Source organism: Pseudomonas sp. RL_5y_Pfl2_73 (assembly GCF_963970515.1).
In the GTDB taxonomy this organism is placed as follows: Bacteria; Pseudomonadota; Gammaproteobacteria; order Pseudomonadales; family Pseudomonadaceae; genus Aquipseudomonas.
Map to the genome: position 1 here is coordinate 1 of NZ_CAXAPD010000029.1, position 56,364 is coordinate 56,364.

A 56,364-nucleotide genomic window follows, 5' to 3' on the forward strand; every position below is an offset into this window, starting at 1 on the left:
TTGAGCCGCGCGCGATAAAACGAAGACCCAAGCCTTATCCCATGCTGATGAAAACACGTCGATCAGCCAGGGCCGAGGTCAGGAAGAATGGTCACCCGAAGAAGGTTAAGTAAGTGCCATTCGGGTCGGAGTGATTTGTTTTTATTCACTCCGCCCCCTTTTGTTTCGAGTGGCTGGCGTGATAAACCGAGCTGAGTTAGGTTCTACTCTCCCGGCATGGGCCGGATCAAGGAGCGATGAATGAGTACGATAACGCTGCAGCAACAAGGCGACATCTCCATCTCGGTATCAAATGACGGCTTGGTGGAGGGCTGGGAGATTCGTCTTGTCACAGTCAATGGTGAGGATGCCCTTCGGCGCAAGGGTGACTACGAGTCCAAGGAAGCAGCGGAGAAGGCTGCCTTTGAAATCGCGGCACAGTTCAAGGAGGGACGCTCCTAGTTCAACACCGGCCGCGCGTCTGGCAAGAATGGCGGCCAGGGCGTGCTGATAAATCACCTTGGAATGTTATAGGGAGTTGAAGTGATTGATACAAAAATCGCAGCAAAAGAAGTTGCCTTTTATCTTAGCTATCTTGCGGATATCAAGCGAGAGGTTGTTCTTTTTGAACAGCTATATTGCGTAATCGATAGCGTTTCGGTTCTAAATGCGACAGCACCAGAACAGTTCAAGATTATCAGAAAGTCAATGTTCGTTAGCATCCTTACGCGAATGGCCGCCATGCTTGATAGGCCTGAGTTCGGGAAGCGTGATAATTTTTCGCTTTCATATTTGGCGAAGAAATATCAGCAACACCTAAATGATGAGTTGAATCAGCATCAAGTTGACATAGAAAACAGATTCGAGGCGTTGGGGGCTACGCAATTTAGACACAAGATGATCGCGCATAATGATTACAAGGCCGTTTTCGGGGAAGAGGACTACTCCCATGAAATTGGGGAAGGTGATCTTCCTGAGCTCATAGACTCTATGATTGAGTACTGTCTGCTGCTTCTCGATTCGCTACCCGGCTCGGAGGGGATATCGCTTCAGGCCGTTCCATATGAGCTTCAGCCCGGCAAGGATGGAGTTGAACTTGTAAGAAGGTTGCGAGCTACCATCGATGAGCAGCAAAGTTAGGCTGCTGCCAGCAGCGCCTCAATGATTTTCTGTCCAGCTACTGGAGGCACGGCGTTGCCAGCTATATGCACCGTCAGCTTGTGGCTACCTGGACGCAGGGAACAATCGGGGACACCCACGATATTGATGCTGCTGAGCGTCATCTCGGGTCGACTCTGCCTGTCGTGACTGACCGCTCCTGGCCGAAAGCCGCCAATCAAGAAAATCCCCTATCCCCTCATCAACCCGCCAACCGACTAGCCTCTAACCACCTTCATATTGCCAAGTATCCTCCCAGCATCCTGTCCGGGCGAAAGCCCAAACACCCGCGCCTAATCCCGGCTGAATTGCGTCGCACTCTCGTCGCCCACTTCGAAGGCAGCCACCATAACGCTTTTGGCATTCGCCACCATCAGGGTTCTGGTCTGAAGCAGGCAAACCCGCGTCTGGTACTGCAAGGGGCTCAGGTTGGTGACAGCCTTGAAGTGCCGATGGAATGCCGAGACGCTCATTGAAGCGCGTTTCGCCAATCGCTCAACACCAATGGGCTCGGCGAAGTCGCGGCGGATCCATTGGATTGCCAGGTTGATTCGGGTCATCGCGGTATCCGGCGCGGCGATGTCTCGCAACATCCAGCCATGGAGGCCTTGGAGTACGCGGAAGATAATCTCTCGCTCATAGACGGGGGCCACGGTCTTCGGAGAAGGGTTCGCCCTGAGCATCACCGGGACCGTCATTACTGACCTCCAAGAATGATCAATCCTTAGGCGCGCGACCCGACTACCAGCCCCCTTAGGCTCAAGCCCCCAATGCGCGCTTCACCTCAAACCCTCTCACCGTCACTGATATGAATACCAAGATCGCAACGACCAGCTGCAAGATGCGATTTAAGCGTCAACGCCGGGATTTCGTAATCGCCGTGATTCTGACGCCGAAACGGCAAGGGTTGATCACTAAAAAGCGTATCCAAGCGAGCGGAATAAGCCGTGCAAATGGATTGAAACCGGGCGGTGTCCATCTTGCTGGTCTTATAGATTGGGAAGGCCGGCATGACCGTGAAGCCAGGATAGAAAAGCACCCCATGCTGGATAGGAAATAGCAGGTCATCCAACGCGCCGTTCACCCCTCGGCCACTGTAGTGGGATTCCCAACCGCCCATCGTGACCACCAACATGGCGCGCTTGCCTGTCATGCTGCCTTCGCCGTAGCGATCGCCCCAGTGGCTTTCGCTATGTTCGCCGACACCATAGGCAAACCCGTAAGCGTAGACGCGTTCGATCCAGCCCTTGAGAATCGCGGGCATCGAGAACCACCACAGCGGAAATTGAAAGATGACGGCATCGGCCCAGCGCAATTTGGCCTGCTCTGCCTGGATGTCCGCCGGTTGGTTGTCAGCGGCAAATACACGCTGGGATTCAAGTGCCGGGTTGAAAGGCGTTTCTGCGTCATAACCTGGGGCGTCGTCCGGATCGAGGGATGCTTTCCACCGCATGCCGTAGAGATCTGAGACTTCGACCTCGTGGCCAGCTGTTTCCAGGTGAGTGATCGCAAAATCCTTGAGCGCGCCATTGAGCGAACGAGGTTCGGGGTGGGCGTAGATCAGTAATATTTTCATGAGGGCTCCGCGTTGAATGTGTCCCTCAGCGTAAGCCTGCATCCGCTATGATAGAAATGAATTCCCAAAACACATGGTATTTGCATGCACAATAGCTTGCGTCGTCTGGACCTTAATTTGCTGGTCACATTGGATGCCTTGCTAGCCGAGCAGAATGTGACGCGGGCAGCGCGCCTGCTCAATCTCGCGCAACCGACCGTCAGCCTGCAATTGGGCAGGCTGAGAGATCTTCTTGATGATCCGCTTTTGCTGCCTGGCCCCCGAGGGATGTCGCCCACCGAGCGAGCTCGCGAATTGCAGGGGCCCCTGCGGGACGCGTTGGCCGCGCTGGAAAGCGCACTGAGTCCTGCTGCCGCTTTTGAACCCGGACGGTCCCATCAAACGTGGAAGATCGCTGCCAGCGATTATGCGACGACTGCCTTGGTCTGGCCGTCGCTCTCGCGGCTCAGGCACCTGGCCCCGCACACGCGGTTGGCGCTTATGAATAAACCGACTGTCGACTTTGCCAAGGATCTGGAAAACGGCCTTATCGATCTGGCGCTGCACACCCGCGATGAAGCGCCGCCCAAGTTGCGTCAGCGCTCCTTGATTCACGAACGCTATGTGCTGGCGGCGCGGCGCGGCCATCCCGCGCTGGCAACCAAGCTGTCGCTCAAAGCGTTCTGCGCCCTTGAACATGCGGTCATGTCACCTGATGGCGCCGGCTTCGTTGGCAGTACCGACCACGCGCTGGCAGCTGAAGGTCTGGAACGGCGAGTGGTATTGTCCGTGTCGAATTTCAACTCGCTGGTCTCAGCATTGGTGCACAGCGATTTGGTTGCGGTGGTGCCGCAAAGGCTGGTGAAACATGAGCCGGCGCTTCACGTCCAGGCACCTCCGCTGGCCATTCCCGGGTTTGAAATGCTGATGTTATGGCCCGAGCGACTGCATCGCGATCCTGCCCATATGTGGCTGCGCGACCTTATTGCTTCGACGTTGGAAACAACCGGCGCGCAGAAATAAATGGACCGGCCCATGAAACGATGACGACGCCCCCCTGCCCCGTGTCGCGTTAATAATGTCCAGTTCACTCCAAGGAAGAAGCTAATGTCCTCCGATCCCCTATGGGGGCTATTGAACACCCCGCCTGGAGCCTTTTATGCCATCCACCTCACGTGACGACGCCCGTGCTGAGCGTCGTCTCATCGCCACCCTGACCGAAGCCTGTGAAACCGCCAAAACGGAAATCCCGGGCTTCGCCTGGCTGACCCACACCGTCGACTATCGCGCCTTTCCCCAAAGCCTGCGCGTGATCTGGATTTTCGACAGCCGCGCCAGCCAGGAACACGCCCTCTCAACGGGGGCAGACAAACGCATGCGTGAGCTGACCGCCGCCGCCCTGAACGACGCCGGCGTACACGTCCCCCATATGGCCCGCTGCGTCAGTTTCGACTCCGAAGAAGAATGCCGCCTCCGGCATGGCGGCGACTGGCGCTTGCGCCTGGCCAAGGTACACACGACCAACGCGCCTGCGAGCCATCGATGACCCACTGCCGCGGGCTCATTCTCGATGGCACCCGAGATGACATCCGGACAGGTCATCTTGCAAACTGGAAGTCAGCTCCACCCGGAGTAACGGATTGCTTTCGGCCGAGGCTGTGTAAAAACGTTTTTGAGCACGACAGAAACTCAAAACCGGACTGAAAATCGCGCTTCTACGCGAAATCCACATCTGCTGACGTGCCGATAAATTTCAGGTTTAACGTGGACGCGCACATTTCAATTTTGGCGAAGCGTTTTTACACACTCTGGGCCATTCGCAGTCATTCGATGTGGCGATGAGCCCTGAGACGATTGAGTTATCTAAATCCAGCTTCCTTTACCTCTACTACTATCCCTACCAAAGCGTTGAACGAATCAATATCAAGCGGCCGACTCAGGAAATAACCCTGACCTTCATCGCACGACACTGCTTTGAGCAATTCCAAGTGAGCGGCCGTCTCAACGCCTTCTGCTGTGACGATGAGAGATAATGCACGCCCCAAACCCACGATAGCTTGGATGATGGCAGTGTCGTCCTCGTTCCCCCCCATACGGTTCAAAAAACTGCGGTCTATTTTCAAGCCGTCAAAGGGGAATTCGCGAAGGTAGCTCAGCGAAGAATATCCCGTTCCAAAGTCGTCCATCGATATCCGCACACCGATGCGCTTGAGCGCTCGCATCACCTCAAGTGCGCCTGCGGCACCGTCAAGCATGACACTTTCGGTAATTTCAAACTCCACCCTTGCAGGATCGACTCCAGAGTCGTTAAGCGTTTTCTGAATTCGCTCGACCAGGTTGCCTCGCTTAAATTCAATGGGTGAAAGGTTAACTGAGACAAACAAGTGTTCCGGCCACTGCGCGGCGGAGCGACAAGCGGTACTGATAACCCAGTTACTCAAGGTAAGAATCAGCCCAGCCTCTTCGGCAATTGGGATAAACGTGTCGGGTGGTATTAAGCCGCGCTCAGGATGTTGCCAGCGTACCAGCGCTTCGGCACCGACCATCTGACCGTCAGCTATACGATAGCGTGGCTGGAAATACAGACGTAGTTCACCGTGTTTGATGGCGAAACGCAGGTCGCTTTCCAAACGACGGCGCTCAATGATCCTGGCATTCATATCACCCGCGTAGTAGCGCCAAGTATTACGACCTCCGGCCTTTGCCTCGTAGAGAGCAATATCGGCATAACGAAGCAACTCGGCGGCCTCGACAGCGTCCGTTGGTGCCATCGCGATGCCAATGCTGGTGCTGACGAACACTTCCTGCTCATCGATCGCTATAGGCCGCTCGATGGACTCGATGAGGCGACGACAGAGCGCCTCGACTTGTTCCTGGATGCTCATGTCGGTGAGGATCAGTACAAACTCATCCCCCCCGATGCGAGCGACCAGATCCCCATCGCGCACGCATTCCGCCAGCCGGCTCGATACTTCTTTGAGCACCAAATCACCGGCAGCATGCCCGAGCAAGTCATTGACCGCTTTGAAACGATCAAGGTCCAAGCTGAGCATGATCAGAGGTTGCTCTGCCGTCTTCAGTGCCTTGAGTTTGCCGTCCAGAAACGCCTGAAGACGTCTCCTGTTCGGGAGCCCGGTCAAGGCGTCGTGCTGTGAGAGGAACTCGATTCGCCGACGGGCTTCAACTTCTTCCGTCACATCGGTCGCCGTACCGCGAAAACCTTCACCTGCCATTGCGCGCGCCGAAAGGCGAGTGATGCGCTCCCGACCTTGGGTATCGACGTAGCGGCACTGAGCGCTGATATCCGGCCGACGGTTCGGGATGCTGAGCCACTGGGATAACGTGCCCAATTCGGTGCACAACAGATCGTCGATCACCGCGCCGATCCAAACGTCCCTGGACAGTCCCGTCACGTCTTCAAACCGCTCGGACAAAAAGGTCAGACGCCAGTCAGCATCTATTTCCCATACCCAGTCCGAGCTGGTTTCAACGACGTCACGAAAACGCGCTTCGCTGGTGGCGAGGGCGTCCTGGCTCCTCTGTAGCGATGCATAGCTGGAGTCAAGCACCAGCGCCCCGGCGGTGGTGCGACGCAAAATGGCCCAGGTCATCAGACACACCAACAGCAAGGCAACGCCGATCAATGGCAACCCTAGCCCCAATAGACGCAGGCCTGGCCTGGATGAGTTCCAGCCCAGCGTAACGGCAGCACCGTCATTACCCAATGGCAATAGTGACGTTGCGCCCGCTTCGTCGGCCGTGGCGACATGCAGACGCTCGACTCCAAAATCGTTGCCGATCAGCTCGAGCTTGGTGCGGTTCAAAACATCCACAAAAATCAGCACCGACGGCGACCTGTCATCCGCCACCACCGACGGGTCGGTGCCCGGCGTAATCGCTGCTGCCGCGACGAGGGCGGGTACGCCATTTACATTGATAAAGGCAGTGGTCGGCGTTTCTGTTTCCGCGCCTGCACGAGCCTTATCAAGAATCCCGGCAATGGACTGCTCGAGCCACTCAGAGACTTCAACAGTTTTGAGCTCACCCTTGACCACAGAGTAAACGGTGCGATTGACGTCGTTGACGACAAACAGCCCCTGGAAGCCGAAGTCCTTATAAATCGTTGGTCCGACGTTTTGTCGAACGAAGGCCCAGTCTAGGTCAACTTCGGTATGCAGGTGCTGATAAGCATCACCCCAAAATGCGTAATCCTTGACGGTTGAGCGCAGCGACTTTTCCAGCGATTGCATCGCCTTCTTGGTGTAAAAAGCGCTTTCGACCTCCTCCGTTCGGTCTAAATCATGGGCAAGATAAATAAGTGAAACGCTGGCTAGTAAAAACACACACGCCAACAGGCCCACAAACTTGAAAAGAGAAGCCCGTGCCAGCGACACGCTCGAGCGATTAGAGGGGGTAACGATGGAGGCGAGATTGTTCGGCATAATTTCCTGCTGGCAGCAGATACAAGTAGTTTGCATAACGCTATCGGCTGCGCTGAGGAAACTGTGAGTGCGCTCATTTTTCTGTCGTTGGTGTGAAACACCGATATGGCTAGGTTCTGTACGAAATCCTTTGAAACCGCCGTCACCGCACTGAACACTGATACATCCGGTGATGCTCCAGCAGGAAGTCCACAAACAACCGCACCCGCGCCGGCATTGCCGCCCCCCCTATGAACACCGCATGAATCGGCTCCCGGTCTCCGGGGTTCCAGGCTTCCAGCAGCGGTACCAGATCGCCGCGCTGCAAATCCTCGCTCACGCTGAACTCGCCGATACGCGCAATGCCGGCCCCTACTCGCGCCAGTTGTGCCAGCGCTTCACCACTGCTGCATTCGATGTTGCCGCTGACCTTCAGGGAGAACTCTCGTCCGTCGCGAATGAACGGCCAGTTGGGTTCGGCACGGCGGAAGTTGAAGCGTAGGCAGTTGTGCCGTAGCAGGTCTTCCGGTTCCTGGGGGGTGCCATGGCGCTGCAGATAGTCGGGCGATGCCACCACTACCTGGCCGGTGTCGCCGATCCTGCGCGCGGTCAGCGGGCTGTCGGGCAGATGGCCAAAGCGTACCGCCACGTCGGCCTGGCCGCCGAGAATGTCGACCACTTCGTCGCCGAGGGTGAGGTCGACGACGATGTTCGGGTAACGGGCGCTGAAGGCTGCCACCAAGGGAACGATGGCCAGCCGCCCATGGCCAAGGGCCGCGCTGACCCGCAAGCGGCCCCTGGGTACGCCCTGGTCGGCGATGGCTTCTTCGACCTCGGCCATGTCGGCCAGGATACGCCGGGCGCCGCGCAGGAACGCCTCGCCCTCGGCGGTGAAGGTGATCGCTCGGGTGGTGCGCAGCAACAGGCGGGTGCCAAGGCGTTGTTCGGTACGCGCGATGATCCGACTGACCGCTGAGGGCGTCAGCCCCAATGCACGCGCGGCGGCTGAAAGGCTGCCTTCCTGCGCCACGGTGGCGAACACGCTCATTTCACCTGACCTGCCGTTGAAGTCCATTTGTGCCTCTTACGCAAAGGTGATTGCCAAAAATGCTATCTACCGCCTGAAAAAGTTGGATCGTAGCATTGGCGGCATAGATAAGGAGCCTTCCATGCGTATCAATCCACCACTTGTCGCACTCGCCATTGGTGCCTTTGGCATCGGCGTTACCGAGTTCGCCCCCATGGGCATGTTGCCGGGCATCGCTGCGGATCTCGGCGTTTCCATTCCCGCTGCGGGTCTGTTGGTCAGTGCTTACGCCCTGGGCGTTCTGCTCGGCGCACCGCTGATGACCCTGACCACCGGCAGGATTCCCCGGCGCTATCTGCTGATCGGGCTCATGGCGATTTTCACCCTGGGTAACCTGATGTCAGCCTTGGCGACCGATTACTACAGCCTCATGGTCGCCAGGGTGGTGACCTCACTGAACCACGGTGCGTTCTTTGGCGTTGGCTCGATCGTCGCCGCCAGCGTGGTCGCCCCGCAGAAGCGTGCCGGGGCGGTCGCGGCCATGTTCATGGGCCTGACCCTGGCGACCATCGGCGGCGTGCCGCTGGCCGCCTGGTTTGGCGAACTGTTCGGCTGGCGCACCGCTTTCTGGGGTATTACCGGCCTCGGCGTGGCGACCATGGCCGCGTTGTGGTTCGCCCTGCCCAACCTGCCGGCGCCGCAAGGCGTCGGTGTACTGGCCGAAATTCGGGTACTGGGCCGTGGTCCGGTGCTGGGGGCGTTGGCCCTGACCGTCGTCGGCTCGGGTGCCATGTTTACCGTCTTCACCTACATCGCGCCGATCCTCAGCAGCGAGACCCACGCGTCCACCGCCTACATCACGGCCATGCTGGTGCTGTTCGGTGTGGGGTTGACGCTGGGCAACATGTGGGGCGGCAAAGCCGCCGACCGTTCGATAGATCGCACCCTGATCGTTTCGCTGAGCGTGCTGATTCTTGTCTTGCTGGCGTTCACCGTACTGATGCGTTGGCCGCTGCCGGCCGCCGTGGCCATCCTGATATGGGGTATCGCCAGCTTCGCCCTGGTGCCGCCGCTGCAGATGCGCGTCATGGAAGCGGCCAAGGACGCACCCAACCTGGCCTCGGCGGTGAACATCGGCGCCTTCAACCTCGGCAACGCGATGGGTGCGGCGCTCGGGGGTGCGGTGATCAATGCCGGGCTGGGTTATCCGGCGATCTCCCTGGCCGGGGCGGCAATGGCGGGGTTGGGGCTGCTGATGGTGTTGGCTTTTGCCTGGCGTTCCAGAGCGATTGCGGCTGCGGTGGTGTGAGGATGATGTGAGGGGGCTGTTAGTCGCCATTGAGGCGCTCAAGCAGCCCCTTTGAAATGACAATCAAGCCCTGCGCTTGGCGCAATACTCCAGCATGAGCTGAGTGACCGCTGCGACAATCGTCTGATCCGCATCGGGCGAGGTGAACAGCCGACATTGGGCATCCGGCAAATCCGGCAACCCATGTTCTGCCCCAATGACCGCCAATCCTTGCCCCAACTGACTCAGTGGCATGGGCGCTACCGCGAAGCCTGCCAAGGCCGACGCCCGTAACCCGGCCGTGCTGCTGCACAACATCACTGTGCGTTGGGCGATTCCCGCCTGCGCCAGCCTTGTCAGCGCGACCTCGCGATAAGGGCACGGCTCGGGGAACAGGGCCAGCGGCAACGGCGTGGGTAACCGCGCGACGGGTTGCGCCGACCAGGCCCACACCAGCGGCTCTTGCCATAGCAACAGCCCTGCTTCGCTGGTTTCGCACAGCGAACCGATGACCACCTCCAGATGCCCTTGCTTCATCAGCGCCAGCAACGTACCCGGAATGTTCACCTGCACCTCGATCTCCATCCCGGGGTACTGCGCCGCAAAATCCTGAACAGTGCGCAGTAATCGAGCCTCGACAAAATCTTCGGACACCCCGATCCGCAGCCGTCCATGAAACGGCGTGCGTGTCAGGTCTGTCCAGGCATCACGGTTCAGCGCAAGGATGGTGCGCGCATAAGAGACCAGACGCTCGCCATCGGCCGTCAGTTGCTGGGAACGGGTGGTGCGCGTCAACAGGGGTTTACCAATCTGTTCTTCCAATCGCCGCACGTGGCCGCTGACCGCAGACTGAGTCAGGTGCAACTTCCGGGCGGCGCGGCTGAAGCCGTCTTCATCGACGACCGTGACCAACGTCTTGAGCAGCAGCGCATCGAACATAGTTTTATACGTGATCAATTGAGATGGAATTTACGATTTATATTTCAATTACAACTATGTTGCAATGCTCCCACCTGCCCTGCCTTCCCATTATTCAAGGTGTGTCATGACGACGCTTCTCCATATTCAGTGTTCTCCACGCAAGCAACGTTCGGCTTCCCTTGAAGTCGCGCGCAGCTTCATTGCGCGTTATCAAGCGAACATCCCGGACACCAAAATCATCACCCTCGACCTCTGGAACATGGCGCTGCCGCAATTCGATGAGCTGGCCATGGAGGCCAAATACGCCGGGCTCAATGGCACGCCGTTGACCACCGCACAACAAGAGGCCTGGAACACGTTAGAAGCGTTGGCAAGCCACCTGCACCGTGCGGATGTACTCGTGATGTCCGTACCGCTGTGGAATTTCAGCATTCCGTACAAACTCAAGCACTTCATCGACCTGGTATCGCAGAAAGACATCCTGTTCAGCGTTGACCCGCAACGCGGTCTGGAAGGCATGCTGCACAATAAACTCGCCGTGGTGATGTACGCCCGTGGCCTGGATTTTTCGGCGCAGTCGATCACCCCGGCGGAGCGCTTCGACTTCCAGAAACCCTACGTGGAAGCCTGGCTGAAATTTATCGGCGTCACGGACGTGCATGCGGTGATTGTGGAGAAAACCATCCTGGGGGAAGACGTCGATCGGCACGCGCGTGAGGCGGCGACTCAGCAGGCCAGGGACCTGGCAGACAGTTTTATCAGCCCCTGATGATCAATGAGAGGAAGGCAGAAGATCCGGCGGGCGGGCGTTTGAAGAATTGGCTGGTTGCTCCGTTCAAGTGAAGCCCATGAACTTACGCTTGCCTGACAATATCGACCGAGATCCCCACCGCCACAATCGTGCCTCTGCTCTCAAGCCAGTGCGTGGTGTTGCGGTCCTCGGGTCAGCCCACTCCCGGTCCGTAATCCGTGGCGACGTCATTTCGATGGTCAGTGATCGTGCCTTGCAGAATGTAGACGGTGCCGGGTCTGTCGACAGGGTTGTGAGTCGGCCCGAAGACGCCTCCAGGCTCGAGGGTCACCCGCCTGCCATACCCTCGATCTCAGGCCCCAGGTCAATCGTTGACAGTAACGTCACCGTTACCCCTTTCGTCTCAGGCGCCACCTGTTCGTTGCTCATCGCGCGCTCCCAACTTTACCTGCAGGGCCTGACTAGAAGTAAAGCCCCTTAAAGGTGTGATCCGTTGGAGGACGACCCAGGGTAAAACGTATCCCTGCTTTGAAGTCCACGTCGCCACGAGCATTTGCCAAACAAAGACAATGGACAGCATCCTCAACAGGGAGATAGCGTCAGCCCTTTCAATTCGGGAGCTGCGCCATGGATACCATTGCCAATTATTCAAACGAACATCATCGGCTTTGCGTCATGCAACTGTGGGAAACCGTATTCGGTTACGAAACCGCCCATAATGCCCCCGGCCTGGCTATCGACAAGAAGCTGGCCGTATCCGATGGCCTCTTTTTTGTTGCTCTGGCTGGAGAGGAAGTTGTCGGCACCGTTCTAGCGGGGTACGACGGCCATCGGGGATGGCTGTACTCGGTGGCGGTGCATCCTGCTCATCGTAGAAAAGGATTAGGGGCAAACCTGGTCCGTCATGCTGAGGGCGCGTTGACTGCCCGAGGGTGCATGAAGATCAACCTGCAAATTGTCAGCGCAAATGAGAACGTCAAAACGTTCTATGAATCGCTGGGCTACTCAGTCGAGCCACGCATCAGCATGGGGAAGAAAATCGAATCGAATATCGTGCTGCCTGGCGGACAGTCCTGAGGGCGTGTCCGCCACCGGTTCAGAGTGCATTCCCGCTATACCCCACTTCGCGTCGACCACTACTTTTGACCTGTGCATCAGGTCCTCAATCTGACACCTCCAACTACTGCGCAACCGCAAAACCGAACGTCTGCTCTTGCAGGCTCGTTTTGATCAACGCGGCCAGTTGTTTGATAGCGGGCGTCGGGGTTTCTCCACTGCTGTGAAGCACATAGCCAAGGCTTGGTACGGCCGGCAAGCCGGAAACGACGGCGAGATGACTCGGCAGCCCGATGCGAGTTCGCAGCGTCAAGCCCAAGCCGGCCGCGACGGCCGCCCAGATACTCGCGACGCTGGGGCTGGTCAGGGCGATTCGCCAAGGAATTTGCGCGGCATCCAGTGCCTGAGTGGCAGCGCTACGCAAGACGCAAGGCGCGTCGAACATGATCAATGGCAGCGGTGAGTCAGCCAGGCGGGTCAGTGACGGCATGTCACGGGCCCCGATCCAGTGCATCTGTGTTTCGCCCAGTCGCGTGGCATAGGGCGACGTGTGCCCTGTGTCCCACGTCAGGGCCAAGTCCAGGTCAGCACTTTCGACCAGCGCAAGCAGTTCGAGGTTACGCGCGATTCTGACCTCGAGAGTCACCATTGGGTAAGTCTGGATGAAGCGTCGAAGGATCTCGCTCAGTAAATGTTCCCCAAAGTCTTCTTGAAGCCCGAGGCGAATTGTCCCCGCAGCTTGGCTTTCATGCAGGGTCTGGAAAATACCGTCGTTCAGTTCCAGCAACCGACGGGCATGACTGAGCAGTGATTCACCCACGGGCGTCAAGACTAACCCTCGACCGGATTTGGCCAGTACCGGAGTACCGATTTGCTCCTCAAGTTTCTTCAATTGAGCACTCACGGCAGAAGTCGATCGACCGAGACGATCCGCCGCTTTGGCAAAGCTGTTGAACTCCACGCCAGTGACGAAAGTACGTAATACATCAAGATCGAAGGTCGGTCGGCGCATTGAATAGTCCACTAAATCAGGATGATCCTCCCTATTAAATCTGATATTCGGAACTATCGCGACTTGATAATTTTCCCCCTGTCGCTTTAGCCATAGGAGTCACTGTTATGCCGTTTTCACGTATTTCACTGCACCGGGGGAAGTCCGCCGAGTATTTACAAGCATTGTCCCAAGGGCTGCACGATGCCTTGGTTAATAGCTTCGAGGTGCCGAAGACCGATCGCTTCCAAGCCATCCACCAACATGAAGTGGGTGAGTTGATATTTGATCCCGACTACCTGGGCGGACCGCGTAGCCATGACTTTGTGCTGATCACGATTACCGCTGGCCGCCCTCGAAGCGTCGAGACGAAACAGCGTTTCTACCGCGATCTGGTCGAGAAATTGGGGCGGGCGCCAGGTCTCAATGCAGAGGATGTCATGGTGGTGATCACCACTACGGCCAGCGATGAATGGTCGTTTGGTGGTGGCCGGGGCAATTAGCCTTCAGGTTTATGCAGGGTTCGACGGTCATCGGAGATGGTTGTACTCGGTGGCGATGCATACTGCGCATCGCCCACCCCACCCGCAACAAACTTTATCGCTCAGACAAATCCTGTAATATTTATTGCGAATCACTCTCATACGCATTAGTAATTCAGGATCTGCTCATGTCTACTCGCACCACCCCGCCGCATCACTTCTCCCCTGCCCGCAATCTTCTAGCCATGGCCATCTGCATGGCCACCCTCGCCCCCGCCTACGCCGATGACAACAGCGCCGCACCGCCGGCCACTCTGGAACTAGACGCGACCGAAGTCTCCGGCAGCGGCCAGCTAGGCAGCACCACGGAAGGCACCGAGTCCTACACCACCGGCGCGATGTCGACCGCGACCAAACTCCCGCTGACAATGCGTGAAACCCCACAAGCCGTCACCGTCATTACGCGTCAGCGCATGGATGACCAGGCGATGACCGACATCAACGATGTGGTCAAGGCGACGCCCGGTTTGTTCCTGGACTTTTCCTCCGGTCCTGGCCGGCAGACCTACAAGGCACGCGGTTTTGAAATCGACAACCTGATGTATGACGGCATCCCGAGTGGCTATGACGGCGTTAACGTCGGCTCCCAGCCTAACTTGGCGATGTTTGATCGGGTCGAGGTGGTGCGCGGTGCCACCGGCCTGGTGACGGGTGCAGGCAACCCTTCGGCCGCCATCAACCTGATCCGCAAGCGGCCCTTGGCCGAGCAGCGAGTCACCCTGACCGGTGCCGCCGGCAGTTGGGACGACTACCGTGGCGAGGTCGATGCCTCCAGCCCGCTCAACGACAGTGGCTCGCTGCGCGGCCGGGTCGTGACCTCTTACCAGGACGCCAACAGTTTCATCGACAATGTCGAGGAGGATCATGGCCTGTTCTATGCGGTCACCGAAGCGGACCTGAGCGAAGACACCACCCTGACCCTGGGTTTTTCCCATCAGAAGGACAAGACCAATTACTTCTGGGGCTCTTCGATGATCGGCCAGGACGGCCATCATCTGGACCTGCCACGTTCCTACAATCCGGGGACGGATTGGGAGAACAAGGATCAGGAGATCAACACGGTATTCGCCGAAGTCCGTCATCGCCTGGCCAATGACTGGAACCTTCAGGTCAACGCCAACTACTCCGAACAGAACGCATTGTTCTCCGGTTCTTACCAATCGCGCTGGGACAACAACACGCTGGCCCGCACGGTTTACCAGGCCGACGTCGATGAAAACCAGGCCGGCGTAGACGCTTTTGCCAGTGGGCCCTTCGAAGCGTTCGGGCGCAGCCATGAACTGGTGGTGGGCGCCAGCAAACGCATCTACGACAAGACCACCCACAACTACAGCCCGTACGACACGAACTGGCCGATCAATGGGGGTAAACCGAACTTCGTTCATACCAACAACCAGCGCGACGTCACCACTCAAGATGGCGTCTACCTCACCACACGCCTGAGCCTGGCCGACCCGTTGAAGTTGATCCTCGGCGCACGCCTGGACTGGTACGACTACGACAACCGGGATGGTGACACCGACTACAAGGTCACCCGTAACCTCACCCGTTACGCCGGCTTGATCTACGACCTGGACGACCATCACTCGGTCTACGTCAGCTACAGCGATATCTTCACGCCGCAGAGCTCCAAGGATACTTCTGGTACCCCGGTCAAGCCGATCGTTGGCAAGAACTACGAGGTCGGCATCAAGGGCGAATATTTTGAGGGCGCGCTGAATGCCAGCCTGGCGCTGTTTCGCGTCGACCAGGAAAACCGCGCCGTGCAGATGTTTACCGCAAACTGCCCACAAGCAACCTGCTATGAAGCCTCCGGCGAGATTCGCAGCCAGGGTATCGACTTCGAACTGCAAGGCGCCTTGACCGAAAACTGGCAAGTCGGTGGTGGCTACACCTACGCACGAACGCACACCATCAAGGATGCCGCCAACCCACAGAACGTAAACAAGCAGTTCGACACCGACACGCCGGAGCATCTGTTCAAGCTGACCACCCGCTACCACTTCCAGGGCCCGCTGGAAAAGCTGCGCGTGGGCGGTAACGTCTCCTGGCAGAGCCGCCTGTACAACGACATCCCGCTGGCTGATGGCAGCAAATACCGCCTCGAACAAGGTAGCTACGCGATCACCGACCTGATGGCCGGCTACCGGGTCAGCCAGAACCTGGACCTGCAGGTCAACGCCAACAACATCTTCGATCGCAGGTACTACTCGACCATCGCCAACTCCGTGAGCTACGGCGGTGATTCCTACGGCAGCCCACGCAACATGATGCTGACTGCCAAGTACAGTTTCTAGAAACCGTGGATTTGTCTGGTCCTGAATCGAGTTTATGCCTGTTTCAGGGCCAGCCCCAGCACATGGAACCGTCCCTTTCTCTGTCCAGGCGAACGTCTTGCCAGCGGTTTATGAAAGAAGCGCTCTCAGTTGCGCGGGAACGGCTACAACTTCTTTGGTTTCCGGCGAGACACATACATGAGTGACATTCGCCACAAAAGATAAGGGCCCATTAACAACAAACCCTTCGACCAGAAACGTGAACGAATGAACGCCCAACTTCGCCACGCTGACTTTGATAGACAACTCATCATCCCACGTCAGAGGCATCAGAAACTCCATTGACATGGCGCGTACGGGCGGCAATATCTCAAAGCCCATGAGTGTTCTAAGCCCGGGCGTGCCCAGCCATTCATCGAGCGCTACGTAGATTGCCTCTACTGAAAAATATGAAAATCGCGGTGTGTAAACCACTCCTGCCGGATCACAGTCGCCAAACAAAATAGTTCTACTGACGAAAACCGCCTTAGGCATTGATCTATTTCCCTTTAGTTCTCAGAGCTTTGGTACATATTTTGTCACTCAAGAATGATAATCAAAATGAGCGGTAGAAAGCCGTACTAATACCTGCTTGCTTAGCCGTCGACGCCCAGCAGCCAGATGCGCGAAAACGATGTCATCCGACAAGCCTAAGACCCGTCTCAACCCGTTGAGTAGCGCACCTTTCGCGAAGACCCACGAGCTTATGGCTTCTTCTATCACGCCAGTACGACAAAAATGACTCGATATCCATCGACATGCATATGCAGAGCGTGAAGTGAGTGCAGGTCTGCGGGGCCGGCTTTCACCGGTTCCGTGCATTCATTGTTCCACCGCCCCCTCATACCGCCGCTGAATCCGCTCCAACTCCCCCGAACGCCGCAACTGCTCCAACGCACTGGCCCACGCCGCCACCACTTCATCCTCACTGTCAGGGCTGAAGGCGATGTACAGCGATGAGCGATACAGCTCGATAGGAATCCGTCGCAAGGTGCCCGGCGCGATGTTCAACTGACGGCTGTAATAGGCCACGCCCGCGTCGGTATCGCCGATGATGATGTTGGTGCGCCCGGCGAGCAGCATGCGGTAGAGCAGCTTGCTCTCGGTGGCGCTTTTGTCCAGGTTGTTGAAGCCCAGCGATTGCAGCCTCAGGGGCACCAGGCCGGCGTGGCGCGTAGTGATCTGGGGGGCGTTCAGGAGTTGTTCCAAGGTGTCCAGTGGGGGCGTATTGGCCAACTGATAGGGGTGGATGGACTCTTCCACGATCGGGCCGACCCATTTGTACAACGGCTCGCGCTCCGGCGTGCGAAACATGGAGTACATGATGGTCTTGGGCCGGTTCCTCAGCATCTGACTCGCTCGCATACTCGGCTGCAACAGCACCTTGAAGTCATTCCCGGTCAGCGCCATGATGGCCCGGACGACCTCGGTGATCATGCCGGTGAGCTGGTGGTTTTCCTGGTAGTTGTACGGTGCCCACTCTTCGGTGACGACTTGATACTCCTCGGCCCTGGCATCAACCGTGCCGAGCAATAAGCAGAGCAGCGCTGCAACCGGTGTCAAATGTCTCCACGAGTTCTCCCGCCGGATTGTTCGGTGTTTGTGCATGGGTGTGGCCTGATTCAAGGGGGCCAGGTAAGCATAGCCCCAAACACATGCCCAACAGCTGAGGCAGTCCACATTCCGCCCCTTGGCTCCCCAGGCCTTGGTGTACGCTCAGCGCGAATCGGATATCGGCCCGCGACTAGGCTTAGACGCAGGTCGAGTCAGCGCTCACCGAGATCAATCAGTTGGCGGGGCTCGAATGGAAGGCGTGGTCGCCCTACGGGGTCGACGCCTTCAATGCCCTCGCCCCGCGGCGACAGTTGAGCATTGAAACCCCTGCGCCTGACCGTAAAGCCATCGATGCCATCAACCGCACCCACGATTGGGCGCGCGCTGTTGCAGTACTTCAATGCACTGCTGGAGGCCCATGACTTGAAGTTGTTGGCCATCGCACGCACTTAGATGGATACCAGGCTTTCGCGGCCAGGGCCTGGTCAACACCTTGGAGATCATGGGCAGGCTGGGCATCGTCTACAAATATTGAGCGACCGTTGCACTCGCTGGGGCCAATGCCTTCTTTTGGTTGATGGCTACCGATACTTCCCAACCCACGGATGGATGAACAGATGAAAACCACTATTGATCACCTCGTCATCGTCGCAACGGACCTCAATACCGGCTGCGCGTTCGTGACTGACGCGCTGGGCGTCGACCTTCAACCGGGCGGCGTCCATTCACGCATGGGCACACATAACAGGCTGCTGCACCTTGGCCCCGGACTCTACCTCGAAGTGATTGCCGTGGACCCGTCCGCCATACGTCCGGACCGGGCACGCTGGTTCGGCCTTGATCAATTGGCCCCCCATTCGCCGGCACGCCTGGCGACCTGGGTGGCACGCACTGATGATATCCATACCGCTCGTGATGCCTGCCCTGGCCTTGTCGGGGATGTCGAACCCATGACGAGAGGAACATTGAATTGGCAAATAACCATACCGGCTGATGGAAGCCTTCCCATGGATGGATCAGCCCCCACCCTCATTCAATGGGCGCCTGGGCTTCATCCGGCGGACACGCTCCAGGACAAGGGCTGTTCGTTATTGGCACTGGATGTCTTTCATACGGATCCGGAAAAAATCAAAGCGATCCTGACGGCCATGAACTTTTCCGGCCCGGTTCATCTTCACGCGTTGCAAGCGTCTTCGGCCCCCTATCTGCTTGCGCATATTCAAACCCCCAATGGCCTGAAGACACTGCCGCTTTCCCCCGTGTGACCGTTTTGGGTGGCTGCGCCACCCAACGGGAGCACGCGTCCTCACCACGAATATTCACCTCGCAACCGACGTAAAACGCAGCTATTGGAATTTTCTAATAGTTGCTATCGATACCCGCGCCGTTCTCGTCCTCAGCCTCTCTCTCTAATCTGCCCACCAACGCGATCGATGACGATCGCCGCAGATCAAACCGACCTTATGGAGAGAGAAACGATGAACACCTTCAACCGCACCCTCGCTGTCGCCACCCTGGCATTGGCCACCCTCAGTGCCGAGGCCGCATCGCCTGTCCAGGCCGCTGCCAGCGCGTCTGCTGCCGGCAGCGTGGTCCAGTCCGCCAGCTACATCACCACCCAGGATGGCGTGCAGCTGTATTACAAGGACTGGGGCCCGCGCGATGGTCAGGTCGTGACCTTCAGCCACGGCTGGCCACTGGACTCCGACAGCTGGGAAGGCCAGATGATGTTCCTCGCCTCGAAGGGTTATCGCGTGGTGGCTCATGACCGTCGCGGCCATGGTCGCTCCAGCCAACCTTGGGAAGGCAACGACATGGATCACTACGCCGATGACCTGGCGGCGGTGATTGAAGCGCTGGACCTTAAGGATGTCACGCTGGTGGGCTTCTCGACGGGGGGCGGTGAAGTGGCCCGCTACATTGGCCGTCACGGCACCGCTCGCGTGAAGAAAGCCGTGCTGGTGTCCTCTGTCCCGCCGTTGATGCTCAAGACCGACACCCACCCCGAAGGCTTGCCTATCGAGGTGTTCGATGGCCTGCGCAAGGCGTCCCTGGAGAACCGCTCGCAGTTGTACCTGGACATTGCCTCGGGCCCGTTCTACGGCTACAACCGCAAGGGCGCCAAGCCATCCCAAGGGCTGATCCAGTCGTTCTGGGTGCAGGGCATGCAGGGTGGCAGCAAGAATACCTACGACTCGATCGCGGCATTCTCGGCGACCGACTTTCGCGGTGATTTGAAGAAGTTCGACGTGCCGACCCTGGTGATCCATGGCGATGACGACCAGATCGTGCCTATCGACGCTTCAGGCCGGGCCTCGGCGGCGCTGATCAAGGGCGCCCGACTGATCGTCTACCCTGGCGCGCCGCATGGTTTGACCGAGACGCACAAGGATCGCCTGAACCAGGATCTGCTGACCTTCCTCCAGGAATAAAGCAGGCTTGCCACCAGGCATCCCCTGTGGGAGCGAGCCTGCTCGCGATAGCGGAGTGTCAGTCAGCATCCAGCTCTCTGACACACCGTCATCGCGAGCAGGCTCGCTCCCACAGTTGCTCCAGGATGGGTCATGGGTTCAATGCCGCAACAACTTACGCAACGGAATCTCGTCCTTGCGCACCGGTGACTTGATGACGATGTAGCTGAAGTACTTGGAGATGCCGATGTTCTTGTCCAGCAGGCTTTCCATCACGTCCTGGTAGTCCTGGATGCTGCGGGTCATGAAGCGCACCAGGTAGTCGTAGCCGCCGCTGATGAGGTGGCATTCGAGTACTTCATCCACCAGCCGGATGTTGGATTCGAACTTGGCGAAGTCCTCACGCTTGTGGTCGCTGAGGGTGACTTCGGTGAAGACCGTCACCGAATCGGTAATCTTGGCCAGATTCAAATGGGCCTTGTAGCTGGAAATGTACCCCAACGATTCCAGTCGTTTGACCCGTTGCAGGCATGGGCTGGCGGACAAGCCCACGGCATCGGCCAGGCTGACGTTGGTCATGCGGCCATCTTTTTGAAGCTCTACCAAAATGCTGATGTCGATCCGGTCCAGTTTCGCTAAACCTTCCATCGCATACCTCTTGCCTGCCGTTTGTAAGACAATCTTCTAACAAAATCAGCGTCGTAAGGACAGCTGATGCTGAGCGACCAGATCAGCCATGCTGTTGATACAGTAGTGCGCCGCACAGGGCGCGGGAGACATGTCGGCGTTACGGCAGATCAGGCAGACAGCCCCGACCGACCGTGGGCGGGCGCCGGGGCGGGTCACCTGGAGAATCGTCTCGGCGCTCAGGCCATTGGCCGCCAGCCAATCGTGATCCTGCAACGGGTCGCTCGCCAGCGAAATAAAATCATCAGGCTCGATGCCCAGGCGCTCGCACAACACGCCCCGGTCCTCGGCATCGCGATCCCCTTGTACCAACAACCGATAGAACTTGCGCAGGTAGAGCATCGCACCCGGCGCATCCTCGAACAGCGTCCAACCGGCAGCCGAGCGGGCGAAGCTCATGCCCTCCTCCCAACTGACCTTGAGCTTCCAGCGCTCGGCCAATTGACGGTGGGCGAAACACAGCAAGCCGCTGAAGCCCAATTCGCCGAAACGCGGATATAAGGCTTGCAGCACTTCGTCAAAATCGGCGAGCACCTGTGCTTTGTCCAACGGCTCGCCATGGTTTTCCAGCAGCGGCTGCAACGCCGTCCAGACGCCGGAGTCCCGATCCACCAGGACCTCATCGCAGTCGATCAACAACGCCCGATATTCAGTCAGCCTCATCTGTAAAGCCTCCGATGATGTCCCATCGATCAACGCTCCATTAATCGCCACTGACGCTTGCCCAGGCAAACGTCATGAACGCAGGCATCAGCCGAGGACGCGTGCCAAGGCGCCGTCGAGAATCTGCAACGCTTCGTCGATCTGCGCTTCGCTGGTCACCAGCGGCGCCAGGAAGCGCAAGACGTTGCGGTACACCCCGCACTTGATCACCAGCAAACCGCCGGCCCGGGCTTCGTCGATCAGGCGTTGGTTCAGGTCGGCGTCCGGGGTGCGTGCCTCGTCATGCTTGATCAGTTCGATCGCCAGCATGAAGCCGCTGCCGCGCACGTCGCCGATCTGCGGGTAACGGGTTTGCAGATGCAGCAGGCCCTGGCGCAAGCGCTCACCCAGGACTTCACCACGGGCCAGCAGCTGTTCTTGCTCGTACGCCTCGATCACCGCCAGCGCCGCCGCGCACGACAGCGCATTACCGCCGTACGTACCGCCCAGGCCACCCGGCAGTGGAGCGTCCATGATCTCGGCCTTGCCGACCACACCCGACAACGGCAAGCCACCGGCGAGGCTCTTGGCGACCGTGACCAGGTCCGGCTGGATGCCGGCGTGCTGGAAACCGAACCATTTACCGGTACGACCGAAACCGGTCTGGATTTCATCGAGAATCAACACAATGCCATGCTTTTGCGTCAATGCGCGCAGGCCCTGCAAAAACTCGGCGGGGGCCGAGAGGAAACCGCCATCGCCCTGCACCGGTTCGATGATGATGGCCGCGACCCGCTCAGGTGCCACTTGGGTGGCCAGCAGCTCGTCCAGCGCCTGGAGCGCCATGGCGCTGGTGACACCGCGATAGGCATTCGGATACGGCGTGTGGAAGACCTCCGGGGCGAACGGGCCGAAGTTCTGTTTGTACGGCTGGCTCATGCCGGTCAGCGTGGTGCCGAGCAAGGTCCGGCCATGGAACCCGCCGCGAAAGGCAATCACGGCCGAGCGGTTGGTGTGGGCCCGGGCAATCTTCACTGCGTTTTCCACCGCTTCGGCACCCGAGGTGAAAAATGCCGCTTTATAGGCGTGCTGGCCGCCGATCATTTCGCACAGGCGCTGGGCCAGGTCCAGGTAGGGCTTGTAGGCCACGACCTGGAAACAGGCATGGGAGATCTTCTGCAACTGGGCCTGCACGGCCGCGATGACCTTGGGGTGATTGTGGCCGATGTTCAACACACCGATGCCGCCGACGAAGTCCAGGTAACGCTTGCCGTCCACGTCCCACAATTCCGAGCCCTGGGCCCGATCGATCACCAGCGGGTGCGCGGTGACCAAACCACGTGGCACGAATTGATCACGCTGACGGAGCAGACTTGGGGTTTCTTCGACTTTACTGTTCATTGGCATTTCCCATCGTGAGCCTCGCACCCAGGAAGCGGCTGCGGTGTGTTCACAGGTTAAGCGTTCGACGCGATTGTCTAAGCCGAACTTGGTCGTTGAGAAATTCGGATCGACTGTTTACACCCCGGCAAACAGCAGAATCCTCCAGAAGCATTCCAGCCCCATGGAATCTGCCGCAAGAGGTACCTTGCAACGCAGCGCGATGCTGCTACGCCGGCCCTTTCGACAGATCCTGCTCTGGCGTTGAGGCATGCTAGGGGCTCCTTGATTTCAGGCGAGAAGTGACCCATGGCCCTGCTCTATAAAGCTGACCCGGTACGCGGCGAACACTGGCGGCGCCTGTTCGCCGAACACGCGCCGGATATCGAATGGCGTGCCTGGCCAGACATCGGCGACCCGCGGGATATTCAGTACCTGGCGGCCTGGCAGGCACCGGACGAGCTCGAAACACTGTTGCCCAATCTGCAGGTGCTGTTCGCCTTGTCAGCCGGCGTGGATCAGCTCGACCTTGGCCGCTTGCCAACGACGCTGCCGGTGGTGCGCTTGCTCGACCCCGGCATCAGCCAGGGCATGTGCGAGTACGCCAGTTTCGCCGTGCTCAGCCTGCACCGGGACATGTTGCGCTACCGCCAGCAACAGGCCGAACGGTGCTGGCAAGCGCACCGGCTGGTGCCCGCCGGGCAACGCCGGGTGGGCGTCATGGGCTTGGGTTTGCAGGCTCGGCAGATACTCGCCACCTTGAAGACCTTTGGTTTTGCCTTGTCGGGTTGGGCCCGCAGCGAGCATCGCATCGACGGGGTCGCGTGCTTTGCTGGCGACGAGCAACTGCCGGCGTTTCTCGGTCAATGCGACATTGTGCTGTGCGTCCTGCCGTTGACCGAGCAGACCCGAGGGATCCTCAACCGCCAGCTGTTCCAACACCTGCCCAAGGGCGCAGCGTTGGTCAACATGGGCCGGGGTGGACACCTGATGGAAGCGGACCTGCTTGAAGCCCTTGCCGACGGCCAGCTCAGCGCCGCGGTGCTGGACGTGCTGGAGCAGGAGCCGGCGCCCCCTGCTCATCCATTCTGGAGCCATCCACAGATCCTGCTGACACCGCATATCGCGGCGATGACCCAACCCGAGAGCGCATTTGCCGTGTTGTTGGAGAACATCCGTCGGCATCAACGGGACGAATCGATGCTGGGCCTGGTTGATCGTGAGCGCAGCTACTGATCGCAGCCCTGTAGGAGCAGCCGAAGGCTCGGCCCCGTTCGGACGATCCTTTGATCTTTTGATCTTTCGCTTGGGACTCAATTGCCAGGGAAAAGATCGCAGCCTCGTTGCACTCGGCAGCTCCTACACGGCGCCTGCAGGCAGCTCCATCTTTGCGCTGAACCATGAAATCCGACCCGGTATTTACTGCTGGCCAAGCCTATGATTTGAGCAAGAAATGTGGCCGACAGAGCCGTTGCTTATGGAAGCTACCGAATCGATTTACCGCACTTGCCAGGCCCGGAGGCAGGTGAGATACAAAGACTTTCAGTGCACACATCCATCCGATTTCGTTCCTAATTTTATGGTGATCAGCCATGTCCACTTCGCACCGCCCTACCTACATCTATCGCGCCATGACCGCCACCGACGTGCCTGCGGCCCATGCCTTGTCCGTGCAGTTGAAATGGCCCCATCGCCTGGAAGACTGGGCGATGTTGCAGCGCGTCGCCCAAGGGTTTGTCGTGCAAGACCAGGGCCGTTTGATTGGAACGGCGTTCACCTGCGCCCAAGGGGACTACGCCACCATTGGCCTGGTGATTGTCGACGATGAGTACCAGGGCCAGGGGATCGGTCGCAAGCTGATGGAACTGGCGATCGAAGCGTGCGGCTCGCGGACCGCCATCCTCAATGCGACCCTAGCCGGTGCCCCGCTGTATGCCAGCCAGGGGTTCGTTGATTTTGGGCATATCCAGCAGCATCAAGGGCAAGCGCTGGTACCGGCCCCACTGGAACTGGCCGCCGGCGAGCACTGCCGCGAGCTGAGCGAAGCCGATCACGCCGAGCTGATCGAACTGGCCAATGCCGGGAGCGGGCTGGAGCGGAGCGCTGTACTCAATGACCTGTTCGAGGTCGTTGAACATTCAGTGGGTATCGAGCGCGACGGTCACTTGTGCGCCTTCGCCCTGCTGCGCCCGTTCGGTCGTGGTCGCTGCATTGGCCCGGTCATCGCCCAGAACCTGGAACAGGCCCAGCACTTGATCGCCGTGCTGCTGGCTCAAGTGCCGGACGCATTCGTTCGCATCGACATCCCTTCAAACAGCGGCCTGGCCCCTTGGCTGGAAGAAGCCGGGCTCAAGCAGGTCGACACCGTCGCCCAAATGGCACGAGGCACACCCCCGCAGGCGACCGGTTCGGTTCGGCAGTTTGCGCCGGTGACCCAGGCCATTGGCTGAAAACCCACACGCCCCTCAACGCTTCCCTGGAGAATCACCTTCATGCTCGAACCCACCGCAGTGCTGTTGGCACACGCCGATGGCAGCCTTGCCTCAACCCCATTCACCCCGGGTTCACTGGGCGCCAACGATCCGTTCGACCGACTCATCGCCTATGCCGGCGCCGATGGCATGGCTGCCGGCGTGGTCCGGGTGAACGGGCTGTTCAGCGTCGATGAATACCCTTTCAGTGAGACGGTCGTGGTGCATGCCGGCGCAATAACGCTGCGCAGCCCGGGGCAGACGCTGCAGCTCAAGCCGGGTGAAAGCGCGGTGATCGGTCGGGGGTCGTCGCTGGAGGTCGAGGCGCAACCCGGCTCGCTCTGGGCCTTCTGTGCCGATACCCTGCGCATCGAAGCAAACCTTCCCGGGCTGACGGCACTCCCCACCCACACCCTGCTTTCGCCTTCCGCAGCACCCGATGACGCGATCCTGCTCAGCCCGCCGCCGCAATGTCGTTCGCACAACCTGTTCGTCGAGCAAGCGAGCAACCTGCGCATCGGTATCTGGGACTCGACGCCCTACACCCGCAAGTCACGACCGCACAAACTGCATGAACTGATGCACCTGCTCGAAGGCAGCGTCACCTTGCAGGCAGCCGATGGCAGCGACTTGACGGTCAACACCGGCGATACGGTATTCGTCCCGCTGAATGCCCCGTGCGCCTGGCAAAGCAGCGTTTATGTGCGCAAGGTGTACGTCGTCAAGTAATCCGGTGTACGGCAGCTCCACCGCTATCGCGAGCAGGCTCGCTCCCACAGGGGATTGGTGGTGGATGTGAAGTCTGCGGCCAACCGAGAACCCAATGTGGGAGCAAGCTTGCTCGCGATGGCGGCGGCACAGCCAACATCATCGCAAGCTGGTCCACCGCTATCGCGAGCAAGCTCGCTCCCACAAGGGGTTGTGGTGGGGGGTGGCAGATCAGCCAAAAAAAAGCCCGCAGTGTGAGCGGGCAAAAGGTGTCGCAGGTCAGGTCAAGCCTCAGAGCATCGCGGCGATGGCCCGGCCAACGTCCTGGGTCGAGCCTTGTCCACCCAGGTCGGGGGTGATGGGGCCTTCGGCGATCACCTGTTCGATGGCCTTGAGAATCCCATCATGGGCCGCGCGGTAGCGCTCATCGCCGTTACCCAGGAAATCGAGCATCAAAGCGCCGGACCAGATCATCGCGATCGGGTTGGCGATGTTCTGCCCATAAATATCGGGCGCCGAGCCATGCACCGGTTCGAACAGCGACGGGTAGCGGCGCTCCGGATCGAGGTTGGCCGACGGTGCGATGCCGATGGTGCCGGCGCAGGCCGGGCCCAGGTCGGAGAGGATGTCGCCGAACAGGTTCGACGCCACCACCACATCAAACCGGTCGGGCTGCAATACAAAGCGGGCGCAGAGGATGTCGATGTGCTGCTTGTCCCACTTCACGTCCGGGTACTGCTCGGCCATCAATGCCGTGCGCTCGTCCCAATACGGCATGCTGATGGAGATGCCGTTGGACTTGGTTGCCGCCGTCAGGCGTTTGCGCGGTCGGGTCTGGGCCAGGTCGAAGGCGAACTTCAGGATTCGGTCGACGCCTCGGCGGGTGAACACCGACTCCTGCAGCACGAACTCATGCTCGGTGCCTTCGAACATCTTGCCGCCGACCGACGAATACTCGCCCTCGGTGTTCTCGCGGATCACCACGAAGTCAATGTCCCCCGCCTTGCGCCCGGCCAACGGACACGGCACCCCCGGAAACAGCCGCACCGGGCGGATGTTCACGTACTGGTCGAAGTCGCGGCGGAACTTGAGCAACGAGCCCCACAGGGAAACATGATCCGGCACCTTGTCCGGCCAACCCACGGCGCCGAAGTAGATCGCGTCGAAGCCCTTGAGTTGCTCGAACCAGTCGGCGGGCATCATCTGCCCGTGCTCCAGGTAGTAATCGCAATGGGCCCATTCGAGCACTTGGATGTCCAGCGACAACTGCCACTTTTTTGCGGCTTGCTCCAGTACTCGCAGCCCTTCAGGCAATACTTCCTTGCCGATGCCATCGCCGGCAATGGCAGCGATTCGAAATGGTTTGCTCATCAATCGTGGCTCCCGGGTGTCTGTTCAAATGACGGTCGCATCACAGCCCACCGATGTGGAAGGCTTTGACTTCAAGGTATTCGTCCAGGCCGTACTTGCTGCCTTCGCGCCCCAGGCCCGACTGCTTGATGCCGCCGAAGGGCGCGACTTCCATGGAGATAAGCCCGGTATTGAGCCCGACCATGCCGAACTCCAGCGCCTCGCCGAAACGCCATGAGCGGCGCAGGTCCTGGGTGAAGTAATAAGCGCCCAGGCCATACGGCGTGGCATTGGCCAGGGCCAGGGCCTGCTCTTCAGTAGTAAAGCGCATCAGCGGCGCCACCGGGCCAAAGGTTTCTTCATTGGCCAGCAACATCCCGGCGTGGGCCTCGCCCAATACCGTTGGCTGGACAAACTGACTGTCGCCCTCGGGAACACCGCCACAGAGCAGGCGGGCGCCCTGGCTCAACGCATCGTCGATGTGCCGGGCGACTTTGTTCACCGCCGCGAGGTTGATCAGCGGGCCGATCATCACGTCAACCTCCAGCCCATTGCCGACCTTGAGCTTGCCCACCTCTTCCACCAGCCGTGCGGCGAAGCGTTCGTAGATACCGTCCTGCACCAGGATGCGGTTGGCGCAGACGCAGGTCTGGCCGGCGTTGCGAAACTTGCTGAGCATGATGCCGGCCACGGCCTGTTCCAGGTCCGCATCGTCAAACACGATGAACGGCGCGTTGCCGCCCAGCTCCAGGCTCAAGCGCTTGATGTGCTCGGCGCTCTGGCGCATCAGCAGGCGCCCGACCGCCGTCGAACCGGTAAAGGAAATCTTGCGCACCGTCGGGTTGCCGGTCAGTTCTTCGCCGATACCGGCGGGCATACCCGTCACGACATTGAATACCCCGGCCGGAATCCCGACCCGCTCGGCCAGCACCGCCAGGGCCAGGGCTGACAAGGGGGTCAGGTCCGAGGGTTTGACAATGACCGGGCAGCCCGCCGCCAGGGCCGGTGCGCACTTGCGGGTGATCATTGCATTAGGGAAATTCCATGGGGTGATGGCTGCGCAGACACCCACCGGTTGCTTGAGCGTGAGCAGGCGTCGGTCGCCGCTGGGCGCCGGGATGGTTTCGCCATAGACCCGCCGAGCCTCTTCGGCAAACCATTTGGCGAAACCGGCCCCGTAGCGGATTTCGCCTTTGGCCTCGTTCAACGGCTTGCCCTGTTCACAGGTCATGATCAGCGCGAGGTCGTCGAGGTTGTCCATCATGGCTTGATACCAGCGCTCCAACAGCGCTGCCCTTTCGGCCGCCGGACGCGCGCGCCACGCCGGCCAGGCCCGTTCGGCGGCCTCGATGGCGCGCCGGGTTTCCACGCCTTGCATGGCCGGTACACGGGCGAGTACCTGGCCGGTGGCCGGGTCGATGACGTCAAGGGTGGCGGCGTTGTCGGCGCCGATCCACTGACCGTCGACGTAAGCGAGTTCTGCCAACAGGCTGGGGTCTTTCAATTGATTCTTGAGCATGGTCGCGTCCTGTTCCGAGGTGATTCCAGTCTAAGGAGATGCCACGGGGCAGGATGCTGAAAGCGGGGTTTGGGCAGTGTTGGATGCTGAAATTTGCTGCGAGGCAGCAGGCTCTACCGAGTGGTTCAGCCCACGCCAGGCCCCTGTGGGAGCGAGCTTGCTCCCACAGGGGGCTGTGTGTGGCTTGGGGCCGGTTAGATTTTAAGGGAGCCGAGCAACCCTTCCAGAAACCGCTCCCCCGCCTCCATCTGGCTGATCTCGATGAACTCATCAGGCTTGTGCGCCTGTTCGATCGAGCCTGGGCCGCAGACCACCACGGGTACATCCAGGCGCTGCTTGAACAGGCCGCCCTCGGTGCCGAAGGAGACCTTGGCAGTGCCGGTATCCGGGGTGGCAAAGTTTTTCAGGAAGCGTACGGCTTCGACGCTCGGATGAGTGTCGAGGCCCGGATAGACGTTGAGGGTTTCGATCTCGATGTCCGCGACGCTGGAGAGTTTTTTCGCCTCGCACACGATCACCTCGGCGCGCTCGCGCAGTTGCTCCAGGAACAGGTCCAGATCGTCGTCCGGCAAATTGCGCACTTCGAAATCCAGGGTGCACAGGTTCGGCACGATGTTCAGTGCCTTGCCGCCGACAATCTGCCCGACATGCACGGTGCTGTAGGACACGTCGTAATCCGCATCCTGGGCGCCTTGCTCCTGCAATTGCTGCTGGCTCTGGCGCAACGCCGCGATGAAATCGCAGGCCACGTGAATCGCATTGACCGAGCGCGGCGCCAGCGATGAGTGCGCTTCCAGGCCGCGACAGTAGGTGCGATAGGAACCCTTGCCCTTGTGGCCGAGCACAAATTGCATGTTGGTCGGCTCGCCGATCACACACAGGAACGGTCGCACCGGCGCCAGGTGCAGCACGTCGAGCAAGCGCCGCACCCCCACGCAACCGATCTCTTCGTCGTGGGAAAGCGCCAGTTGCAATGGCCGGTTCAACGAATGGTCGGCGGCATCGAGCATGGCGTCGATGGCCAGCGCAATGAAACCTTTCATGTCACAACTGCCGCGCCCGTAGACCCGCCCATCGCGCACGGTCGCCTGGAACGCCGGAACGGTCCAGGCCTGCCCCGCCGCCGGCACCACGTCGGTGTGGCCGGACAGCAGGACCCCGGGCAAGTCACGCGGGCCGGTGCTGGCGAAGAGGTTGGCCTTCTTGCCGCTCTCATCCTTGACGATCAGCGACTCGATGCCCTTGCTCAGCAACAGCTCGCGCACGCACTCGATCAGGGCCAGGTTCGATTCTGAAGAGACCGTTTCAAACGCTAGCAGGCGTTCGAAAATGGCTAGCACGCGGGGTTTCATGAGGCCTTGCTCCGTTGCTCGGCACAAAGGGCGAACCGGCGGATGGAAAACGGCTCGATGAAGGTTCGAGTGCTGCCGGTGCTGATCAGTTCAGCCATGACATCGCCAACGCCCGGACCGAGCTGGAAGCCATGGCCGCTGAAGCCGAACGCATAGTACAAGCCATCGACGTTGCCACTGGGGCCCATCACCGGCAGGGAATCGGGCAGGTAGCCTTCGATGCCGCTCCACACGCGGATGATGTTGAGATTGCCAACGCCCGGCAGCAGCCGACGCATCTGGTCCAATTGATTGAGAATGCTGCGCGGCTCGACATAGGCCCGGCGGTTGAGCATGTCCGGCTTGCTGCGATAGCCGCCGCCGATGACGATATTGCCCCGGGGAATCTGGCGGAAATAAATCACTTCTTCAGGAATCTTGGTGTACACGCCGATCACCGTCGGCAAGGCATACGGCACCGGTTCGGTGACGGCCATTTGCGGGCCGTTGGTCTCCAGCGGCACCGGCTCGCCGAATTGCGCCGAGAGTTTCTGGCCCCAGGCGCCTGCGGTAATCAACAGTTGCGCAGCGCTGAACTGGCGACCATCGGTGGTGCTGATGCTGAACCCGTCACCGACCTTCTGCACCTGGGCCACCTCGGTGCGTTCCTCGATGCGTGCCCCGAGCCGCCGAGCCGCCCGAGCAAATGCCGGGGCTGCCAGACGCGGGTTGGCGTGACCGTCGTGAGGCGCATAGGAGCCGCCCTTGACGTCCTTGCCCAGAAACGGAAAACGCGCGTGCAGTTCGCTGCCGCGATAGATCTTCAAGTCCAGTTGCGCCGCTTCGGGGGCGGCCGCATAAGCCTCGAGTTCGGGAATTTCATCCTCGCGATAACACACGCGCATGTGCCCGCTGGCGATGAACTCCAAGTCGTCGTCGATCAGCTCCGGCAGGCGTTTCCACAGCGCCCAGGAGCGGTTCGCCAGTTCCAGTTGGCCGAGAAAACGCCCCTGGCGCCGCACGTTGCCGAAGTTCACGCCGCTGGCGTACTGGCCGATCTGGTCACGCTCGAGCAGGATCACCGACTGCCCCCGTTGGCGCAGGAAAAACGCCGCCGCCGAGCCCATTAGGCCGCCGCCGACAATCACCACATCGGCTTTATTGACCGTCATGGCGTCACCTCCCGTGTGAGCATTGAAAGTGGTTTGACGGGGGCCTGGCCGCGCTGGCGCCCCACCTCCTGCACCTGGACACCCGCTGCTGCAGCAATCACTTCGGCCCCAGCCTGGGAGCAATAACGGCCCTGGCAGCGGCCCATGCCGACCCGACTGAACGCCTTGGCCCGGTTGACTTCACAGGCGCCCTTTTCGCTGACGGTGCGGCGCAGTTCGCCGGCGCTGATCATCTCGCAGCGACAGACGATGGCTTCGTCCGGCAAGGCCTTGGCTTGTGCCGCTGGCCAGGGAAACGCCTGGGCCAGGCCGAGGCGAAACGCGTCCATCACCTTGAGCGCCTGGCGCTGCTCGGCGACCCGCGCGGCGTCCACCGGCTGCTGCAAATCGCCGAGCAACGCCAAGGCGACCAGGCGCCCGGCATGCTCGGCAGCGTCAGCGCCACGGATCTTCGAACCATCCCCGGCGGCGTAGACACCACTGACCGAGGTCCGTCCCTCTTCGTCCGTGTCCAGCAGCCATTGGCTGGAGGCCTCGTCAAAGCGCAGGCGGCAGCCCGCCAGGTCGGCCAGTTGGGTTTCCGGGCGCAAGTGATAACCCAGCGCCACCGCGTCGCACGCCACCGTCAAGGTTTCCCCGCTCGCGGTACGGACCCGCACACCGCTGACACCGGTGCTCGCCTCTCCCAGAATCTGCAGCGGCGAAATACCCAGGTGCACGGCAATCTTCGCCCGATACAACTGCGCCAACAGTTTCATGCCGGTGAACAGCAAACCCGGGCGCGCCATGAGTTTGGGCAAGGCTTTGATGCGCTGGCCCAGCGGCGATGTATCGAGCACCGCCGCGACGTTGGCGCCGGCCTTGAGGTATTGGCTGGCGACCAGATACAGCAACGGCCCGCTGCCCATGAACACCACACGGTGGCCGATGGAAACCGCCTGGGCCTTCAAGGCGATCTGTGCCCCACCGAGGCTGTAGGTGCCGCCCAGTTGCCAGCCCTCGATGGGCATCAGGCGGTCGGTGGCGCCGGTGCACAGGATCAGCGCGTCGTAATCCACCGTCGTGTGCTGGCCCTGGCTGACGCAGCACAATTGCCCGGGTGTCAGGTTCCACACCAGGGTGTCCGGGCGGTAGTCGAGCTGCGGGCGCAAGCGGTCGAAGCTTTCGTGCAGGTCACGGGCCTTGTCCGCCTCGGTGCCGTACAGCGTGGCGTAGTTGCGCGTGAACCCTTCGGGCTGGCGCCGGTAGATCTGCCCGCCATCGCGACGATTTTCGTCGAGCAGGATCGGCTTGAAGCCCGCTGCGACCAGGGTCTGCGCGCAACGGATACCCGCCGGTCCAGCGCCTACAATGACTATCCGCGCAGCGGCCATATCGCCTCCGGTTGTTGAGTAATGATGTCCAGCCCTTCGCGTACTTCATTGGAGCAGGCCCGCAGGCGCTCGCCGCTGCGGGTCCAGACCCAGCAATCCTGGCAGGCGCCCATCAGGCAGAAACCGGCCCGGCTGCCCGGATCGAATTCCGACTGGCGCAACGCCGGGCCGTGGGTCAGCAAGGCGACCATCAGCGTGTCGCCCTGCAACGCCTCGACCGGGACGCCATCGACTTTCAATTTGACGACGGGCCGGCCCTGTTCGGCCAGCCTCACGAAACGCGCGCTCATGCGTAGGCTCCCACGATCATGCTGTTTGAATCCTGTTGGCGCTTGAGCAGCTCGGCACTGTCGTGATGACAGAGCACCTCGCTGCCGCCGTCGATGATCCGCCGGGGCGGCGCGGTGTGGTTGCACAGGCCATCGACCCGCACCGGGCAGCGATTGAGGAAGGTGCACAGCTGCGGCACCTCGGCGCGCGCGCCCAACGCCGGCAGCGTGCCGCACGTCGTGGTGCCACAACTTTCCAGCCAGCCCTGGCGCAACTCCGGCACCGAGTGGATCAACAGGTCGGTGTAGGGATGGAACGGCGCCTGGGCGAACGATTGCCGGCTGCCCTCTTGAATCTTGTGGCCGCTGTACATCACCACGATGTCGTCGCACAGCGCCCGCACCGTGGAGATGTCGTGGCTGATGAACAGGTAGGACACCCCCAGCTGCTGGCGCAGGTCGCGCAGCAGTTCAAGGATCGCCGCGCCGACCACCGTGTCCAGCGCCGAGGTCACTTCATCGCACAGGATCAGGTCCGGCTTGGCCGCCAGCGCCCGGGCCAGGTTGACCCGCTGTTTCTGTCCGCCGGAGAGTTCGCTCGGGCGGCGCTCGGCCATGTCCCGTGGCAGACGCACCAGGTCGAGCAATTCGCCGATACGCTCACGCAGCGCCGCACCCTTGAGGCCGAAATACATCTTCAGCGGCCGGCTCAGGATGGTGCTGATGCTGTGCATCGGGTTGAGCGCGGTGTCGGCATTCTGGAACACCATTTGAATGCGGCGGAACTGTTCGTCCGTGCGTTCGGACAGGCTGCCGCCCAATGGCTGACCGTCAAACGTCAGCCCGCCCAGGGCCGGGGTCAGCAGCCCGGCCACCACCCGCGCCAGGGTCGATTTGCCCGAGCCCGACTCACCGATCACCCCAATGGCCTGGCCCCTGCGCACGGTCAGGTCGATGTCTTCGAGCACCCGGATCGCCGGCATGCCGTGCTGGTTCTTGTTGCCGTAGCCAGCGGTCAGGCCCTTGATGGTCAGCAGCGGCGTGTCTTCGGCCACGCCACAGGGCGGGCGAATGGTGGTGTCCGGCCGTGCCGCCGCCAGCAGGCTGCGGGTGTAGGCATGAGCCGGGCCCTTGAGCAGCGGCGCGGTGGCGCTCTGTTCGAAGATCTGCCCGCCGTTGAGCACCACGATCTGGTCGGCCATCTGCGCCACGACGGCCAGGTCGTGGGACACGTAGACCGCCGTCGCGCCGCGTTCGCGTACCACCCGCTTGAACGCACGCAACACGTCGATCTGGGTGGTCACATCGAGGGCCGTGGTCGGCTCATCGAGCACCACCAGCAGCGGATCGCTGATCAGCGCCATGGCCGCCATCACCCGCTGCAGTTGCCCGCCGGACACTTGATGGGGATAGCGTTGACCGATGCCTTCGGGGTTGGGCAGCGCCAGGTCGCGGAACAGTTCGATGGCCTTGGCTTCGAGCACGGCCCGGCTGCCCAGGCCATGGATCAACGCCCCTTCCACCACTTGGTCGATGAGTTGCTTGGCCGGGTTGAACGCCGCGGCGGCGCTTTGGGCGATGTACGACACCCGGTTGCCGCGCAGGCCTTGCAGTTCGCGCTCACTCAAGGCGAGCATGTCGTGCTCGCCAATCTGCACCACACCGCCGGCCAGGCGACAACCGCGCCGGGCATAACCGAGCAGCGCCAGGGCGATGGTGGTCTTGCCCGAACCGGACTCGCCGATCAGCGCCAGCACTTCACCTTTCTCCAGGGAGAAACTCACGCCCTTGACGATCTCCACCTCGCTGCGCTCGCCACAGGCGACCACGCGCAGGTTCTCGACTCGGATCAATTGGCTCATATCAATGGCCTCCCGTACGTCGGTTGCGCCGCGAAGACAAGCGGTCGATAAACAGATTGACGCCAATGGTCAGGGTGCCAATGGCCAGGGCTGGAATCACGATGGCCGGCGCGCCCTGGTTGAGGCCGCCGATGTTTTCCCGCACCAGCGAACCCAGGTCGGCATCCGGCGGTTGCACGCCCAGGCCGAGGAAGCTCATGCCGCTGAGCAGCAGGACGATGAAGCCAAAACGCAGGCCCAGGTCGGTCAGCACCGGGTTGAGCATGTTGGGCAGGATTTCCACACAGGCGATGTACAGCCGGCGCTCGCCACGGGTGCGGGCCACTTGCACGTACTCCAGGGCCTCGATGTTCACTGCCATGCTGCGGGCGATACGAAACGCCCCCGGCATGAAGCTGAGCACCGCCGTGCAGATCAGCAGGGTCACCGACGAGCCAAACGCCGAGACCATGATCAGCGCCAGCATCTTGCTCGGGATCGAAATGAAGGCGTCCATCAGGCGGCTGATCAGCTCATCCAACCACTTCGGCGAAACCACCGACAGCAGCGCGCAACTGGTGCCCAGCCCACTGGCCAGCACCGCCGCCACCAACGCCAGGCCCACCGTGAAGCGCGCGCCCACGAGAATGCGGCTGAGCATGTCACGGCCCAGATAATCGGTGCCCATCGGATACGTGGCGCTAAGGTTGTCAAAGACATTGTCGGAGACCACTTCCCCCACCGGGTGGGGTGCCAGCCATGGCCCGAAGATAGCCACCAGCAACCAGATCACACACATCGCGGCCCCGATCAGGCCGAGCCAGGGCGTTTTGCGCGACACCTTGCCCAAGGCCAGTTCGGGTGCCGCAGGCGGGGATTTCACAATGAGATTGTTCATTGGTTTCTCAGCCTCGGATTGGACAGGATCGCGCACAGGTCAGCCACCAGCACCAACACCAGGTACGCCGTACAAAACAGCATGGTGCAGGCCTGGACCAACGCCATGTCGCGGTTGGTCACGGCATCGACCATCAGGCTGGCGATACCGGGATAGTTGAAAATCGTCTCGACGATCACCACCCCACCCAGCAGGTAGGACAGGCTCAGGGCGATGGCATTGGCGATCGGCCCGATGGCATTGGGCAAGGCATGGCGCAGCACCACCCGCACCGGACTCACGCCCTTGAGACGGGCCATTTCCACGTAGGGGCTGTCGAGCTGGTCGATCACCGCCGCCCGGGTCATGCGCGCCATTTGCGCGACGATGACGCAGCACAGGGTCATCACCGGCAAGGCATAGGTGCGCATGAATTGCAGCGGCGAAGTGATCTCGCTGGAATAGGACAGCGCCGAAAGCCAGCCCAGGTTCACCGCAAAGATCAGCACCGCCAGGGTGGCGACCAGGAACTCCGGCACCGCCACCATCGTCAGGGTGAAGAAACTCAGCAAGCCGTCGATGCGCCCCCCTCGCCCCATCGCCGAACCGATGCCCAGGACCAACGCCACGGGCACCGACACCAGCGCCGTGGCCGCCGCCAGCATCAGGGTGTTGGGGACCCGGCCAGCCATCAACTCGGTGACCGGCGTGGCGTTGGAGATCGACACGCCCATGTCGCCGCTGAGCAGGCTCATCAACCACTGCAGGTAGCGCAACACACCTGGTTGGTCCAGGCCCATCTTCACCCGCAGGGCCGCCACTTGCTCAGGCGTGGCGAACTGTCCCAGGGACTGTTGCGCCGCGTCTCCCGGCAACACCGCCGTAATGGCGAACACCACCATCGATACGATCAACAGGGTCACGACCGCTGCGCCCAGGCGCCGGCCGATCAACCAAAGTGTGTTGCTATTCATCGCCCTACCCCTTGTGCCATGTCACGCCGCAAGACAACACGCATCAAGCCTCAAGCCAGACTTGCTCGGCGAACATATAGCCCATGAAACCGCCCAGCGGGTTGGTGCCATAACCTTTGACGCGCTGGTCGACGCCATCGATGTTGCTGATGAATACCGGGATGCCGATGCCGCAGTGGTCATGCACCAAGGTCTGCATGTCCGCGTACATCTTGCCGCGCTTGGCTTCATCGGTTTCACCGCGAGCCTGCACCAGCAACTGGTCGAACTGCGGGTTTTTCCAGCCGGATTCGTTCCACGGCGCCGTGGACTGGAAGAACTGCGAGAACAGCATGTCAGCGTTGGGCCGCGGGTTGATGTTGCCGAAGCTCAGCGGGTGCTTGGCCCAGTGGTTGGACCAGTAGCCGTCGCTCGGCAGCCGATTGACGTTGAGCTTGAGCCCAGCCTCCTTGGCCGATTGCTGCAACAGCACGGCAACGTCGACCGAACCGGTGGCGGCCGGCGAGCACATCACCGGCATGCTGATGCTTTCCATGCCGGCCTTCTTCAGCAGGAAACGGGCCTTCTCCGGATCGTAGGTCCGTTGCGGCAGATCGGCATTGTAGAAACGCGCGCCGGGGGCAATCGGGTGGTCGTTGCCGACCCTGGCGAAGCCACGGAAGATCGCCGACTTGACCTGCTCGCGGTCCAGCAGCAGTTTCATCGCCTCGGTGAACTCCGGGCTCTGGCCGGGCATCTGGTCCTGGCGAATGATCAGGTCGGTGTAGTTACCCGACGGCGAATCCACCACGCGATGGGTGGTGCTGTCCTTGATGCGCGTGGTCGAGCGCGGGTTGACCTCGTTGATGATCTGCACGTCGCCCGACAGCAATGCATTGACCCGTGACGGCTCGTCGGCAATGCCGATGAATTCGATCTCGTCCAGGTACGGCAGGCCAGGCTTCCAGTAGTTGGTGTTGCGCGCACCGATGGAGCGCACCCCAGGCTTGAACTCCTTGACCTTGAACGGACCGGTGCCGATGCCTTGGTTGAAGTCGCTGGTGCCCTCGGGGACGATCAACAGGTGGGAAATGGCAAGGATCGACGGCAGCTCGGCATTCGGACCGCTCAGGCGTATCTGCACTTCATGGGTGCCGGTGGCCTTGACCTCGGCAAACTGCTCGGCCAGCGGCAAGACCTTGGAACCGGTGATCGGGTCCTTGTGGCGCATCAGGGAAAACACCACGTCGGCGGCGGTGAGGCCCTTGCCATTGTGGAAGCTCACTTCCTTGCGCAGGGTAATCACCCAAAGCGTGGCGTCGGTGGTGTCGATGCGTTCGGCCAGTTCCAGTTGCGGCACCATGTGGCTGTCGAAACGCGTCAGGCCGTTGTAGAACATGTAATGACGAACGTAGTCCGTGGACGATGAGCCTTTGGCCGGGTCCAGGGTATCGGCGGTGGAACTGGAGATACCGGCGACCCGGATACGCCCGCCGGGCTTGCCTTTGCCGGGGCTTGCCTGCTCATCGGCAAGCAGCTTGCCGGCGGCGCCGAACAGGCTGCCGGCACCCGCTGCGGCCACACCGGCCAGTCCGAGCATCTGCAATGCATGACGACGTGACATGCCGCGGTTGAGCCCTTCGAAAACACGCAGACTTTCTGTACCGGTGATCAACTGGTCTTTGATGCCGTTTTTAGTGTCACTCATGTCAGTTCTACCTTTCGGAAAATGATAGGGCTCGATTACGTGCGTTAACGCAACGTGGTTGAAACGCCAAACAACCCGGTGAAACTCAGTGCAGGTAGTCCTGCAAGCGGTAATACGCGCCGACCAGCGGCAAAAACCAAGGTTTGCCGAAGTGCCCGGGGATGGCCGGCCAGTCCAGTTCGCGCCAAGGGTTGGCCTCGACCTTGCCGGCCATGACCTCGGCCATGACCTGCCCCATGTGCACCGACATCTGCACGCCGTGGCCGCTGTAGCCCATGGAGTGATAAACCCCGCCATGCTGGCCGGCCCGGGGCAGGCGATCGGAGGTCATGTCCACCAGGCCGCCCCAGCAATAGTCGATCCGGGTGTTCGCCAACTGCGGGAACATCTGCACCATGGCGGCTTGCAACACCTTGCCGCTCTTGGCATCGGACACGCTGTCGGACATGGCAAACCGCGCGCGGCCGCCAAACAGCAAACGGTTGTCCGGGGTCAGGCGAAAGTAGTTACCGATCATGCGGCTGGTGACATAGGAGCGCCGAGCCGGCAGCAAGCTGTCGATCAGCGCCTGGGGCAAGACCTCGGTGGCGACCACGAAACTGCCCACCGGGACAATCCGCCGCCGATACCAGCCCAGGCCACCCTGCTGACAGGTACCGGTCGCCAGCAGGATCTGCGAGGCTTGCAGCGCCCCTTTGCTGGTGTTGACTCGATAGCCGCCGGCACTGGCCTTCCAGTCCTGCACCGCCACGCCCTGGAAGATCAACGCACCGTGACGGGCGGCCGCTTCGGCCAGGCCGACGCCGAAACGCCCGACATGCATCTGCACGCCATTGCGCTGCAACAGGCCACCGTGAAACTGCGCCGAATTGACTTCCGCCCGCGTCTCCTGGGCCGACAGCAGCTCGACCTCGGCATCGACTTGCTTGCGGATCAATTCACAGGTGCGCGCCAACCCTTCGTAGTGCATCGGCTTGGCGGCCAGCTTGAGCTTGCCGTTGCGCTTGAGGTCGCAAGCGATCTGCTCTTGCTCCACCAGCGTCACGACGCTCTGCACGGCGCTTTCATAGGCTTGGTAATACGCCCGAGCCTTGTCGGCGCCGAGGCTGGCGGTGAGTGCCGCGTAATCCTGGGCCACGCCGGTACTGCAATGCCCGCCGTTGCGCCCTGACGCCTCGCCAATCACCCTGCCCGCTTCCAGCACCGCCACGCTGGCCCCCTTCAAGGCCAGGGCCCGCGCCGCCGCCAAACCGGTGAAGCCGCCACCGACGATGGCGACATCCACCTGCCCGGGCAACCCGCCGAGCTGAGCACCGGTGAACGCCGGTGCGGTGTCGAGCCAATAGGACTCACTGCCCATGTCTAACCCCTTTCGCCTTCAAGCGTGCGTCGAGACTCAGAGCCCGACCAGCGCGGGCAACCCGCCGATGTCCGAGATCTGGTGGTAACCAAAGGCAGCGTTGGCCGGATGTTCATGACCGCGGGCGACGAAGGCTTTGTGCTTGATCTTCATGTCGTGGGCCGACATCAGGTCGTAACGGAAGCTCGACGACACATGCAGGACGTCTTCCGGTCCGCAGCCAAGGTTATCGAGCATGAATTCGAACGCGGCCAGGCGCGGCTTGTAGGCCTGGGCCTGCTGGGCCGTGAAGACTTTATGGAACGGTGCGCCGAGCTTGTCGACGTTGGACATGATCTGCTCGTCCATCGCGTTGGAAAAAATCACCAGGGGGATCTTGTCGGCGATTTTCGACAGGCCCGCCGGTACGTCGGCGTGGGGGCCCCAGGTTGGCACGGCGTTGTAATAGAGCTGGCCTTCGCCACGATATTCAACGCCCCAACGCTTGCAGACCCGCATCAGGGAGGTCTTGATGATTTCATCATAGGGCCGCCAGTCCCCCATCACCTGGTCCAGGCGATAAGCGGAGAAATCCTTGACGAACTGGTCCATCTGCCCGGCATCGACACGGTCAGCGAACAGCTCGCGGGTCATGGTGCCCATCTGGAAATTGGTCAACGTGCCGTAGCAGTCGAAGGTGATGTACTTGGGTCGAAGAAAGCTCATGAGTGCGGTCCTGGATTGTTGTTGAAGGCTCGACGAGGCGAACGATGGCGCCTTTCGTGAGGCATCGGTGCAACGCTGCATCACGTTTTCATTACAACACCATGAGACCGTGGATAAATCGTTAAAAATACCGGCCGCTTGGTACAAACCACCGTTTTGCGGGGCTCGCTCAGCAGACTTTGCGGGATGCTCCAGGCGTGGGCGTCGTGCCGTGTTTCTTTGGGTTTGCGGGCAGTTATGGTGCGCCAAACGACTCTGCAAAGCGTTGTTTTCGGCAGAATCTACGCTTGGCGCAACAGCTTCAGCATCCCTGGTGAATGGGCTGGCGTCATCGCGAGCAGGCTCGCTCCCACAGGGGGTTAGTGCTGGACACAGGTTCAAGGAACGCCGCCGATCCATTGTGGGAGCTTGCTCGCGAAAGCGGTGGGTCTGCTTGCAGGTGTGGTGAATGGGCTGGCGTCTTCGCGAGCAGGCTCGCTCCCACAGGGGGTTAGTGCTGGACACAGGTCCGAGGAACGCCGCCGATCCTTTGTGGGAGCGAGCCTGCTCGCGAAAGCGGTGGGTCTGCTTGCAAGTGTGGTGAATGGGCTGGCGTCTTCGCGAGCAGGCTCGCTCCCACAGGGGGGTTGGTGGTGAACACAGGTTCAAGGAACGCCGCCGATCCACTGTGGGAGCGAGCCTGCTCGCGATGGCGGTGGTTCAGTAGGAACAGTGCCCTATTCAGACCTTCAGTTCGGCCTCCAGGAAGCTCACCAACGCCTGCACCCGCACGCTGCGCAGTTTGCGCGAGGGCACCAGCAGGTTGATGGGGGCGCTGTCGAATTGCCAATCGGCGAGCACCCGTACCAGGCGGCCGTCGGCGATGGCTTTGCTGACGTCCCATTGCGAACGCAGCACCAGCCCCAGGCCCTGTTCGGCCCAGCGTCGGGCCACGCTGCCATCGTTGCTAAACAAGGCAGGCTTGATTCGCAGGGTCTTGCGCCCGTGTGCATTGCGCAGGTGCCACAGGGTGACATCTTCATCGTTTTCACGAATACAGATGCAGCGATGCTCGGCGAGTTGCTCCGGCGCGAGCGGTGTGCCGTTCTGTGCCAGGTAAGCGGGGCTCGCGCACAGCCATCGGTCATTTTGCGTGAGGGGCCGGGCGACCCACTGGCTGTCGCTCAGGTGACCGATGTGTATCACCGCATCGCTGTCATGACGGTCAGGCCAGGGCGTTTCCCGGAGATCCAGATGCAGGCACAGCTGCGGATGCAACCTGGCAAAACGGGCCAGCAGCGGCGCGAGGCGTTGGCGTCCATAGCCGAACGGTGCCGCCAGCCTGAGGGTGCCGGCCAGTTGATCGTCTTGCTGCTTGAACGATTCGGGCAGCGCCTCCAGCTGTTCCAGCAACAGCGCACTCTGGCGCGAGAAACGCTCGCCGTCAGCGGTCAGGCTCAGCCGCCGGGCGTCGCGATTGGCCAAGGTCAGGCCCAGGCGCGTCTCCAGTTTGCGCAGGCGCATGGACAGCGCCGGTGGCGAGACATTAAGGGCCCGTGCCGCGGCGCTCAACGATTCGCAGCGTGCCAGCGTCACGGCCATGCGCAGGTCTTCGAGGCTGATCATTCAGTTCAACTTAATGATTGATGACAGCGCATTGAACCACGACTTTACGATGACTGAGTAGAGTCGAGCCTGTCTTTCACCCACGAGCCTCGTTCATGCCAGTCTCAATTGCCTCCCTCGATACCCCGGTTGCGCTCATCGATGTGCCGCGAATGCAGCGCAATATCCAGCGCATGCAACACCGCATGGACGCCTTGGGCGTGCGTTTGCGCCCGCACATCAAGACCAGCAAATGCCTGCCGGTGGTTCAGGCGCAGCTTGCAGCAGGCGCCAGCGCCATCACCGTGTCGACCCTCAAGGAAGCCGAGCATTGCTTCGCCGCCGGCATCCACGACATCTTTTATGCCGTGTCCATGGCGCCCGGCAAACTGGCCCAGGCCCTGACGCTGCGGCGCAAGGGCTGTCGATTGAGCCTCTTGACCGACAGCCTGGCGGCGACGCAGGCCATCGTCGATTTCGGCAGGCAGCACGACGAACGCTTCGAAGTCTGGATCGAAATCGATTGCGATGGCCATCGGTCCGGCGTGCGCGTTGAAGACGATGCACTTGTCGATATCGCCCGGCAACTCAGCGAAGGCGGCATGCAGCTTTGCGGCGTCATGACCCACGCCGGGTCCAGCTACGAACTCGACACACCCCAAGCGCTGCAAGTCTTGGCCGAACAAGAACGCCACCTCTGCGTCAGCGCCGCCCAACGCATCCGAGCAGCCGGGCTGGCCTGCCCCGAGGTCAGCATCGGCTCCACCCCCACGGCACTTTCGGCACAAAGCCTGGAAGGCGTCACTGAAGTGCGCGCCGGCGTCTATGTGTTCTTTGACCTGGTGATGCACAACATCGGTGTTTGCCAGGCGGATGAGCTGGCCCTGAGCGTACTGACCACCGTGATCGGCCATCAGCCGGACAAAGGCTGGATCATCACCGATGCCGGCTGGATGGCCATGAGTCGTGATCGGGGTACGCAGCGCCAGCAGCGGGATTTCGGCTATGGGCAAGTGTGCAGCGAAGCCGGCGACTGGATCGAGGGCGCCCTGCTCACCGGCGCCAACCAGGAGCACGGCATCGTCACCCTTTCCAGTCCCGGTGCCGTCGATATCACCGAGCGTTTTCCCATCGGCGGTCGCCTGCGCATCCTGCCCAACCACGCCTGCGCCACCGGTGCGCAATTCCCTGATTACCGCGCCTGCGATGCCTCGGGCGCGGTGCACACCTGGAGCCGTCTGCATGGCTGGTGAAATCGAGTTGATTCACACGACCCAGGCAGCCGCTGCGGGCGGACATTACGCTCAAGCGGTCTTGCACCAGGGCATCTTGTACGTGTCCGGACAACTGCCGGTACGCGCCGATGGCAGCCACAGCGTCGACCAACCGTTCGAAGTGCAAGCCGCCATCGCCCTGGACAACCTGATGGCGATTCTCGGCGCGGCAGGCCGCAGCCCCAGCGACCTGTTGAAAGTGACGGTCTATGTCACCGGCATCGAACACTGGCCGGCTTTCGACCGGATCTACGCCCGCTACGTGGGCCCACACCGGCCTGCGCGCGCGGTGGTGCCCGTCCCGGCGCTGCACCATGGGTACCTGATCGAAATCGAAGCGCTGGCAGGAAGTGAGAGAACATCATGAAGGCACAAAAAAGCGACGTCCTGATTATCGGCGGCGGCATCATGGGGTCGGCGTCGGCGTTTTTCCTGCGCCAGCGTGGGCACTCGGTGACCCTGCTGGAACGCGACCTGATCGGCCAATACGCCAGTGGGGTGAATTTCGGCAACGTGCGCCGCCAAGGGCGATTCCTCGGCCAACTGGAACTGTCCAATCGCTCGTACGGATTGTGGAAACGGCTCCCCGAGTTGATCGGCGATGACCTGGAGTTCATCCCCAGCGGCCATATGCGCGTCTGTTATCGCGAGGACGAAATCGCCGAGCTTGAAGCCTACGCCGCCGCCCCCGAAGCCCGTGAGCTGGACTTGCAGATCATCACCGGCAAGGCGTTGCACGCACGTTTCCCGTTCCTCGGCGCGCAGGTCAAGGGCGGCTCGTACGCCCCTCACGACGGCCACGCCAACCCGCGCCTGGCAGCCCCGGCATTTGCCCGCGCGGCGACACGGGCCGGGGCCAGCATCCGCGAGCGTACGGAAGTCGCCGACGTGCAAAAGGTGAATGACCAATTCCACGTGACCACCACCGACGGCCAGCTATTCATTGCAGAGCAACTGCTGATCACGGCGGGCGCGTGGGGGGCGAAGCTGTCCGAGCAATTCGACGAAGCGGTGCCGTTGGAAGCCAATGGCCCGCAGATGTCGGTCACCGAGCCGGTGCCCTATGCCTTGCCGACCGTAATCGGCGTGTTCACCAAGATAAAGGAAGAGGTGATTTATTTCCGGCAAATCCCCCGAGGCAACCTCATCATCGGCGGCGGCAACCGCTGCAAACCGGACATGATCAACCGCCGCGCCTATTTCAAGCCCGAAAGCCTGCTCAACCAGATGCAGCAGATGAGCCGCCTGCTGCCCGGGGTGGCGAACCTCAACATCATCCGGGTGTGGAGCGGCATCGAAAGCTATACGCCAGACTCGCTGCCGATCATGGGCCCAAGCGGCAAGGTCAAGGGATTGTTCTATGCCTTTGGGTTCTGCGGGCATGGCTTCCAGCTCGGCCCGGGCGTCGGCGACGTCATGGCCGAGCTGATCAGTACCGGCAGCACCCGCACCCTGATCAGCCCTTTTGATATTCGCAGGTTTACCGAACCGACCGCCCTGACCATGCCTCAGATGAGCACGCCTGGCACCGGCAGGCTCATTTGACGCAAGCGACTGGGCGCCCTTTTTGCCCCGGACGGATGCTGCCACTTTTTTCGCCAAGTTAACCCGGCAGATACAGCAGATTGTTCTTTGCCAGGCTTGAGAACGGCATATCCCATCCGGGCCGCTTTGTTAGTTTATCGAGAAGAAAACGGCCTCAGGATCTGTCGCCGGCAACGCTATCACCGCTCTATGGGAGCCCGTTGGATGACCACCCCCTTTTTGAACACCCCGCCCACGTCCCAGCAGTTCTATATCAATGGTGACTGGCAGTCTGCGGCGTACCCGGCCACGCTGCCGGTGATCAACCCCGCTACCGAGCAAGTCATTGCCGAGGTCGCCCGAGGGTCCGGCGAAGACGTTGACCGCGCCGTCGCGGCGGCTCGCGCAGCATTTCCTGGCTGGTCTTCGATTCCGGTGGATACCCGCGTGGCGATCCTGGGAAAGATCCATGCACTGATCCTTGAACGCAAAGAAGAACTGGCCCAGGCGCTCTCGCTGGAAATGGGCGCGGCCATCGGCTTCGCACGGGCCATGCAAGTGCCGCTGGCCGCCGAACACGTTCGGGTGGCCCGCGATGTGCTGTCCACTTACAGCTTCCAGAAGATCGAGCATGGCACGGCCATTCAGCGCGAACCCATTGGCGTCTGCGGCCTCATCACGCCGTGGAACTGGCCGCTGTATCAAATCACCGCCAAAGTCGCCCCGGCGATTGCCGCCGGTTGCACGGTGGTGTTGAAACCCAGCGAACTGTCGCCCCTGAGCGCCCTTCTCTTCGCACAATTGGTGCATGACGCTGGCCTGCCTGCCGGCGTCTTCAACCTGGTGAACGGCAGCGGTGCCGAGGTCGGCGCGGCCATGGCGGCGCATCCCGACATCGACCTGATCTCCATCACCGGCTCGAACCGCGCCGGCGCACTGGTGGCCCAGGCCGCCGCCCCGACGGTCAAGCGCGTGACGCAAGAGTTGGGCGGCAAGTCGCCGAACGTGCTGTTGCCCGACGCCGACTTCGCCAAGGCCGTGCCACCGGGCGTGATGTCGGCATTTCGCAACGTCGGCCAATCGTGCAGCGCACCGACCCGAATGATCGTGCCAAGGAACCGCCTGGCGGAAGTCGAGGCATTGGCTGCCGCCACCGCCAACGCGATCATCGTGGGCGATCCGCAATTGGAAGCAACCGTACTCGGCCCCATCGCCAACGAAGCCCAGTTCAATCGCGTGCAGGCCATGATCGAAGTCGGCTTGCATGAGGGTGCCAAGCTTGTCTGCGGTGGCCCAGGACGCCCGGCGGGTCTCGAACAAGGCTTCTACACCCGCCCGACGGTTTTCTCGCAGGTCGACAGCGCCATGCGCATCGCCCAGGAAGAAATCTTCGGCCCGGTGCTGTGCATCATTGCCTATGACACGGTGGATGAAGCCGTCGCCATCGCCAACGACACCGTCTATGGGCTGGGCGCGCATGTCCAGGGGCAGGACCTTGATCTTGCGCGCGCCGTCGCGTCGCGTATCCGCGCAGGGCAAGTGCTGTTGAACTACCCGGCGTGGAACCCGATGGCACCCTTCGGTGGCTACAAGCGCTCAGGCAATGGCCGTGAGTATGGGGTTCACGGGTTTGAGGAGTATCTGGAGATCAAGGTGATTGTCGGGTTTGAATGACCGCCCTACTCCTCGGTCCGCCCGGTGCCCTCGCGATCGTGCGCGTAATGTCGAGTGAACGGAAACGCCGGCAGCCAGGCCTCACGGCGCACGGTCCAGCTTTCGTAGGTGGGCATCAGTTGATCGGGGGCGTCCAGCGTCCCAAGGTGCACTTCTATTTCCTCACCCGAGCGGGCGAACAGCGACGAGCCGCAGCGGGGGCAGAAAAAGCGCCCGGCGTAATCCCGTGTTTCACCTTCGATCGTCACGGCATCCTGGGGAAACACGGCGGCAGCGTAGAAGAGCGCGCCGTGATGCTTGCGACAATCGAGGCAGTGACAGAGGCCAACCCGATACGGACGGCCCGAGGCTTGGATACGAACGTTGCCGCACAGGCAACCGCCGGTGAATCGGTCCATGGTGGGGCTCCTCTGTCGTTGAGCGGTCGAGATACAACCTTCGACCGCTTCTACCTGTTTCTGGTTTAACTCATTCAACCCACCATCGGCACCGCAATCAGCAATATCGCCGTCCCATGGGTAGCGGTCGATGCCACGACGCCGTAACGCATACAAATGAGCCCGCAGGCCAGGCCCTCTATCAGCGTAAACAGCAACACGGGCCAACCGAGTTGGGTAACGCTCAAGGCGAGAAAAGCATGCAACGCAGAAAACGCCACGGCACTGATCAGTGCTGCTCGCAGGGCGCTGACATGCAGTTCGAGGTAACCCTGCAAGAAGCCACGAAACAGCACTTCTTCCAGCGCGTTAGCGCCATAGGCCAGCACCGCCATGCCGAGTAGCCAGGGCCAATAACCTGGAATCACCGTTTCAGCCCCTTGATAAAGCCGCAACGGCAAACCGATCAGGCAGCCCACGGCGATGCCCAGGACCAGGCCAGCCAGTCGATTGCCTTTGAATAGCACCACCAGTTGCCACAAGTCTGGCAACTGGCGCGCGCTCAACGCGACCAACAACAGCGACGAAACACCCAACATCACCAGCACGAACGGGTTGGCCAGAAAACCAATCTGCAGATCGCCGTTCAAGGACCACATGTGCAAGGGCGTCATGGCGTCGCGCATCAACACGAATGCCAATAGCACAATCACGATACGCAACGCTGTCTGGGTCTTGGGCGTCAACGCGAACCAGAGGCCGAAGAGCGCCAGGCCCGGCAGCAGATACAGGGTGTAGTCCAGCAGTACAACGAGTCCTTCGGCGATCATTGCGCTCTTCCCTTGGCGTCAACCGGCGCATGCTGTGCCATCAGTTCCACGACCCAATCGATGAACACCCGCAACTTGGCGCTGATGTGCCGGTTCGGGGGATAGGCCACATACAGCGGCATCGGCTCGAGGTGCCAGTCTTCGAACAGCGGCACCAACGCGCCCTTCGCTTCATGAGGCCTGGACATGTACCTGGGCAGCCAGAGCACGCCCAACCCTGCCAAACCTGCCGCGAGGTAGGCGTTGCCGTCGTCAATGGCCAGTGCGTAGCGTCCTTTGACGTGAAGCAGCTCACCGTCACGGCGCATGGCGTAGGGTAAGGATTTGCCGGTGCGTGCCCACAGGAAACCCACGGTGCGATGGTGCGAATTTTCCAGTTCTCGCGGATGCGCGGGCAGGCCGAACCGTGCCAGGTAACTCGGCGCGGCAAAGACGCCAAGGGCCAGGTCACCGACGCGTCGGGCGATCAGCGACTGATCCCTCAACTCACCGCCGCGCACCACGCAATCGACGTTTTCATCGAGCATGTCGACGATGCGATCGCTGACGCCCATGTCGATCTGGATGTCTGGGTATCGCGCGTAGAACGCCGGCAAGGCCGGTATCAGGATCATCGCGGCCAGCGGACTCGGCACGTCCACCCGCAGGCGCCCGCGAGGTAACGCTTGGGCGCCGGACACGCTGGTCTCGGCATCGTCCATGTCGGCCAGCAGCCGGATCACCCGCTCGTAATAAGCCGCGCCGTCGGCGGTGACGTTGACCTTGCGCGTGGTGCGGTTGAGCAGTTTGACCCGCAACCGTGCTTCGAGCTGCTGCACCAGTTGGGTCACGGTGGTCTTGCTCATGTGCAGGGTTTGCGCCGCCTTGGTGAAGCTGCCCGCCTCCACGACTCGAACGAACGCTTGCATCGCATCAAAACGATCCATTTGTGCCTCGGGTATCGATCCGATTGTTTGGATTTTACAAACAGTGATCGCCAAGGTTGCTCGTTTATCGCCCGGACACAAGCCCCTAGAGTGAGTTCATCGTTTGGAACCCACTCTTTGATGGAGGTATTGATGACACAGCGCGATGTGGTTTTCCCGCCCGGACGCCAGGCACTTTATGAGCGTAATCGTTATTCGCCGGCGATTCGTTCCAACGGTTTTCTGTTCGTCTCGGGACAGGTTGGCAGCACTGAAGCAGGTTCGCCGGAGCCGGACCTGGAGGCTCAGGTTCGGCTGGCGTTCAACAACCTGAAGGCGATACTCGCCGCGGCCGATTGCAGCTTTGATAATGTGGTGGACGTCACGGTGTTCCTGGTCGATCCCGAATCGATCTTCGAACGGGTCTGGAGCGTCGTGCCCGAGTTCTGGGGCAGCGCGCCGCACCCGACACTGACAGCGGTGGGCGTGACGTGGCTGTATGGGTTTCAGTTCGAGATCAAGGTGATTGCCCGGTTGCCTGAAACCACCTTATAGGTCAGCTTGCATCAATGTTGGCTGTGCCGGCGCCATCGCGAGCAAGCTCGCTCCCACAGAGACTGTGCAGATCGAGAATTCGAAGTCACCACCAACCAATGTGGGAGCGATTAACCGGCTAGCCTTTCACCGCTGCTTCAATCGCGGCGATGTCGATCTTGGTCATCGTCATCATGGCCTCGAAGGCACGCTTGGCGGCGGCTTTGTCGGGACTGGCGATCGCTTCAAGCAACACACGAGGGCTGATCTGCCACGACAATCCCCACTTGTCCTTGCACCAGCCGCAGGCGCTCGCCTGGCCGTCGTTGTCGATGATCGCGTTCCACAAGCGGTCCGTTTCGGCCTGATCATCGGTTGCAATCTGAAATGAAAAAGCCTCGTTGTGCTTGAACACCGGCCCGCCGTTGAGGCCGACGCAAGGGATGCCGATCACCGTGAACTCCACGGTGATCACATCGCCCTGCTTGCCGGAAGGATAATCACCCGGGGCATGATGGATGGCGTTCACCGCACTGTCGGGAAAGGTTTTTGCGTAGAATTCTGCCGCTTCCTGGGCGGTGCCGTCGTACCAGAGGCATATCCTGTTTTTATTGTTCATGCCGGTTCTCCAAAAAGGACTGGACGATAAAGTCTAGCAGCCAGCCCCAAAACTGGAAAAACCTGCCAACCGGTCGAGCCGAAGCGCTTTTCCAGGGCCTTGCCCGCCACCGCACTACCTTGATCTATACTGCTGCGGCGCAGCATTCATGGAGCGGACGCCGTGGCCAAGTGCAAAATCCTGATCTGGAATACCCAGCACCTGAACAACCAAGCAGGCGGCAAGATGAGCGATGCCTACCAGGAAAAACTGGCCACGCTCAAACAGGTCCTGCAACAGGACAACCCGGACATCGTCGCCCTGTTTGAAGTGGGCAGCACCGGCAATCCCAACGATCGACTGGTCAATGACTTGAGCCAGCAATACATCCTCAAGTCATCCCTCGACCAGGACGGTGGCGCGCGCAAAAGCACCACGCTGGGTTCCATGGTGTTTGTGCGCACCGACAGGGTCAACGAGTTCAGGGAACGCTACAGTTGGCCGCTGGGCCCGGAAGCCAGGCGCGCCACGTTGCTACTGACCGACGATGTAGGCAACACATTCGCCTTCTGCCATGCCAATGCCTCAAGAAACGCCTGGCCGCAGATACTGGGGGACATGCAGGAACTCGGTTCTATCCATGAAGGCGACTTTCAACGCCTGGTATTTTTCGGCGGCGACCTCAACACCCCCTATAGCTCGGCCCCCAAGACAATCTCCGCTTACCGTGGCGCAACCAGGATGAACGCGGTGTTCCCCGAAGGCAGCGGCTTCACGCACGTCACCATCCGTTCCACCGAAACCCAGGCCAGAAAGGAATACAAGAAGCTGGACGAGGTGAGTCGCTCCTATACACCTATCGACCAATACGTCTCGAGCCTGCTAGGCAGTGACCTGGGCTACGGTAATTTCGCCATCCCCTCACAGTTGGACTACGCCTACGTCCATGAAGGCGTCGTGGCGCGTGGATACTGCGAAGCCGCGGTGCAAATCAAGAAGTCCTTGGTGCATGATCGCCAGCTGATTCGCAATGCCGATGGACTCAAAGTGCAGGGGCACGATGAAGTGCTGCGTATTTTTCGGGGACAGGTGTTGCGCAGCGATCATTACCCGGTGCTCTACGACCTGCACTACTGAATCCGGCTAGGCACTCCCCTGCTCTGCGTTATCGACCAACCAGCGAATCATGCTCGCCAGCGGCACCCGGTAATGCCGCACCGAACACTCGCTGGCCTTCTCGTGGCAGTACAACTCGATATAGCGACTGAGCAGCGCATGACGGCCGTCCTCGGTCAACCGCAGTTCAAGTTCACGGCAATGCAACTCATCCTGGCCGAGCTGTTTTATTCGCCGTTGCAAGACCAGCGTCTGGTTATTCATCAGCAGCGGCTCCATCCTGGCATTGCGGGTCTTCCTGCACTACCGCCCCCGACTTACCTTGCGCGACAAAATCGGCACGCCGCTGCGCCGTTGCATCGCGTAGCGCCGCGTAGTAATCCGCTTGGGCCCGCAACTCGTCTGTCAGTGGCAATGCCTCGGCACGGCCATCGACAACGCCGCCGACGGTGTTGATCGTACCCAGGGTGTCGACGGTGCTGCTGTTGTCGCCGAACGGATCGACGGCAAAACTCAGCACTTTGCCCGTCGCGTCCCGTAGGTTGGCGCTGCCCAGTAGCGGCAGTTCCACGATGGGGCCGGGGGCAACATTCCAGACGCCGAAGGTCTGGCCGAAATCGGCCTCGTGACGCTCGATGCCCAGCTTGCCCGACACGTCGATCAGCCCGACGATGCCTGCCGTGGTGTTGATGACGAAACGCCCCAGTGTGTTGACCGAGCGTTGTGCATTGCCTTGCAGCAGGTCGTTGATGAACACCTTGGGCTCGCCGAAGTTCGCCACGAAGTTGTGGACGCCGGCCTGGAACATCTCCGGCAGTTTGAGGTAACCACGGGCAACGGGGGCCAGCGCGTAGTCATCCACGGTTCGGTTGAAGGCGAAGATGCCGCGGTTGACGGGCTCTGCGGGATCATGAACGGTATAGGTCGCGCTTTCACACGCCCCCGGCGTTGCTGCCGGTGTGCTGGAGCAACCGCTGGCGAGTGCCGCCAATACAACCACGACGGTGGAGCGAACGAACAGCGGAGCGGGCTTGGTGATCGGCATACAGGGTTATCTCGGCGAGGAATGGGAGGCTTGCTGCCTATGCCGATCACAAGCCAAACACCCAATTCCTGGGGCGAGGGAGCAAGCTCGCGCTGGGTCTGTAGGCGCTGACGAGCGAAGCGAGGCTGCGATCTTTCCACGGCCAATTGAGTCTGGAGCGAAAGATCAAAAGATCGCAGGCTTCGCCAGCGCCTACAGAGCCCAGCACATCCCTTTGCCACAGAAGCAGCGTTGGCGTGTGGTTGAACTGACCGACATCAAGGCCATCCTGCCGCCGTTTTTTTGCCCGCAGATTTCCAGAACATTGCCCGCTGGCAACTTTATTGCCGGATTGAAATATATGACGCAGCCCCTGGATTGACCCTAGTATCGCCTCCTGTATTCATTACCCTGCGTGCCCACCGTGAGCCATTTATTACTGGTGGACGATGACCTCGAAGTCCTCGCCCTCTTGCGCAAGTTCCTCGAACAACATGGCTACAGCGTGGACGTGGTCGCCGATGGCAACGCCTTGTGGCAGGCGGTGGAGCGTCGGGTGCCGGACCTCATCATCCTCGACGTCATGCTGCCGGGCGACAACGGCCTGGTGCTCTGCCAACGACTGCGGGCCGAGCACACCGTCGGCATCATCATGCTCACCGCCATGGGCGAATTGAGTGACCGCGTCGTCGGCCTGGAGCTGGGCGCGGACGATTACCTGACCAAGCCCTTCGACGCCCGCGAGCTGTTGGCCCGGGTGCGTGCCGTGCTGCGGCGCACTGGCGAAGCCCGAGGCACATTGAGCGACTCATCGCGACCGATCCTGGAGTTCGAAAACTGGCAACTGGACGTCACCCGGCGCGAACTGCGCTCACCAGACAAGGTCATGATCCCGCTGTCGGCCGGAGAGTTCGAACTGCTACTGGTGTTTGCCGAACACCCGCGCCGGGTGCTGACCCGCCAGCAGTTGCTGGACCTGGCACGCGGCGAAACCTTCGAGGCGTTCGACCGCAGCATCGATGTCCAGGTCAGCCGCCTGCGGCGCAAGTTGGAGACCGACGTCACCGGCGCATCGATGATCCGCACCGTGCGCAACAGCGGCTACCTCTTCAGCCCCCACGTGGTGAAGCGATGAAGCGCCCGGGCACCCATCACCCACGGGACACGGTGGCGCGCTGGATCGCCCTGACCACCCTGATCGCCATGCTCACGTTGCTGGCCCTGAACGCGCTGTTCAGCCAACTGGCTGATGCCTGGGCCCGCCCGCCCCTGATGGAAATCGGCCTGATTGAAAAGGTAGCCGCCATCACACGCATCATCGACTCGGCAGCACCCGAACAGCGGCCCACCATTGCCAGGACGGCCAGTGACCAGACCTTCAACACGCAATGGCTCCAACACCATGAAGATGCCAAGCTGCCGGTGATCGACGACCCCGAATACAACGATGGCGCACTGCGGTTGCGCCAACAGTTGGGCCGGCCCGATGCGAGGATCGAGGGCTATGAGCCAAGCGATTGGCACGCCGGCCAGCCCGGCGCACGCTACGCCGCGATGATCGAGTTGACCGACCACTCGTGGGTCGTGTTTTCCCTGCCTGCGCGCAGTTGGGGACTGGAGGAATGGGAGCGCAGCCTGATCATGCTGGCGCTGATCCTAGTGTCGACGATTATCGTCGCACTGATCGCCACCCGGCACCTGGCCGCCCCGCTGGAGCGTTTTGCCGAAGGCGCCCGGCGCTTTGGCGTCGACCACCAGGCGCCACCGATTCCGGTCATCGGCCCCCATGAAATCCGCCAGGCGATCCTCGCCTTCAATGCCATGCAGGCCCAGCTCAAGCACTTTTTGCAGGATCGCACGCAGATGCTCGCCGCCATCTCCCATGACTTGCGCGCGCCGTTGACCCGCATGCGCCTGCGCGGGGAGTTCATCGAGGATGCCGAGCAGCAGTCGCGCTTGTTCAGGGACGTGGACGAAATGCAGGCGATGGTCAACTCGGCCCTGGAGTTCTTCCGCGACGATGCCCGGCTGGAACATGCCACAGCGTTCGACCTGGCCGAGCTGCTGCACACCATCGTCGATGACCTCAAGGACGCCGGCACCGAGGTCGCGCTCGAAGGTACCCAGCACTTGGTTTATGTCGGTCGTCCCATCGGTATCAAACGTGCCTTGGTCAACCTGATCGACAACGCGATCAAATATGGCGGCGCGCCAACTGTTCGCCTTGAAGCCAACGCCAATCGTGTGGACATTCGCATTCTGGATCGCGGACCGGGCATCGCCGCGCAATACCTTGAGCAGGTCTTCACGCCGTTCTTTCGCATCGAAGGCTCGCGCAACAAACACACCGGCGGTGTCGGGCTGGGCCTGTCTGCGGCCCGGGCGACGGTGCTGGAGCATGGCGGCACGCTGACCCTGAGGAATCGACACAGTGGCGGGTTGGAGGCCAAGGTCTCGCTACCGCTTGACTGAAGTGACCGATGTATCGATCCGCGCTAAACAATCAGTGCCTTCCTCGGTAGGATGTCCGGCTTTTCCGGCCTCGACCCTGTCCTGCGCAAGGCGCTCTTGTTTATATCGCTCGGCAGCTCCTACAGCGCCCCCTAGCGGGAGCAAGCTTGCTCGACAGACAAGAATCGACGGAGCCAAACCAAGGAATTCACCGATGATTCTTATCATTTACGCGCACCCCTACCCCGACCAGTCGCAGGTCAACCAGCAGATGCTCAAGCGAGTGTCGAACAACCCGGACGTGGTCGTACGTTCGCTCTATGAGCTTTACCCCAACTTCGATATCGACGTCGAGGCGGAACAGCGGGCGGTGGAACAAGCAGAGCTTGTCGTTCTCCAGCACCCGATGTACTGGTACAGCACCCCGCCCCTGCTGAAACTGTGGATCGATAAGGTGTTCACCCACGGCTGGGCCTACGGTAAAGACGCCGCCCTCAAAGGCAAGCGCTTGCTGTGGGCCGTCACCACCGGTGGCGATCACGCGCATTTTGCGATCGGCGACTACCCCGATTTTTCGGCGCTGGCCCAACCTCTCCACGCCACGGCCATTTACTGCGGCATGCGCTGGCTCGAGCCGGTGGTCGTGCATGGCGCCTACGCCGCCGACCCTGACGCCCAACACGCACACATCGAACACTATAGCGCTCGCCTGGCCGCCTGGAAGGAAGATTGAGATGGAGACGCACAGCCTGATTGAAATGCTGATCTACCTGGCCTCGGCGACACTGATCGTACCGATTGCCGTTCGGTTTGGCCTAGGCCCGGTGCTGGGCTATCTGCTGGCTGGGTGCATCATCGGCCCGTGGGGGCTGAAGCTGATTACCGATGTAAAGGCCATTCTGGAGTTCGCTGAAATCGGCGTGGTGCTGATGCTGTTCATTATCGGTCTCGAGCTCGACCCCAAGCGGCTCTGGGCCCTGCGCAAAATGGTGTTTGGTGGCGGCGCCTTGCAGATGCTCGCCTGTGGTGCCGCCATTGCATTGTTCTGCACCGCCCTTGGCCTGAACTGGACGGCAGCGCTGCTGGTCGGCCTGACCCTGAGCCTGTCCTCCACGGCCATCGCCATGCAGGCCATGAGCGAACGCAACCTGACCGCCACCGCCGTCGGCCGCAGCAGTTTTGCGGTGCTGCTGTTCCAGGACATCGCCGCCATTCCGCTGGTGGCGATGATTCCCTTGTTGTCGGCCCACGGCGACACACCTTCGGGCACGGCGTTGTTGCTATCGACTGGCAAAATTGTCGCCGCCATCGCCATCGTCGTGCTGTTGGGGCGCTACGTGACGCGACCGCTGCTGCGCTTCGCGGCACGCTCAGGCTTGCGGGAGATTTTCAGTGCCGTGGCGCTTTTCTTGGTGTTCGGCTTCGGCTTTGTGCTGGAAGAAGCCGGTTTGTCGATGGCCATGGGCGCGTTCCTCGCCGGGGTGCTGCTGGCCAGCTCCGAATACCGCCATGCGCTGGAAAGCGACATTGAACCGTTCAAAGGCCTGCTGTTGGGCCTGTTCTTCATCGGTGTCGGCATGTCGATCGATTTCGGCACGCTGATCAACGCACCGCTGAAAGTCATCACCCTGACCCTGGGTTTTATCCTGATCAAGCTGCTGGTGATCAAGGTGGCGGGCCGGTTTCTCAACGTCCCCGCCAGCCAACGTTCCTGGCAAGCGGTGTTGCTGGGCCAGGGCAGCGAATTCGCCTTCGTGGTGTTTGGCGCGGCGACGGTGGCCGGCATCTTGACCGACCCATGGGGCAAGAGCCTGACCCTCGCAGTCGCCCTGTCCATGTGCCTGACGCCCTTGCTGATCGTGTTGCTGGATCGGTTCGAGTCCGTCGCCAAGAAAAACAAACGCGAATCCGACCTGGTCGACCAGCAGAATCCACGGGTGATCATCGCCGGGTTCGGGCGTTTCGGGCAGATCGCCGGACGTCTGTTGATGTCTTGCGGCGTCGAGGTGGTGGTATTGGATCACGACCCTGACAACATCGAGACGCTGCGCAAGTTCGGCGTGAAAGTCTTTTATGGCGATGCCACGCGCCTCGATCTGCTGCACGCAGCCGGCGCGGCCCAAGCGGTGGTGCTGATCAATGCGATCGACGATCGGGA

Annotated in this window: 54 protein-coding genes and 2 pseudogenes (1 of these 56 only partly in view); 25 read left to right on the forward strand and 31 right to left on the reverse strand. The window is 60.9% G+C overall.

The annotated features are described in order from the left end of the window. Positions 1–240 precede the first annotated feature (240 nt). Both AACY42_RS23150 and AACY42_RS23155 read left to right on the forward strand, forming a co-directional pair. Complete coding sequence (locus AACY42_RS23150; protein WP_339482571.1) at positions 241–441, forward strand: hypothetical protein; 201 nt, start codon at positions 241–243, stop codon at positions 439–441. 81 nt (positions 442–522) lie between these two features. Next, positions 523–1,119 carry an AbiU2 domain-containing protein gene (locus AACY42_RS23155; RefSeq protein ID WP_339482572.1) on the forward strand — a complete coding sequence of 199 codons (597 nt, stop codon included), beginning with the start codon at positions 523–525 and terminating at the stop codon, positions 1,117–1,119. Between the two features lie 236 nt (positions 1,120–1,355). On the opposite strand, the pseudogene AACY42_RS23160 reads toward AACY42_RS23155, so the two are convergent. Both AACY42_RS23160 and AACY42_RS23165 read right to left on the reverse strand, forming a co-directional pair. Further along, a pseudogene (locus AACY42_RS23160) lies at positions 1,356–1,787 on the reverse strand (helix-turn-helix domain-containing protein); the annotation flags it as partial. A 134-nt stretch (positions 1,788–1,921) separates the two neighbouring features. Continuing rightward, entirely contained in the window at positions 1,922–2,713 is a 792-nt protein-coding gene (locus AACY42_RS23165; RefSeq protein WP_339482573.1) for an NAD(P)H-dependent oxidoreductase, read from the reverse strand. Between the two features lie 84 nt (positions 2,714–2,797). Here AACY42_RS23165 and AACY42_RS23170 point away from each other — a divergent pair, with 84 nt between their 5' ends. Next, positions 2,798–3,715 (forward strand): LysR family transcriptional regulator, encoded by a 918-nt coding sequence (locus tag AACY42_RS23170; RefSeq protein WP_339482574.1) that lies wholly within the window; start codon positions 2,798–2,800, stop codon positions 3,713–3,715. Positions 3,716–3,851: 136 nt separating this feature from the next. After that, complete coding sequence (locus tag AACY42_RS23175; protein ID WP_339482575.1) at positions 3,852–4,238, forward strand: hypothetical protein; 387 nt, start codon at positions 3,852–3,854, stop codon at positions 4,236–4,238. A gap of 313 nt (positions 4,239–4,551) precedes the next feature. On the opposite strand, the gene AACY42_RS23180 is transcribed toward AACY42_RS23175, so the two are convergent. Continuing rightward, positions 4,552–7,134, reverse strand: coding sequence for a bifunctional diguanylate cyclase/phosphodiesterase (locus AACY42_RS23180; RefSeq protein WP_339482577.1), 2,583 nt, complete (start codon positions 7,132–7,134; stop codon positions 4,552–4,554). A gap of 142 nt (positions 7,135–7,276) precedes the next feature. After that, positions 7,277–8,188, reverse strand: a complete 912-nt coding sequence (locus tag AACY42_RS23185) for a LysR family transcriptional regulator (protein WP_339482579.1) — start codon at positions 8,186–8,188, stop codon at positions 7,277–7,279. Between the two features lie 94 nt (positions 8,189–8,282). Here AACY42_RS23185 and AACY42_RS23190 point away from each other — a divergent pair, with 94 nt between their 5' ends. Continuing rightward, positions 8,283–9,449, forward strand: coding sequence for an MFS transporter (locus tag AACY42_RS23190; RefSeq protein ID WP_339482581.1), 1,167 nt, complete (start codon positions 8,283–8,285; stop codon positions 9,447–9,449). Positions 9,450–9,512: 63 nt separating this feature from the next. On the opposite strand, the gene AACY42_RS23195 is transcribed toward AACY42_RS23190, so the two are convergent. Further along, a complete protein-coding gene (locus AACY42_RS23195; protein WP_339482583.1) occupies positions 9,513–10,367 on the reverse strand; it encodes a LysR substrate-binding domain-containing protein in 855 nt (284 codons plus the stop codon). A 106-nt stretch (positions 10,368–10,473) separates the two neighbouring features. On the opposite strand from AACY42_RS23195, the gene AACY42_RS23200 reads away from it, so the two are divergent. After that, the gene (locus AACY42_RS23200) at positions 10,474–11,118 is read left to right on the forward strand and encodes an FMN-dependent NADH-azoreductase (protein ID WP_339482584.1); all 645 of its coding nucleotides are present in this window, start codon (positions 10,474–10,476) and stop codon (positions 11,116–11,118) included. A gap of 85 nt (positions 11,119–11,203) precedes the next feature. Here AACY42_RS23200 and AACY42_RS23205 read toward each other — a convergent pair. Further along, positions 11,204–11,529, reverse strand: a pseudogene (locus tag AACY42_RS23205) (cupin). Between the two features lie 198 nt (positions 11,530–11,727). Here AACY42_RS23205 and AACY42_RS23210 point away from each other — a divergent pair. After that, positions 11,728–12,177: a GNAT family acetyltransferase gene (locus AACY42_RS23210; RefSeq protein WP_339482585.1), complete on the forward strand. Its 450-nt coding sequence runs from the start codon at positions 11,728–11,730 to the stop codon at positions 12,175–12,177. A 103-nt stretch (positions 12,178–12,280) separates the two neighbouring features. Here AACY42_RS23210 and AACY42_RS23215 read toward each other — a convergent pair whose 3' ends face one another. Beyond that, positions 12,281–13,168, reverse strand: a complete 888-nt coding sequence (locus AACY42_RS23215) for a LysR substrate-binding domain-containing protein (protein ID WP_339482586.1) — start codon at positions 13,166–13,168, stop codon at positions 12,281–12,283. Positions 13,169–13,275: 107 nt separating this feature from the next. Here AACY42_RS23215 and AACY42_RS23220 point away from each other — a divergent pair, with 107 nt between their 5' ends. Further along, entirely contained in the window at positions 13,276–13,650 is a 375-nt protein-coding gene (locus AACY42_RS23220) for a tautomerase family protein (RefSeq protein WP_339482587.1), read from the forward strand. 167 nt (positions 13,651–13,817) lie between these two features. Further along, complete coding sequence (locus AACY42_RS23225; RefSeq protein WP_339482588.1) at positions 13,818–15,986, forward strand: TonB-dependent siderophore receptor; 2,169 nt, start codon at positions 13,818–13,820, stop codon at positions 15,984–15,986. A 108-nt stretch (positions 15,987–16,094) separates the two neighbouring features. Here AACY42_RS23225 and AACY42_RS23230 read toward each other — a convergent pair whose 3' ends face one another. Both AACY42_RS23230 and AACY42_RS23235 read right to left on the reverse strand, forming a co-directional pair. Next, positions 16,095–16,499, reverse strand: a complete 405-nt coding sequence (locus AACY42_RS23230; RefSeq protein WP_339482589.1) for an acyl-CoA thioesterase — start codon at positions 16,497–16,499, stop codon at positions 16,095–16,097. A gap of 327 nt (positions 16,500–16,826) precedes the next feature. Then, positions 16,827–17,612, reverse strand: coding sequence for a substrate-binding periplasmic protein (locus AACY42_RS23235; protein WP_339482590.1), 786 nt, complete (start codon positions 17,610–17,612; stop codon positions 16,827–16,829). A 563-nt stretch (positions 17,613–18,175) separates the two neighbouring features. On the opposite strand from AACY42_RS23235, the gene AACY42_RS23240 reads away from it, so the two are divergent. Together AACY42_RS23240 and AACY42_RS23245 are read left to right on the forward strand one after the other, a co-directional pair. Next, complete coding sequence (locus tag AACY42_RS23240; protein WP_339482591.1) at positions 18,176–18,823, forward strand: VOC family protein; 648 nt, start codon at positions 18,176–18,178, stop codon at positions 18,821–18,823. Between the two features lie 213 nt (positions 18,824–19,036). Then, positions 19,037–19,990, forward strand: a complete 954-nt coding sequence (locus tag AACY42_RS23245) for an alpha/beta fold hydrolase (protein WP_339482592.1) — start codon at positions 19,037–19,039, stop codon at positions 19,988–19,990. Between the two features lie 138 nt (positions 19,991–20,128). On the opposite strand, the gene AACY42_RS23250 is transcribed toward AACY42_RS23245, so the two are convergent. From AACY42_RS23250 to gabT, 3 genes are all read right to left on the reverse strand, one after another. After that, on the reverse strand, positions 20,129–20,617 hold the full coding sequence (locus tag AACY42_RS23250) for an Lrp/AsnC family transcriptional regulator (RefSeq protein WP_003203167.1): 489 nt from the start codon (positions 20,615–20,617) through the stop codon (positions 20,129–20,131). Positions 20,618–20,662: 45 nt separating this feature from the next. Then, on the reverse strand, positions 20,663–21,319 hold the full coding sequence (locus tag AACY42_RS23255; RefSeq protein ID WP_339482593.1) for a 2-haloalkanoic acid dehalogenase: 657 nt from the start codon (positions 21,317–21,319) through the stop codon (positions 20,663–20,665). A gap of 87 nt (positions 21,320–21,406) precedes the next feature. Beyond that, positions 21,407–22,699, reverse strand: a complete 1,293-nt coding sequence (gabT, locus tag AACY42_RS23260) for a 4-aminobutyrate--2-oxoglutarate transaminase (protein WP_339482594.1) — start codon at positions 22,697–22,699, stop codon at positions 21,407–21,409. 288 nt (positions 22,700–22,987) lie between these two features. Here gabT and AACY42_RS23265 point away from each other — a divergent pair, with 288 nt between their 5' ends. The 3 genes from AACY42_RS23265 (at position 22,988) to AACY42_RS23275 (ending at position 25,878) form a co-directional block, all read left to right on the forward strand. Further along, positions 22,988–23,914: a 2-hydroxyacid dehydrogenase gene (locus AACY42_RS23265; RefSeq protein ID WP_339482595.1), complete on the forward strand. Its 927-nt coding sequence runs from the start codon at positions 22,988–22,990 to the stop codon at positions 23,912–23,914. 356 nt (positions 23,915–24,270) lie between these two features. Next, complete coding sequence (locus AACY42_RS23270) at positions 24,271–25,128, forward strand: GNAT family N-acetyltransferase (RefSeq protein ID WP_339482597.1); 858 nt, start codon at positions 24,271–24,273, stop codon at positions 25,126–25,128. 42 nt (positions 25,129–25,170) lie between these two features. Beyond that, positions 25,171–25,878 (forward strand): cupin domain-containing protein, encoded by a 708-nt coding sequence (locus AACY42_RS23275; protein WP_339482599.1) that lies wholly within the window; start codon positions 25,171–25,173, stop codon positions 25,876–25,878. A 270-nt stretch (positions 25,879–26,148) separates the two neighbouring features. Here the strand turns inward: AACY42_RS23275 and AACY42_RS23280 are convergent, their stop codons facing one another. From AACY42_RS23280 to AACY42_RS23340, 13 genes are all read right to left on the reverse strand, one after another. After that, entirely contained in the window at positions 26,149–27,228 is a 1,080-nt protein-coding gene (locus AACY42_RS23280) for a tartrate dehydrogenase (protein WP_339482600.1), read from the reverse strand. Between the two features lie 40 nt (positions 27,229–27,268). Next, positions 27,269–28,726: an NAD-dependent succinate-semialdehyde dehydrogenase gene (locus tag AACY42_RS23285; RefSeq protein ID WP_339482601.1), complete on the reverse strand. Its 1,458-nt coding sequence runs from the start codon at positions 28,724–28,726 to the stop codon at positions 27,269–27,271. 194 nt (positions 28,727–28,920) lie between these two features. Then, on the reverse strand, positions 28,921–30,078 hold the full coding sequence (gene argE, locus AACY42_RS23290) for an acetylornithine deacetylase (RefSeq protein WP_339482603.1): 1,158 nt from the start codon (positions 30,076–30,078) through the stop codon (positions 28,921–28,923). Then, positions 30,075–31,229 (reverse strand): NAD(P)/FAD-dependent oxidoreductase, encoded by a 1,155-nt coding sequence (locus AACY42_RS23295; RefSeq protein ID WP_339482605.1) that lies wholly within the window; start codon positions 31,227–31,229, stop codon positions 30,075–30,077. Before AACY42_RS23295 ends, argE begins: the two co-directional genes overlap by 4 nt. Continuing rightward, positions 31,226–32,602, reverse strand: a complete 1,377-nt coding sequence (locus AACY42_RS23300) for an FAD/NAD(P)-dependent oxidoreductase (RefSeq protein ID WP_339482607.1) — start codon at positions 32,600–32,602, stop codon at positions 31,226–31,228. Before AACY42_RS23300 ends, AACY42_RS23295 begins: the two co-directional genes overlap by 4 nt. Further along, a complete protein-coding gene (locus AACY42_RS23305; protein ID WP_014337750.1) occupies positions 32,584–32,892 on the reverse strand; it encodes a (2Fe-2S)-binding protein in 309 nt (102 codons plus the stop codon). Before AACY42_RS23305 ends, AACY42_RS23300 begins: the two co-directional genes overlap by 19 nt. Further along, the gene (locus tag AACY42_RS23310; RefSeq protein ID WP_339482609.1) at positions 32,889–34,733 is read right to left on the reverse strand and encodes an ABC transporter ATP-binding protein; all 1,845 of its coding nucleotides are present in this window, start codon (positions 34,731–34,733) and stop codon (positions 32,889–32,891) included. The genes AACY42_RS23305 and AACY42_RS23310 overlap by 4 nt, the downstream gene beginning before the upstream one ends. A gap of 1 nt (position 34,734) precedes the next feature. Then, positions 34,735–35,610, reverse strand: a complete 876-nt coding sequence (locus tag AACY42_RS23315) for an ABC transporter permease (RefSeq protein WP_058544730.1) — start codon at positions 35,608–35,610, stop codon at positions 34,735–34,737. Then, positions 35,607–36,563, reverse strand: coding sequence for an ABC transporter permease (locus AACY42_RS23320; protein WP_339482610.1), 957 nt, complete (start codon positions 36,561–36,563; stop codon positions 35,607–35,609). The genes AACY42_RS23315 and AACY42_RS23320 overlap by 4 nt, the downstream gene beginning before the upstream one ends. 43 nt (positions 36,564–36,606) lie before the next feature. Continuing rightward, a complete protein-coding gene (locus AACY42_RS23325; RefSeq protein WP_339482611.1) occupies positions 36,607–38,250 on the reverse strand; it encodes an ABC transporter substrate-binding protein in 1,644 nt (547 codons plus the stop codon). Positions 38,251–38,335: 85 nt separating this feature from the next. Continuing rightward, a complete protein-coding gene (locus AACY42_RS23330) occupies positions 38,336–39,610 on the reverse strand; it encodes an NAD(P)/FAD-dependent oxidoreductase (RefSeq protein WP_339482612.1) in 1,275 nt (424 codons plus the stop codon). Between the two features lie 36 nt (positions 39,611–39,646). Continuing rightward, a complete protein-coding gene (locus AACY42_RS23335) occupies positions 39,647–40,315 on the reverse strand; it encodes a haloacid dehalogenase type II (RefSeq protein ID WP_339482614.1) in 669 nt (222 codons plus the stop codon). 720 nt (positions 40,316–41,035) lie between these two features. Further along, positions 41,036–41,920 (reverse strand): LysR family transcriptional regulator, encoded by an 885-nt coding sequence (locus AACY42_RS23340; RefSeq protein WP_339482615.1) that lies wholly within the window; start codon positions 41,918–41,920, stop codon positions 41,036–41,038. A 95-nt stretch (positions 41,921–42,015) separates the two neighbouring features. On the opposite strand from AACY42_RS23340, the gene AACY42_RS23345 reads away from it, so the two are divergent. The 4 genes from AACY42_RS23345 (at position 42,016) to AACY42_RS23360 (ending at position 46,371) form a co-directional block, all read left to right on the forward strand. Next, entirely contained in the window at positions 42,016–43,152 is a 1,137-nt protein-coding gene (locus AACY42_RS23345; protein WP_339482617.1) for a DSD1 family PLP-dependent enzyme, read from the forward strand. Continuing rightward, positions 43,142–43,540, forward strand: a complete 399-nt coding sequence (locus tag AACY42_RS23350; RefSeq protein WP_339482619.1) for a RidA family protein — start codon at positions 43,142–43,144, stop codon at positions 43,538–43,540. Before AACY42_RS23345 ends, AACY42_RS23350 begins: the two co-directional genes overlap by 11 nt. Further along, positions 43,537–44,718, forward strand: coding sequence for an NAD(P)/FAD-dependent oxidoreductase (locus AACY42_RS23355; protein ID WP_339482620.1), 1,182 nt, complete (start codon positions 43,537–43,539; stop codon positions 44,716–44,718). Before AACY42_RS23350 ends, AACY42_RS23355 begins: the two co-directional genes overlap by 4 nt. 204 nt (positions 44,719–44,922) lie before the next feature. Next, the gene (locus AACY42_RS23360; protein WP_339482621.1) at positions 44,923–46,371 is read left to right on the forward strand and encodes an aldehyde dehydrogenase family protein; all 1,449 of its coding nucleotides are present in this window, start codon (positions 44,923–44,925) and stop codon (positions 46,369–46,371) included. A gap of 5 nt (positions 46,372–46,376) precedes the next feature. On the opposite strand, the gene AACY42_RS23365 is transcribed toward AACY42_RS23360, so the two are convergent. The 3 genes from AACY42_RS23365 to AACY42_RS23375 form a co-directional block, all read right to left on the reverse strand. Further along, positions 46,377–46,769, reverse strand: coding sequence for a GFA family protein (locus tag AACY42_RS23365; protein WP_339482622.1), 393 nt, complete (start codon positions 46,767–46,769; stop codon positions 46,377–46,379). 74 nt (positions 46,770–46,843) lie between these two features. After that, a complete protein-coding gene (locus tag AACY42_RS23370; protein ID WP_339482623.1) occupies positions 46,844–47,578 on the reverse strand; it encodes a CPBP family intramembrane glutamic endopeptidase in 735 nt (244 codons plus the stop codon). Beyond that, positions 47,575–48,504, reverse strand: coding sequence for a LysR family transcriptional regulator (locus tag AACY42_RS23375; RefSeq protein ID WP_339482624.1), 930 nt, complete (start codon positions 48,502–48,504; stop codon positions 47,575–47,577). Before AACY42_RS23375 ends, AACY42_RS23370 begins: the two co-directional genes overlap by 4 nt. 132 nt (positions 48,505–48,636) lie before the next feature. Here AACY42_RS23375 and AACY42_RS23380 point away from each other — a divergent pair, with 132 nt between their 5' ends. Continuing rightward, complete coding sequence (locus AACY42_RS23380; RefSeq protein WP_339482626.1) at positions 48,637–49,038, forward strand: RidA family protein; 402 nt, start codon at positions 48,637–48,639, stop codon at positions 49,036–49,038. A gap of 118 nt (positions 49,039–49,156) precedes the next feature. On the opposite strand, the gene AACY42_RS23385 is transcribed toward AACY42_RS23380, so the two are convergent. Next, positions 49,157–49,636: a VOC family protein gene (locus tag AACY42_RS23385; RefSeq protein ID WP_339482627.1), complete on the reverse strand. Its 480-nt coding sequence runs from the start codon at positions 49,634–49,636 to the stop codon at positions 49,157–49,159. Between the two features lie 162 nt (positions 49,637–49,798). Here AACY42_RS23385 and AACY42_RS23390 point away from each other — a divergent pair, with 162 nt between their 5' ends. Further along, the gene (locus tag AACY42_RS23390) at positions 49,799–50,752 is read left to right on the forward strand and encodes an endonuclease/exonuclease/phosphatase family protein (protein ID WP_339482629.1); all 954 of its coding nucleotides are present in this window, start codon (positions 49,799–49,801) and stop codon (positions 50,750–50,752) included. A 6-nt stretch (positions 50,753–50,758) separates the two neighbouring features. Here the strand turns inward: AACY42_RS23390 and AACY42_RS23395 are convergent, their stop codons facing one another. After that, entirely contained in the window at positions 50,759–50,995 is a 237-nt protein-coding gene (locus AACY42_RS23395; RefSeq protein WP_339482630.1) for a hypothetical protein, read from the reverse strand. After that, positions 50,988–51,776 (reverse strand): MlaA family lipoprotein, encoded by a 789-nt coding sequence (locus AACY42_RS23400; RefSeq protein WP_339482631.1) that lies wholly within the window; start codon positions 51,774–51,776, stop codon positions 50,988–50,990. Before AACY42_RS23400 ends, AACY42_RS23395 begins: the two co-directional genes overlap by 8 nt. On the opposite strand from AACY42_RS23400, the gene AACY42_RS23405 reads away from it, so the two are divergent. The 5 genes from AACY42_RS23405 to kefC all read left to right on the forward strand — a co-directional run. Further along, positions 51,766–52,137, forward strand: a complete 372-nt coding sequence (locus tag AACY42_RS23405) for a hypothetical protein (protein WP_339482632.1) — start codon at positions 51,766–51,768, stop codon at positions 52,135–52,137. The genes AACY42_RS23400 and AACY42_RS23405 overlap by 11 nt on opposite strands. 42 nt (positions 52,138–52,179) lie before the next feature. Beyond that, entirely contained in the window at positions 52,180–52,890 is a 711-nt protein-coding gene (locus AACY42_RS23410) for a response regulator (RefSeq protein WP_339482633.1), read from the forward strand. Then, complete coding sequence (locus AACY42_RS23415; RefSeq protein WP_339482634.1) at positions 52,887–54,227, forward strand: ATP-binding protein; 1,341 nt, start codon at positions 52,887–52,889, stop codon at positions 54,225–54,227. The genes AACY42_RS23410 and AACY42_RS23415 overlap by 4 nt, the downstream gene beginning before the upstream one ends. A gap of 193 nt (positions 54,228–54,420) precedes the next feature. Next, a complete protein-coding gene (gene kefF / locus AACY42_RS23420; RefSeq protein WP_339482635.1) occupies positions 54,421–54,939 on the forward strand; it encodes a glutathione-regulated potassium-efflux system oxidoreductase KefF in 519 nt (172 codons plus the stop codon). A 1-nt stretch (position 54,940) separates the two neighbouring features. Beyond that, a protein-coding gene (kefC, locus tag AACY42_RS23425; RefSeq protein ID WP_339482636.1) for a glutathione-regulated potassium-efflux system protein KefC crosses the window boundary here: on the forward strand, positions 54,941–56,364 show its 5' portion. Its footprint extends 403 nt past the window's final position; the window shows 1,424 of its 1,827 coding nt (coding positions 1–1,424); the start codon lies at positions 54,941–54,943; the stop codon falls past the right edge of the window.

Bases quoted from the DNA above. Each gene is read 5' to 3' on its own strand.
- AACY42_RS23225 (WP_339482588.1), top strand. From the start codon at position 13,818: ATGTCTACTCGCACCACCCCGCCGCATCACTTCTCCCCTGCCCGCAAT.
- AACY42_RS23355 (WP_339482620.1), top strand. From the start codon at position 43,537: ATGAAGGCACAAAAAAGCGACGTCCTGATTATCGGCGGCGGCATCATG.
- AACY42_RS23195 (WP_339482583.1), bottom strand. From the start codon at position 10,367: ATGTTCGATGCGCTGCTGCTCAAGACGTTGGTCACGGTCGTCGATGAA.
- AACY42_RS23215 (WP_339482586.1), bottom strand. From the start codon at position 13,168: ATGCGCCGACCGACCTTCGATCTTGATGTATTACGTACTTTCGTCACT.
- AACY42_RS23300 (WP_339482607.1), bottom strand. From the start codon at position 32,602: ATGGCCGCTGCGCGGATAGTCATTGTAGGCGCTGGACCGGCGGGTATC.
- AACY42_RS23335 (WP_339482614.1), bottom strand. From the start codon at position 40,315: ATGAGCTTTCTTCGACCCAAGTACATCACCTTCGACTGCTACGGCACG.
- AACY42_RS23340 (WP_339482615.1), bottom strand. From the start codon at position 41,920: ATGATCAGCCTCGAAGACCTGCGCATGGCCGTGACGCTGGCACGCTGC.
- AACY42_RS23345 (WP_339482617.1), top strand. From the start codon at position 42,016: ATGCCAGTCTCAATTGCCTCCCTCGATACCCCGGTTGCGCTCATCGAT.
- AACY42_RS23235 (WP_339482590.1), bottom strand. From the start codon at position 17,612: ATGCACAAACACCGAACAATCCGGCGGGAGAACTCGTGGAGACATTTG.
- argE (WP_339482603.1), bottom strand. From the start codon at position 30,078: ATGAAACCCCGCGTGCTAGCCATTTTCGAACGCCTGCTAGCGTTTGAA.
- AACY42_RS23320 (WP_339482610.1), bottom strand. From the start codon at position 36,563: ATGAATAGCAACACACTTTGGTTGATCGGCCGGCGCCTGGGCGCAGCG.
- AACY42_RS23240 (WP_339482591.1), top strand. From the start codon at position 18,176: ATGAAAACCACTATTGATCACCTCGTCATCGTCGCAACGGACCTCAAT.
- AACY42_RS23250 (WP_003203167.1), bottom strand. From the start codon at position 20,617: ATGGAAGGTTTAGCGAAACTGGACCGGATCGACATCAGCATTTTGGTA.
- AACY42_RS23270 (WP_339482597.1), top strand. From the start codon at position 24,271: ATGTCCACTTCGCACCGCCCTACCTACATCTATCGCGCCATGACCGCC.
- AACY42_RS23230 (WP_339482589.1), bottom strand. From the start codon at position 16,499: ATGCCTAAGGCGGTTTTCGTCAGTAGAACTATTTTGTTTGGCGACTGT.
- AACY42_RS23210 (WP_339482585.1), top strand. From the start codon at position 11,728: ATGGATACCATTGCCAATTATTCAAACGAACATCATCGGCTTTGCGTC.
- AACY42_RS23310 (WP_339482609.1), bottom strand. From the start codon at position 34,733: ATGAGCCAATTGATCCGAGTCGAGAACCTGCGCGTGGTCGCCTGTGGC.
- AACY42_RS23280 (WP_339482600.1), bottom strand. From the start codon at position 27,228: ATGAGCAAACCATTTCGAATCGCTGCCATTGCCGGCGATGGCATCGGC.
- AACY42_RS23165 (WP_339482573.1), bottom strand. From the start codon at position 2,713: ATGAAAATATTACTGATCTACGCCCACCCCGAACCTCGTTCGCTCAAT.
- AACY42_RS23305 (WP_014337750.1), bottom strand. From the start codon at position 32,892: ATGAGCGCGCGTTTCGTGAGGCTGGCCGAACAGGGCCGGCCCGTCGTC.
- AACY42_RS23350 (WP_339482619.1), top strand. From the start codon at position 43,142: ATGGCTGGTGAAATCGAGTTGATTCACACGACCCAGGCAGCCGCTGCG.
- AACY42_RS23325 (WP_339482611.1), bottom strand. From the start codon at position 38,250: ATGAGTGACACTAAAAACGGCATCAAAGACCAGTTGATCACCGGTACA.
- AACY42_RS23360 (WP_339482621.1), top strand. From the start codon at position 44,923: ATGACCACCCCCTTTTTGAACACCCCGCCCACGTCCCAGCAGTTCTAT.
- AACY42_RS23395 (WP_339482630.1), bottom strand. From the start codon at position 50,995: ATGAATAACCAGACGCTGGTCTTGCAACGGCGAATAAAACAGCTCGGC.
- AACY42_RS23415 (WP_339482634.1), top strand. From the start codon at position 52,887: ATGAAGCGCCCGGGCACCCATCACCCACGGGACACGGTGGCGCGCTGG.
- AACY42_RS23255 (WP_339482593.1), bottom strand. From the start codon at position 21,319: ATGAGGCTGACTGAATATCGGGCGTTGTTGATCGACTGCGATGAGGTC.
- AACY42_RS23265 (WP_339482595.1), top strand. From the start codon at position 22,988: ATGGCCCTGCTCTATAAAGCTGACCCGGTACGCGGCGAACACTGGCGG.
- AACY42_RS23330 (WP_339482612.1), bottom strand. From the start codon at position 39,610: ATGGGCAGTGAGTCCTATTGGCTCGACACCGCACCGGCGTTCACCGGT.
- AACY42_RS23315 (WP_058544730.1), bottom strand. From the start codon at position 35,610: ATGAACAATCTCATTGTGAAATCCCCGCCTGCGGCACCCGAACTGGCC.
- AACY42_RS23375 (WP_339482624.1), bottom strand. From the start codon at position 48,504: ATGGATCGTTTTGATGCGATGCAAGCGTTCGTTCGAGTCGTGGAGGCG.
- AACY42_RS23180 (WP_339482577.1), bottom strand. From the start codon at position 7,134: ATGCCGAACAATCTCGCCTCCATCGTTACCCCCTCTAATCGCTCGAGC.
- AACY42_RS23365 (WP_339482622.1), bottom strand. From the start codon at position 46,769: ATGGACCGATTCACCGGCGGTTGCCTGTGCGGCAACGTTCGTATCCAA.
- kefF (WP_339482635.1), top strand. From the start codon at position 54,421: ATGATTCTTATCATTTACGCGCACCCCTACCCCGACCAGTCGCAGGTC.
- AACY42_RS23380 (WP_339482626.1), top strand. From the start codon at position 48,637: ATGACACAGCGCGATGTGGTTTTCCCGCCCGGACGCCAGGCACTTTAT.
- AACY42_RS23190 (WP_339482581.1), top strand. From the start codon at position 8,283: ATGCGTATCAATCCACCACTTGTCGCACTCGCCATTGGTGCCTTTGGC.
- AACY42_RS23200 (WP_339482584.1), top strand. From the start codon at position 10,474: ATGACGACGCTTCTCCATATTCAGTGTTCTCCACGCAAGCAACGTTCG.
- AACY42_RS23295 (WP_339482605.1), bottom strand. From the start codon at position 31,229: ATGACGGTCAATAAAGCCGATGTGGTGATTGTCGGCGGCGGCCTAATG.
- AACY42_RS23385 (WP_339482627.1), bottom strand. From the start codon at position 49,636: ATGAACAATAAAAACAGGATATGCCTCTGGTACGACGGCACCGCCCAG.
- AACY42_RS23400 (WP_339482631.1), bottom strand. From the start codon at position 51,776: ATGCCGATCACCAAGCCCGCTCCGCTGTTCGTTCGCTCCACCGTCGTG.
- AACY42_RS23185 (WP_339482579.1), bottom strand. From the start codon at position 8,188: ATGGACTTCAACGGCAGGTCAGGTGAAATGAGCGTGTTCGCCACCGTG.
- AACY42_RS23245 (WP_339482592.1), top strand. From the start codon at position 19,037: ATGAACACCTTCAACCGCACCCTCGCTGTCGCCACCCTGGCATTGGCC.
- AACY42_RS23285 (WP_339482601.1), bottom strand. From the start codon at position 28,726: ATGCTCAAGAATCAATTGAAAGACCCCAGCCTGTTGGCAGAACTCGCT.
- AACY42_RS23150 (WP_339482571.1), top strand. From the start codon at position 241: ATGAGTACGATAACGCTGCAGCAACAAGGCGACATCTCCATCTCGGTA.
- AACY42_RS23170 (WP_339482574.1), top strand. From the start codon at position 2,798: ATGCACAATAGCTTGCGTCGTCTGGACCTTAATTTGCTGGTCACATTG.
- AACY42_RS23275 (WP_339482599.1), top strand. From the start codon at position 25,171: ATGCTCGAACCCACCGCAGTGCTGTTGGCACACGCCGATGGCAGCCTT.
- AACY42_RS23220 (WP_339482587.1), top strand. From the start codon at position 13,276: ATGCCGTTTTCACGTATTTCACTGCACCGGGGGAAGTCCGCCGAGTAT.
- gabT (WP_339482594.1), bottom strand. From the start codon at position 22,699: ATGAACAGTAAAGTCGAAGAAACCCCAAGTCTGCTCCGTCAGCGTGAT.
- AACY42_RS23175 (WP_339482575.1), top strand. From the start codon at position 3,852: ATGCCATCCACCTCACGTGACGACGCCCGTGCTGAGCGTCGTCTCATC.
- AACY42_RS23370 (WP_339482623.1), bottom strand. From the start codon at position 47,578: ATGATCGCCGAAGGACTCGTTGTACTGCTGGACTACACCCTGTATCTG.